General features: G+C 42.9%; 54 protein-coding genes, 1 pseudogene and 1 riboswitch (2 of these 56 running past the window's edge). Of the genes and pseudogenes, 16 read left to right on the plus strand and 39 right to left on the minus strand.

Features of this window, described 5'->3' with window-relative positions:
* On the plus strand, window positions 1–645 hold the 3' portion of the coding sequence (locus tag ACYSNU_RS03705) for an NAD(P)H-hydrate dehydratase (protein ID WP_461735867.1). It extends 180 nt beyond the left edge of the window; the window shows 645 of its 825 coding nt (coding positions 181–825); its start codon lies off the left edge, out of view; it ends in the stop codon at window positions 643–645.
* Window positions 646–696: 51 nt separating this feature from the next.
* Here the strand turns inward: ACYSNU_RS03705 and ACYSNU_RS03710 are convergent, their stop codons facing one another.
* From ACYSNU_RS03710 to mreC, 3 genes are all read right to left on the minus strand, one after another.
* On the minus strand, window positions 697–1,950 hold the full coding sequence (locus ACYSNU_RS03710; protein WP_461735868.1) for a C40 family peptidase: 1,254 nt from the start codon (window positions 1,948–1,950) through the stop codon (window positions 697–699).
* 162 nt (window positions 1,951–2,112) lie between these two features.
* On the minus strand, window positions 2,113–2,613 hold the full coding sequence (mreD, locus tag ACYSNU_RS03715) for a rod shape-determining protein MreD (protein ID WP_461735869.1): 501 nt from the start codon (window positions 2,611–2,613) through the stop codon (window positions 2,113–2,115).
* Window positions 2,614–2,616: 3 nt separating this feature from the next.
* Complete coding sequence (mreC, locus tag ACYSNU_RS03720; protein WP_461735870.1) at window positions 2,617–3,483, minus strand: rod shape-determining protein MreC; 867 nt, start codon at window positions 3,481–3,483, stop codon at window positions 2,617–2,619.
* Between the two features lie 171 nt (window positions 3,484–3,654).
* Here mreC and ACYSNU_RS03725 point away from each other — a divergent pair, with 171 nt between their 5' ends.
* Entirely contained in the window at window positions 3,655–4,305 is a 651-nt protein-coding gene (locus ACYSNU_RS03725; RefSeq protein WP_461735871.1) for a DUF3885 domain-containing protein, read from the plus strand.
* 157 nt (window positions 4,306–4,462) lie between these two features.
* Here ACYSNU_RS03725 and ACYSNU_RS03730 read toward each other — a convergent pair whose 3' ends face one another.
* The 16 genes from ACYSNU_RS03730 to ACYSNU_RS03805 form a co-directional block, all read right to left on the minus strand.
* Window positions 4,463–5,098 (minus strand): thiamine diphosphokinase, encoded by a 636-nt coding sequence (locus ACYSNU_RS03730; protein WP_461735872.1) that lies wholly within the window; start codon window positions 5,096–5,098, stop codon window positions 4,463–4,465.
* A complete protein-coding gene (gene rpe / locus ACYSNU_RS03735) occupies window positions 5,099–5,749 on the minus strand; it encodes a ribulose-phosphate 3-epimerase (protein ID WP_461736164.1) in 651 nt (216 codons plus the stop codon).
* 16 nt (window positions 5,750–5,765) lie between these two features.
* Window positions 5,766–6,659: a ribosome small subunit-dependent GTPase A gene (gene rsgA / locus ACYSNU_RS03740; protein ID WP_461735873.1), complete on the minus strand. Its 894-nt coding sequence runs from the start codon at window positions 6,657–6,659 to the stop codon at window positions 5,766–5,768.
* Between the two features lie 167 nt (window positions 6,660–6,826).
* Entirely contained in the window at window positions 6,827–8,989 is a 2,163-nt protein-coding gene (pknB, locus tag ACYSNU_RS03745) for a Stk1 family PASTA domain-containing Ser/Thr kinase (RefSeq protein WP_461735874.1), read from the minus strand.
* Window positions 8,986–9,726: a Stp1/IreP family PP2C-type Ser/Thr phosphatase gene (locus tag ACYSNU_RS03750; RefSeq protein WP_461735875.1), complete on the minus strand. Its 741-nt coding sequence runs from the start codon at window positions 9,724–9,726 to the stop codon at window positions 8,986–8,988. The genes pknB and ACYSNU_RS03750 overlap by 4 nt, the downstream gene beginning before the upstream one ends.
* Before the next feature lie 36 nt (window positions 9,727–9,762).
* On the minus strand, window positions 9,763–11,124 hold the full coding sequence (rsmB, locus tag ACYSNU_RS03755; protein WP_461735876.1) for a 16S rRNA (cytosine(967)-C(5))-methyltransferase RsmB: 1,362 nt from the start codon (window positions 11,122–11,124) through the stop codon (window positions 9,763–9,765).
* On the minus strand, window positions 11,124–12,068 hold the full coding sequence (gene fmt / locus ACYSNU_RS03760; RefSeq protein ID WP_461735877.1) for a methionyl-tRNA formyltransferase: 945 nt from the start codon (window positions 12,066–12,068) through the stop codon (window positions 11,124–11,126). Before fmt ends, rsmB begins: the two co-directional genes overlap by 1 nt.
* Window positions 12,061–12,552 carry a peptide deformylase gene (gene def / locus ACYSNU_RS03765; RefSeq protein WP_461735878.1) on the minus strand — a complete coding sequence of 164 codons (492 nt, stop codon included), beginning with the start codon at window positions 12,550–12,552 and terminating at the stop codon, window positions 12,061–12,063. Before def ends, fmt begins: the two co-directional genes overlap by 8 nt.
* Before the next feature lie 17 nt (window positions 12,553–12,569).
* A complete protein-coding gene (gene priA, locus ACYSNU_RS03770) occupies window positions 12,570–14,978 on the minus strand; it encodes a primosomal protein N' (RefSeq protein ID WP_461735879.1) in 2,409 nt (802 codons plus the stop codon).
* A 316-nt stretch (window positions 14,979–15,294) separates the two neighbouring features.
* Window positions 15,295–15,597, minus strand: a complete 303-nt coding sequence (gene rpoZ / locus ACYSNU_RS03775; protein ID WP_265459977.1) for a DNA-directed RNA polymerase subunit omega — start codon at window positions 15,595–15,597, stop codon at window positions 15,295–15,297.
* 5 nt (window positions 15,598–15,602) lie between these two features.
* Window positions 15,603–16,217, minus strand: a complete 615-nt coding sequence (gmk, locus tag ACYSNU_RS03780) for a guanylate kinase (protein WP_265459978.1) — start codon at window positions 16,215–16,217, stop codon at window positions 15,603–15,605.
* A gap of 108 nt (window positions 16,218–16,325) precedes the next feature.
* Complete coding sequence (locus tag ACYSNU_RS03785) at window positions 16,326–16,610, minus strand: hypothetical protein (RefSeq protein ID WP_265459979.1); 285 nt, start codon at window positions 16,608–16,610, stop codon at window positions 16,326–16,328.
* 26 nt (window positions 16,611–16,636) lie between these two features.
* Entirely contained in the window at window positions 16,637–17,518 is an 882-nt protein-coding gene (locus ACYSNU_RS03790) for a YicC/YloC family endoribonuclease (protein WP_461735880.1), read from the minus strand.
* Between the two features lie 18 nt (window positions 17,519–17,536).
* Window positions 17,537–17,758: a YdbC family protein gene (locus ACYSNU_RS03795; protein WP_265459981.1), complete on the minus strand. Its 222-nt coding sequence runs from the start codon at window positions 17,756–17,758 to the stop codon at window positions 17,537–17,539.
* A complete protein-coding gene (locus ACYSNU_RS03800; RefSeq protein WP_461735881.1) occupies window positions 17,728–19,416 on the minus strand; it encodes a patatin-like phospholipase family protein in 1,689 nt (562 codons plus the stop codon). Before ACYSNU_RS03800 ends, ACYSNU_RS03795 begins: the two co-directional genes overlap by 31 nt.
* Window positions 19,417–19,466: 50 nt before the next feature.
* Entirely contained in the window at window positions 19,467–20,231 is a 765-nt protein-coding gene (locus tag ACYSNU_RS03805; protein ID WP_461735882.1) for a class A sortase, read from the minus strand.
* 339 nt (window positions 20,232–20,570) lie between these two features.
* On the opposite strand from ACYSNU_RS03805, the gene ACYSNU_RS03810 reads away from it, so the two are divergent.
* The gene (locus ACYSNU_RS03810) at window positions 20,571–21,353 is read left to right on the plus strand and encodes a hypothetical protein (RefSeq protein ID WP_461735883.1); all 783 of its coding nucleotides are present in this window, start codon (window positions 20,571–20,573) and stop codon (window positions 21,351–21,353) included.
* A gap of 51 nt (window positions 21,354–21,404) precedes the next feature.
* A riboswitch (TPP riboswitch) is annotated at window positions 21,405–21,505 on the plus strand.
* Window positions 21,506–21,549: 44 nt separating this feature from the next.
* Entirely contained in the window at window positions 21,550–22,152 is a 603-nt protein-coding gene (gene thiT, locus ACYSNU_RS03815) for an energy-coupled thiamine transporter ThiT (RefSeq protein ID WP_461735884.1), read from the plus strand.
* 194 nt (window positions 22,153–22,346) lie between these two features.
* Here thiT and ACYSNU_RS03820 read toward each other — a convergent pair whose 3' ends face one another.
* The 3 genes from ACYSNU_RS03820 to ACYSNU_RS03830 all read right to left on the minus strand — a co-directional run bounded on the left by ACYSNU_RS03820 (window position 22,347) and on the right by ACYSNU_RS03830 (window position 24,713).
* Window positions 22,347–22,538 carry a hypothetical protein gene (locus ACYSNU_RS03820; protein WP_461735885.1) on the minus strand — a complete coding sequence of 64 codons (192 nt, stop codon included), beginning with the start codon at window positions 22,536–22,538 and terminating at the stop codon, window positions 22,347–22,349.
* A 111-nt stretch (window positions 22,539–22,649) separates the two neighbouring features.
* On the minus strand, window positions 22,650–23,327 hold the full coding sequence (locus ACYSNU_RS03825) for a helix-turn-helix domain-containing protein (protein ID WP_461735886.1): 678 nt from the start codon (window positions 23,325–23,327) through the stop codon (window positions 22,650–22,652).
* A gap of 594 nt (window positions 23,328–23,921) precedes the next feature.
* Window positions 23,922–24,713, minus strand: coding sequence for a helix-turn-helix transcriptional regulator (locus tag ACYSNU_RS03830; RefSeq protein WP_461735887.1), 792 nt, complete (start codon window positions 24,711–24,713; stop codon window positions 23,922–23,924).
* Between the two features lie 364 nt (window positions 24,714–25,077).
* On the opposite strand from ACYSNU_RS03830, the gene ACYSNU_RS03835 reads away from it, so the two are divergent.
* The 6 genes from ACYSNU_RS03835 to ACYSNU_RS03860 all read left to right on the plus strand — a co-directional run bounded on the left by ACYSNU_RS03835 (window position 25,078) and on the right by ACYSNU_RS03860 (window position 30,633).
* Window positions 25,078–25,395: a PTS cellobiose transporter subunit IIB gene (locus ACYSNU_RS03835; RefSeq protein WP_461735888.1), complete on the plus strand. Its 318-nt coding sequence runs from the start codon at window positions 25,078–25,080 to the stop codon at window positions 25,393–25,395.
* A gap of 12 nt (window positions 25,396–25,407) precedes the next feature.
* Window positions 25,408–27,417 carry a BglG family transcription antiterminator gene (locus ACYSNU_RS03840; RefSeq protein ID WP_461735889.1) on the plus strand — a complete coding sequence of 670 codons (2,010 nt, stop codon included), beginning with the start codon at window positions 25,408–25,410 and terminating at the stop codon, window positions 27,415–27,417.
* A 16-nt stretch (window positions 27,418–27,433) separates the two neighbouring features.
* Complete coding sequence (locus ACYSNU_RS03845) at window positions 27,434–27,760, plus strand: PTS cellobiose transporter subunit IIA (protein ID WP_461735890.1); 327 nt, start codon at window positions 27,434–27,436, stop codon at window positions 27,758–27,760.
* Entirely contained in the window at window positions 27,753–28,256 is a 504-nt protein-coding gene (locus ACYSNU_RS03850) for a hypothetical protein (protein ID WP_461735891.1), read from the plus strand. Before ACYSNU_RS03845 ends, ACYSNU_RS03850 begins: the two co-directional genes overlap by 8 nt.
* An 18-nt stretch (window positions 28,257–28,274) precedes the next feature.
* Window positions 28,275–29,642, plus strand: coding sequence for a PTS cellobiose transporter subunit IIC (gene celB / locus ACYSNU_RS03855; RefSeq protein ID WP_461735892.1), 1,368 nt, complete (start codon window positions 28,275–28,277; stop codon window positions 29,640–29,642).
* A 172-nt stretch (window positions 29,643–29,814) separates the two neighbouring features.
* Window positions 29,815–30,633, plus strand: coding sequence for a helix-turn-helix domain-containing protein (locus ACYSNU_RS03860; protein WP_461735893.1), 819 nt, complete (start codon window positions 29,815–29,817; stop codon window positions 30,631–30,633).
* A 166-nt stretch (window positions 30,634–30,799) separates the two neighbouring features.
* Here ACYSNU_RS03860 and ACYSNU_RS03865 read toward each other — a convergent pair whose 3' ends face one another.
* The 4 genes from ACYSNU_RS03865 to purR form a co-directional block, all read right to left on the minus strand.
* Window positions 30,800–31,768, minus strand: a complete 969-nt coding sequence (locus ACYSNU_RS03865; RefSeq protein ID WP_461735894.1) for a ribose-phosphate diphosphokinase — start codon at window positions 31,766–31,768, stop codon at window positions 30,800–30,802.
* Window positions 31,769–31,853: 85 nt separating this feature from the next.
* Window positions 31,854–33,242 carry a bifunctional UDP-N-acetylglucosamine diphosphorylase/glucosamine-1-phosphate N-acetyltransferase GlmU gene (glmU, locus tag ACYSNU_RS03870; RefSeq protein ID WP_461735895.1) on the minus strand — a complete coding sequence of 463 codons (1,389 nt, stop codon included), beginning with the start codon at window positions 33,240–33,242 and terminating at the stop codon, window positions 31,854–31,856.
* A 281-nt stretch (window positions 33,243–33,523) separates the two neighbouring features.
* Window positions 33,524–35,794 carry an LPXTG cell wall anchor domain-containing protein gene (locus tag ACYSNU_RS03875; RefSeq protein WP_461735896.1) on the minus strand — a complete coding sequence of 757 codons (2,271 nt, stop codon included), beginning with the start codon at window positions 35,792–35,794 and terminating at the stop codon, window positions 33,524–33,526.
* 385 nt (window positions 35,795–36,179) lie between these two features.
* Entirely contained in the window at window positions 36,180–36,998 is an 819-nt protein-coding gene (gene purR, locus ACYSNU_RS03880; RefSeq protein ID WP_461735897.1) for a pur operon repressor, read from the minus strand.
* A 239-nt stretch (window positions 36,999–37,237) separates the two neighbouring features.
* Between purR and ACYSNU_RS03885 the strand changes: the two are divergent.
* Window positions 37,238–37,758 (plus strand): annotated as a pseudogene (locus ACYSNU_RS03885) (methyltransferase family protein).
* A 110-nt stretch (window positions 37,759–37,868) separates the two neighbouring features.
* Here the strand turns inward: ACYSNU_RS03885 and ACYSNU_RS03890 are convergent.
* Entirely contained in the window at window positions 37,869–38,276 is a 408-nt protein-coding gene (locus ACYSNU_RS03890) for a hypothetical protein (RefSeq protein WP_461735898.1), read from the minus strand.
* Between the two features lie 21 nt (window positions 38,277–38,297).
* Entirely contained in the window at window positions 38,298–38,753 is a 456-nt protein-coding gene (locus ACYSNU_RS03895) for a LytTR family DNA-binding domain-containing protein (protein WP_461735899.1), read from the minus strand.
* A 256-nt stretch (window positions 38,754–39,009) separates the two neighbouring features.
* Between ACYSNU_RS03895 and ACYSNU_RS03900 the strand changes: the two genes are divergently transcribed.
* From ACYSNU_RS03900 to ACYSNU_RS03910, 3 genes are all read left to right on the plus strand, one after another.
* A complete protein-coding gene (locus ACYSNU_RS03900; RefSeq protein WP_461735900.1) occupies window positions 39,010–39,648 on the plus strand; it encodes a GntR family transcriptional regulator in 639 nt (212 codons plus the stop codon).
* Window positions 39,649–39,788: 140 nt separating this feature from the next.
* Complete coding sequence (locus tag ACYSNU_RS03905) at window positions 39,789–41,045, plus strand: quaternary amine ABC transporter ATP-binding protein (protein ID WP_461735901.1); 1,257 nt, start codon at window positions 39,789–39,791, stop codon at window positions 41,043–41,045.
* Complete coding sequence (locus ACYSNU_RS03910) at window positions 41,038–42,765, plus strand: ABC transporter permease/substrate binding protein (protein ID WP_461735902.1); 1,728 nt, start codon at window positions 41,038–41,040, stop codon at window positions 42,763–42,765. The genes ACYSNU_RS03905 and ACYSNU_RS03910 overlap by 8 nt, the downstream gene beginning before the upstream one ends.
* Before the next feature lie 132 nt (window positions 42,766–42,897).
* Here the strand turns inward: ACYSNU_RS03910 and ACYSNU_RS03915 are convergent, their stop codons facing one another.
* The 5 genes from ACYSNU_RS03915 to mprF form a co-directional block, all read right to left on the minus strand.
* Window positions 42,898–43,731: a metal ABC transporter permease gene (locus ACYSNU_RS03915; protein WP_461735903.1), complete on the minus strand. Its 834-nt coding sequence runs from the start codon at window positions 43,729–43,731 to the stop codon at window positions 42,898–42,900.
* Window positions 43,704–44,384 (minus strand): metal ABC transporter ATP-binding protein, encoded by a 681-nt coding sequence (locus ACYSNU_RS03920; protein WP_461735904.1) that lies wholly within the window; start codon window positions 44,382–44,384, stop codon window positions 43,704–43,706. The genes ACYSNU_RS03915 and ACYSNU_RS03920 overlap by 28 nt, the downstream gene beginning before the upstream one ends.
* 93 nt (window positions 44,385–44,477) lie before the next feature.
* Window positions 44,478–45,455 (minus strand): metal ABC transporter substrate-binding protein, encoded by a 978-nt coding sequence (locus ACYSNU_RS03925; protein ID WP_461735905.1) that lies wholly within the window; start codon window positions 45,453–45,455, stop codon window positions 44,478–44,480.
* 176 nt (window positions 45,456–45,631) lie between these two features.
* Window positions 45,632–46,489 carry a 4-(cytidine 5'-diphospho)-2-C-methyl-D-erythritol kinase gene (gene ispE / locus ACYSNU_RS03930; protein WP_265459271.1) on the minus strand — a complete coding sequence of 286 codons (858 nt, stop codon included), beginning with the start codon at window positions 46,487–46,489 and terminating at the stop codon, window positions 45,632–45,634.
* Between the two features lie 242 nt (window positions 46,490–46,731).
* The gene (gene mprF / locus ACYSNU_RS03935) at window positions 46,732–49,308 is read right to left on the minus strand and encodes a bifunctional lysylphosphatidylglycerol flippase/synthetase MprF (protein WP_461735906.1); all 2,577 of its coding nucleotides are present in this window, start codon (window positions 49,306–49,308) and stop codon (window positions 46,732–46,734) included.
* A 177-nt stretch (window positions 49,309–49,485) separates the two neighbouring features.
* Here mprF and proC point away from each other — a divergent pair, with 177 nt between their 5' ends.
* Window positions 49,486–50,286, plus strand: a complete 801-nt coding sequence (gene proC, locus ACYSNU_RS03940; protein ID WP_461735907.1) for a pyrroline-5-carboxylate reductase — start codon at window positions 49,486–49,488, stop codon at window positions 50,284–50,286.
* 69 nt (window positions 50,287–50,355) lie between these two features.
* Here the strand turns inward: proC and ACYSNU_RS03945 are convergent, their stop codons facing one another.
* Both ACYSNU_RS03945 and ACYSNU_RS03950 read right to left on the minus strand, forming a co-directional pair.
* Window positions 50,356–50,994: a YczE/YyaS/YitT family protein gene (locus ACYSNU_RS03945; protein ID WP_461735908.1), complete on the minus strand. Its 639-nt coding sequence runs from the start codon at window positions 50,992–50,994 to the stop codon at window positions 50,356–50,358.
* Window positions 50,995–51,268: 274 nt separating this feature from the next.
* Window positions 51,269–52,210, minus strand: a complete 942-nt coding sequence (locus ACYSNU_RS03950) for a 2-dehydropantoate 2-reductase (RefSeq protein WP_461735909.1) — start codon at window positions 52,208–52,210, stop codon at window positions 51,269–51,271.
* A gap of 149 nt (window positions 52,211–52,359) precedes the next feature.
* On the opposite strand from ACYSNU_RS03950, the gene ACYSNU_RS03955 reads away from it, so the two are divergent.
* Window positions 52,360–53,256, plus strand: a complete 897-nt coding sequence (locus tag ACYSNU_RS03955) for a LysR family transcriptional regulator (protein WP_461735910.1) — start codon at window positions 52,360–52,362, stop codon at window positions 53,254–53,256.
* Window positions 53,257–53,296: 40 nt separating this feature from the next.
* Here the strand turns inward: ACYSNU_RS03955 and ACYSNU_RS03960 are convergent, their stop codons facing one another.
* From ACYSNU_RS03960 to ACYSNU_RS03975, 4 genes are all read right to left on the minus strand, one after another.
* A complete protein-coding gene (locus ACYSNU_RS03960; protein WP_461735911.1) occupies window positions 53,297–54,349 on the minus strand; it encodes a PTS sugar transporter subunit IIC in 1,053 nt (350 codons plus the stop codon).
* 172 nt (window positions 54,350–54,521) lie between these two features.
* Entirely contained in the window at window positions 54,522–55,856 is a 1,335-nt protein-coding gene (locus ACYSNU_RS03965) for a dihydrolipoamide acetyltransferase family protein (RefSeq protein ID WP_461735912.1), read from the minus strand.
* A 25-nt stretch (window positions 55,857–55,881) separates the two neighbouring features.
* A complete protein-coding gene (locus tag ACYSNU_RS03970; RefSeq protein ID WP_461735913.1) occupies window positions 55,882–56,868 on the minus strand; it encodes an alpha-ketoacid dehydrogenase subunit beta in 987 nt (328 codons plus the stop codon).
* A 31-nt stretch (window positions 56,869–56,899) separates the two neighbouring features.
* Window positions 56,900–57,671 carry the 3' portion of a thiamine pyrophosphate-dependent dehydrogenase E1 component subunit alpha gene (locus ACYSNU_RS03975; protein WP_461735914.1) on the minus strand. 215 nt of this gene lie beyond the right edge of the window, so the window shows 772 of its 987 coding nt (coding positions 216–987); its start codon lies beyond the right edge, outside the window — the gene reads right to left on this strand; the stop codon is at window positions 56,900–56,902.

Consider the following 57,671-nt stretch of genomic DNA (forward strand, 5'->3'; position numbering starts at 1 on the left):
GAGAAAAACCACGCTCCTCTGCATGCCCGCTTGCCAGAAGCGATGGTGGTGAGTTTTACTGAAGAAGAGTTACTTAAAGAAACTTTGCAGACAGCCGATGTGATTTTAATTGGTTCCGGGCTAGGCTTATCCGCCAAGAGTTTATCCTTGTTGACCTTAGTTTTAACGCAACAGCAGGAAAATCAATGGCTGATTATTGACGGATCCGCCATCACTTTATTTGCTGAAGAACACTTAACCTTGCCTTATCCAAAGAAAACCGTATTTACTCCCCACCAAATGGAGTGGCAACGGTTGAGTGGTCTTGCTATCAACCAACAAAATCTGGAAAGTAGCCAAGAGGCCCGTGACCATTTAGGAGCTATCATTGTAGCTAAAAGTCACCGGACAACCGTTTTTTCTGATAACCCGCCGCTGGAAAATCCATTGGGTACTGCCGCCATGGCGACTGGTGGCACCGGCGATACCCTGGCCGGCATCATCGCTGGCTTTTTAGCCCAATTTCCGAGCAACCCGCGGACAATTGCTGCTGCCGTTTATCTCCATAGCATGATTGCTGATGATTTGGCCGCAGATGCCTACGTCGTACTGCCGACACGCATCAGCGAGGAATTGCCAAAATATCTCAAGCGCTTTGAAAATTAACCGCAAAAAAGCCTTCACGAAAATCGTGAAGGCTTTAAAATTCATTCTAGATTATAATACACGAACTGCAAAGCTTGGTGCATAATAAGCAGTGCTGGTAATTTTCACAACATCGCCAGTTGATGGTGCATGGATAAATTGGCCGCCGCCAAGGTAAATCCCAACGTGATGAGTGCTACCACGAGAACCGAAGAAAACTAAATCTCCTGGTTGTGCTTCTGATACAGAAATCACTGTTCCAGCATATTCTTGAGCGGTTGTTACCCGACCGATACTGATACCAGCTGCATTAGAGTACACATAAGAAGTTAGACCTGAACAGTCAAAACCACTTGGAGTTGTGCCACCCCAGACATATGGTGTACCTAAGAATTGTTGTGCATAGCTGACAATCGCACTTCTAACTGAAGAAGTATCGCCAGTTGATGGAGCTGGGTCTGGAATTGGTGTCGGCGTTACTGTACCGCCAGAGTTTCCACCACCATTATTATTATTAGGTGTGCTTCCGCTACCATTGCTGCCGCCGTTAGTGTTACCAGCAGGAGTATCATTTTGAGCTTCTTCTTGTTGCTGCGCTTCTAATGCTGCCGCTGCAATACGTTCTTGTTCAGCAATCAAAGCCGCTGCTTCCGCTTCAGCTTGCGCTTTTTGTTCTTCCAAGGCTGCTTTATCACTTTCAGCAGTTGCTTGTTGTGCTGCTAAAGTTGTTGTTAATACATTTAATTCAGCTTGTTTGTTGATTAAGTCGCCTTTTTGCGCTTCTAATTCAACTTGAGTAGCGTTAACTTCTTCTTGCTTTTCAGCAACTTCAGTTTGCTTTTGCTCAACCGCTGCTTTATCTTCTTTTTGTTGGTTGACTAACTCGTTGTTAGCATTGACGATTGTCGTCATCGCTGTCACGCGAGAAATCGCATCTGTTAATGATTCAGAGTTGATCACAGCATCGATGAAGTTTGTGCTGCTGCCATTAACTTGTACGTCACGGGCTTGATCTTGAATCGTAGCTTCCCGTTTTTCAATTCTTTCTTGTAAAGAAACAATTTCATTTTGTAATTGTTCAGCTTCTTCAGCTAAAGTTTTTTGTTGAGCCAATAACTCTTCAGCTTGACTGTTGATACTGTCAACATCCGCTTGTACGCTGCTGATTTGTGTTTGCAAATCTGATTGTTGGCTTTGTAATGAGTTGATTAAATCTTGCTGACTTTGGATTTGAGCATCGTAATCATCTGCTGATGCTGCGATTGGTGCAACAACTGATAATGCAATAGCACTTATTAATAGCCCTGATAAAACTTTCTTTTTCAAGCTGGTTCCCCCCGAGATGCTTTGTTCTGATTTTTTAATATAGTTAAAATTCTTTTAAATTATTTGCTAAATTTAAGCACAAGGGCATTGTATCATAGCTATATGTCAGCGATATAAATATTATATTACAAAAATGTTTCATTAAAATAAAAAAGAAATTGCTTAGCGACTAAGCAATTTCTTAAACGGCCAATTAAATAGAATGAAAATCAAGATGTTTAATAATAACGTTGGACCCAAATATCTAGTGATAAAAAAGAGACTGCCCACAGTGGAAAATTGGAAAATCCACTGCACTAAAATTGAATATACTTCAAAAATTGTAATCAGTATTACCCAACCGAAAAATAACGTAAATATATTCGTATGGATAATATCTCCCAGCGAATACATCAGGTATACCACTAGTGGAAAAGCGACTGCGTAAACACCAATCACTCCTATATAATAACTGTCATAAACTAGCCCTAAAACCGTCATCGTAATCAACATATACCGCTTGGGAAAATAGTTACTGGCAATCAAAGCTGCCAAGAAAATAAAATGACTGTTAGCTAAGTAAATTCCCTGACTAAGGGCGGTAATAAAAGTGGTAATATGACTGTCAAGCAGCATCAAAATAAAGAGTAAGATGGGTAAGTAATACACCGCATATTTTTTCACTGGCTACTCCCCTCCAACCGCCCGTTCGACAACTGTCACAACGGAAATATTGTAGAGGTCAGCACTCGGTGTAACATAAATCTGACTCGTTAAACCATCACTGTCCGCCACAATTTCAGCGACAGTTCCGATGACTAAATTAGCCGGCGAGTTGCCGCCAAGCCCTGAGGTTTGGACTAAATCACCAACAGCAATATCCGCCGTACCGGTTACTTGAGAAATCACCAGCTGATTTTTTTCGTTGTCATAAGAACCTAAGACACCATAAGAAATTCCGGCAGTTTCACCAGTTGCTGTAATTTTAACAGGATAGTGGTTTGTCGTTTCATTATCAGTGGTCAACAATTCAACTTTTGATGTGTTGTCACTAACCTCAACGACGCGGCCGACGATGCCATGTTGTGACATCACGGCCATATTTTTGGCAATGCCGTCGTTGGAACCGACATCAATCACCAGATTGTCCTGCCACGCGTCAGGCGAGCGGGAAATCACATTGGCATTAACCGTATCATAATCAGATAAGGTATTCGTCAACTCTAGCTGCTGCTGCAAATCAGTAATTTGCTGCTCATAGTCAGAATTTTGCTGGACGACAGATTCATAACTATCTAAAGTAGATTTTAAATTTTGATTTTCCTCATAGGTATTAAATAAGTCCTGTAATGAAGCCACCCCATCTGTAATCCAGTTGACAGGTGCTGTTACAATACTATCAGCAAAGCCGACTACATCATTCACCACAGATTGTGGGAAACTTGCTTCACTGTCTTCATCACGACTGGCAGCAGTCACACTAATCACCACGACCACCACAATCACAATAATTAAAATGATGATAATATTTTTATTGGGATTAAACTTCTTCACAAGGACACCTCGTACTTTTTTAAACTCGTAAGCCCAATTCTACCACTCTTTTTAGCCAAAAAAAAGCCGGACTAGCGGTCTTAAGTTAATTTTTATTTTTACTTGGGCTTTACTATTGCCTTTGGAAAAGCTATGCTGAGCTTAGTTCCAAAAAGGAGGCGCTTACTGCAAATGACTGCTTTAGACGAGCAGCTGATATCTCAGCTGCAAACAGTTTATCTCTCTGATTATGCAAACGGTCCAGCTACCTTATACTTTGGCCAACAACCTGCCTATCATTTTCGGATGAATCTTTCCTATTATTTTCCCGGCGAAATCACAGCAACTATTTTAAATAAAAGTACACTGATAGCACAAGCATTAATCAGCGAAATTTTTGGTGCTTCGACAGAAATTTTTACCTTTGAATATCTCTATCAGAAAAAGTCGCTGCGCAAATGGCTACCCAAGACAAAATTACATACTGAAACCTTTCGGCCGTTACAATTTGAGACTGGAACATTGCGAACTACTAGCTTTTCCCTAACGACTCCACCAGCGCTACTTTTCAAACTAGCGAGAGCTTTAATCTATCAAGATTTTAAAGCTTTTGATGCAACCATTTTACACCTAGAGCACCCGCTAATCTTTTTTGAACCTAACCGAAAAATCCTTCTGCACATTTATGATGACCGTGGCTGTGATGTCTTTTGCCAAACTCAACAGGATTATCAAACGCTACTTTCTAAATTCGGCAAGTATGTGGACAGCTATACTAGCACAATGCAAACTGGTGGTTTCATGGTTGAGGAAACAAAGTTTGGCTTGCGGTTCAAAAAATAAATGAAGGCTCTGAAGATCAAACGATTAAGCAGAAATTTTTCTCTTGGCAAGTCATAATCTAGAAGTCTAGAGATGTGGCAACATTTCTAGTAATCAAATAAAAACGCAAGGGACAATCGGCAGCCGTGATTGTCCCTCGTTTGTTAATTCAATTTTTTCAATCCCGACTTTGAATAACTGCAATCAAGCCGGAATCAAATTCACATTCAGCCGTGTCGCTGATAAATTCATTGCTGGCATAAGAGGTCGGCACGGAAACCTCGACATGATCTAAGAGATATTTGCTATCTCTCAGAGTTAAATTGCTGACTGGCGTCAAGCAGCAATAAGCTAGATAGTCAAAGCCAGCCTGCCGATGAATCTCATGTCTTCCCGGCAGCAGATAGCTGAGGGAATTCTGTTGGTTTTTTAAGCAAATCTGCTGAGCATATTGTTGAAAACGAGGCTCTACTGCTAGCCAGAGATTCGCTAAAAAATGGTCGAGGCGCCCACCGATGGCTCCTAAAATTGTCACTTGAGCAGTCGGCCAGCGGTTAAAAGTTTCTACTAGAGCCAGTTGGGTATCTGTATCATCTTTTTCGGCTTTGGCGGTCACCACTTCACCAGCTTCAGCAAAAATCCGCTGGCGTTCCGCTTCCGTTGAAGAATCAAAATCCCCCACGGCTAAGCTGAGGGGCCAGCCTAGCTCTAGAATCGTTAAGGCCCCGTGATCGACCCCCACATAAATATCTGCTTGCGGCAAATTTTCCGGCCAGTCCGTCAAGTCGCCACCGGCAATCATCAAAACCTCCATTTAGGCCAACGCTTCCTGTAAAGCTTTTAAGCGCTCTGTCGGCACTTCCGCATCATAGATAAATGAGCCCGCCACGAAAACATTCGCCCCAGCTTCTTTACAGCGCTGAGCCGTTTCCGTATTGATGCCGCCATCCACTTCAATATCAAAATGCCAGTTGAAATTCTCACGAATTTCGACTAGTGCAGCAATTTTATTCAAGCTATCCTCAATAAAACTCTGTCCACCAAAGCCGGGATTTACAGTCATAATCAAGACTTGATCCACCATATCTAGCACATGTTGGATAGCAGAAATCGGCGTACCAGGGTTGATGACCACACCAGCCTTCACGCCAAAACTTTTAATCATCTGAACCGCTCGATGGATGTGCGGCGTAGATTCAGCGTGCACGGTAATAATATCGGAGCCGGCTTTTGCAAAAGCCTCAATAAAATTTTCCGGTTGCACAATCATCAAATGAACATCTAAAGGCAGCTTGGTCACCGGGCGAATGGCCGAAACAATATTCGGCCCTAAAGTAATATTGGGCACAAATTGGCCATCCATTACATCGACATGAATGTAATCAGCGCCGGCCCGTTCCACTAATTCAATATCCCGTTGCAAATTGGCAAAATCAGCACTTAAAATCGAAGGAGCAATTTTCATCATCATTAATAAATCCTCATTTCTTCTTTTTATAAACTGGGCGGCGGTTTTCAATCTCCGCCATAAACTGCAGATAATTTTGGTAGCGGCTCTCCGCGATTTCCCCGCTTTCGACTTCTCGCTTGACTTCACAGCCAGGCTCTTGACTATGGCGGCACTCGCGAAAACGACAATGGGGCGCAGCCTTCACGAATTCAGGAAAATAGCGGGGCAACTCTTGCACGGTCATTTCCAAAAAATCAATCGAGCTAAAGCCCGGCGTGTCTGCGACAAGTCCATCATACAAGGGCAATAATTCCACATGACGAGTCGTGTGCTTCCCACGACCTAAACTTTCTGAAATCTCAGCCGTCGCCAGTTGTAAATCTGGCGAAATCCGATTGAGCAATGTCGATTTCCCAGCACCGGATTGCCCCATGAAAACAGTTAGCATTTCCGGAAAAAGCCGCTCTAGCTCATTTAAATTATCCGGTTGGGCAGCGATAACTGTATAACCAATTTCCTCATACAGAGCTTGCACCGTTTTAACTAAAGTCAGGTCCGTTAATAAATCGGTCTTCGTCAAATAAATAATCGGTTCAATATCTTTATTTTCCAGTGTGACTAAAAAGCGATCGACAAGATTATAAGAAAAATCCGGTTCCACCATGCTGGTGACAATCACGCCTTGGTCGACATTGGCCACCGGCGGCCGCACAAGCTCATTGTGCCGCGGCAAAATTTCCAAGAGGTAGCCGTCCGTCAGATTTTCACTTTCAAAGACCACTTGATCTCCTACCAGCGGCGTAATCTTGCGATTGCGAAAATTTCCCCTGCCTCGTGTTTGATAAGTTTGTCCATCGGCATACACATAATAAAAACCACTTAACGCTTTTCTGATTTGTCCTTTAATTCTCTTCCCCTCCTTCAATTTAATTAGCTTTGCTGTTCAGGCGTCTATTCCGTTTTATTTTAGCATACTTCAAAAGGCTTGGGGAATGAAAGGGCAATCCACCGCATTGTACAAAAAAATCGGCTAGTCCAAAAACTAGCCGATTAGCTAGGGAGTTTAAAAATCGACTCCCTAAAAATATTTTACTAATTATTATCAGAAGAACTCGTAGTTGAGCCGGTTGAGACCACTATCTGAACGGTTGAACCGACTTCAACTGCTGTTCTGGCGTTTGGACTCATGCTAATCACTAAGCCGGCCTCAACGGTTGTCGAGCTGGCAGTGGTTGTGGAGACAGTTAAACCGGCCCCCCGTAGATAGCCTTCTGCATAGCTTTGAGTTTGCCCCACTAAGTCTTGCAGAGTAACCGTTTCAGCGGGTTCAGGTCCTTGACTGACTGTCAGTGTAACAGACGAACCACTGCGAACAGTGCTGCCAGAGTTTGGATTTTGACTGATTACATTGCCGGAAGCAACAGTATCGCTGTAGGCTTGCTCTTCATTGACAGTTAAGCCTAACGCCTCTAATTCGCTTCGCGCCCTAGTTGCTGTCATCCCAGAATAATCTTCTAAAGTAATTTCTTCTGGCCCTGAGCTAACGTTTAGCGTAATCGTGTCAGCAGTTCCAATGTTTACTTCTGTTCCACTAGTTGGTGTTTGACTGATGACTGTGCCTTCTGCTACCGTGCTGCTTGGCATATTGTTGCGGCTAATTTGCGATGAAGAAAATCCTAATTCCTCCAAGGCTGCGACGGCATCGTCATAGGTCATCCCTGCATAATTGCCAACCCTTGCCGTTTCAGGACCAGTGCTGACTGTCAGTGTAACCGTAACGGATTCATCAGACGGATCAACTTCAGTTCCAGCATCCGGGGTTTGGGAAATCACATCCCCTTCCTCCACGGTGGCGCTAGTGTCCTCTTCCCGCTCAATTTGAGCAGACGTGAAGCCTAACTCTTCTAATGCAGCGACGGCTTCTTCATAAGTCATGCCGGAATAATCGGCTAAGGTTTTCGTAGCACCCGTGCTCACATAGAGAGTGACCTCTCGACCCGTTCGCACTTGAGCATCGGCTTCAGGATCTGTTCGAACTACTGAGCCAGCTTCGACTTCATCACTGGTGACTTCTTTGGTTTCTGAAGCGACTTCCAAGCCTAAATCTTCTAAAGTTGTGGTGGCTTCTGCGACCGTCTGTCCACTGACATCTGGTATAGTTACCGTTTCACCGCCAGAACCTAAGAAGAATAAAACCGCGCCAATCACAACCGCTAAAGCTAAAATGGAACCAATGATCATCGCTTTGCGTTTATTTTTTTTAGGTGGCGGCGTTGGTTCTTTTTTACTCGGCTGATCGGTATCCTCTGGAAAAGTCGGCATCGGCTGTGTAGCTGTCTGACCAATTGGTGTGTCTGATGCTATAGGCACCGCCATTGCAATCGTTGCTTGGTCGTGAACCGCTGGCACCCAGCGAGGCTCGTTTAAGCGTTCCGGATTTAAGGCCGTCCGTAAATCATCTTGCATTTCTTCTGCCGTTTGGTAACGATTCAACGGATCTTTGGCGGTCGCATGAAGCACGACATTCTCTAAAGACTGCGGCGTGTTGGAATTAAAATCACGAATTTCCGGCAGCTCTTCTTGAAAATGTTTTAAGGCAATCGTGACTGCTGATTCGCCGTCAAAAGGTACTTGTCCTGTCAGCATTTCATATAAAATAATGCCCATTGCATAGATATCTGACTGTTTGGTGGCCATGCTGCCTCGGGCTTGTTCTGGTGACAGATAATGGACTGACCCTAGCATGGTATTTGTCTGGGTAATAGATGTTTCAGATAAGGCTATCGCAATCCCGAAGTCGGTGATTTTGACAACCCCGTCTTCATCAATCAAAACATTTTGCGGTTTTAAATCCCGGTGAATAATGCGGTGCTCATGGGCCAATGCCACCGCCGATAAAATTTGGTCCATAATATCGACGACTTTGCCGAAGGGAATTGGAAAATGGGTTTGAATATAACGTTTCAAATCCATCCCCCGCACAAATTCCATGACCAAATATTGCAGGCCGTTATCCTCACCAACATCATAGACGCTGACAATATTCGGATGCACCAGCTCAGTTGCAGCTAAGGCCTCCCGCTGAAAGCGACGAATCGCCGTTTGATCATTTTGAAAATCAAAACGCAAAACTTTGACAGCAACTTCACGATCTAAAATTAAATCTCTGGCTAAAAAAACATGCGCCATGCCACCACTACCAATGTTACCAATTATTTCATAGCGGCCGTTTAATTTACTGCCAATCTCAATCATTGGTTATCCTCCTTTAACTGAATAATCAATACCGTAATATTGTCCGCCCCGCCGGCTTCATTTGCGGCGGCGACTAATTGTTCTACTTTATCTGCTAAACTTTTTTCTTGAAAGACAATTGCGGCAATCTCAGCTTCTGAAACCATATTGGTCAAGCCATCTGAACAGAGCAATAGATAATCGTCTGTCCGCCATTGATCAACAAAAATATCCACAGCAATCTGATTGGGCATGCCCACAGTGCGGGTCAAAATATTTTTATTAGGATGCTTTTCCGCCATCTCAGGTGTAATTTCGCCAGATTTGACTAGCTCGTTGACCAGAGAATGGTCATCAGAAATTTGCGAAATCTCTTGATTCCGCAATAAATAAGCGCGGGAATCCCCGACGTTGGCGATGATGTATTGTTCCTCTAAAATGACCGCCATCACAGCTGTGCTGCCCATGCCATCATATTCAGGCTGCAATTCGCCGATGTCATAAATTCTGTGATTGACCGCTTGAATGTTTTCTGTCAGCCATTCAGTAATCTCTTTGACCGTCAGGCTGGCATTTTCCTGCCAGGCGCTGCCGACTTCAGTCACAATCATTTGGCTGGCAACATCACCGGCTAAATGACCGCCCATCCCGTCCGCTAAAATTGCTAACGGCAGGCCGACTTGATTTTCAAAGACATTTGCGGCATCTTGATTCATCTTTCTGCGCTTACCTACATCAGATTGAAAACGAATTTCCATCAAACTTTCCTCCATTGTCATTTCCCGCTAAAACACTTACCCCTTTTGCATGACGCAGATGAAAAAGCCATCGGTCATGGCATCCTGCGGATAAAGCTGGATACACTGATTGACGATAAATTGTTGCATAAAGGGATTGGTGACTGGTTCAATTATTTTAAAATCCGGATGGTCCTCTAAAAACTTGGCAATTACCTGCTGATTTTCCTCTTGGGTAATCGTACAAGTGCTATATGTTAGTATACCTGATTTCTTTAATGTTGGGGCGACACTGGCTAATATTTCTTGTTGAATAGCCGCCAATTTAAGAAAATCTTCCGGTTTTTTAGTGTATTTGATATCTGGTTTCCGGCGCATCAAGCCTAAACCGGAACAAGGGGCATCAACTAAAATCCGGTCGAAGCTTTCTGCCGGAAAAGCTCCCTGCACTTTTCGAGCATCCAACTCTTTGGTGGTGATAACATCCTCCACCCGCAAACGGCGAGCATTATCTTCTACTAATTTTAATTTATGCTGGTGAATGTCCAAAGCAATAATTTCGCCGCCAGCCTTCGCCTCTAAATAGGTTGCCATATGCGTAGTTTTGCCGCCAGGCGCAGCACAGGCATCCAAAATTTTATGCTGCGGGGCAATTTTTAAAGTCGGCGCTACTAACATCGAACTTTCATCTTGAATCGCCAATAGGCCATCATTAAATAATCCGCTAACTGCTAAGCGCCCTTTTTGGCCAACTACACCAAAGGGCGAGACTTGGCTGGCGCTCACCTCTAGGCCATCTTCTTCAAGGGATTGAATCGCTTCTTCTCTACTCAATACCCTTAAGTCAACCCGTCCGCTAGCTTTACTTGGAACTAAGAGGGATTCCCCAAGTTCCCGCGTCTTTTCTTCCCCTAGTTGCTCTGTCAATTTTTCCACGAGCCAAAGAGGCATACTGATTTCAATTGATAAGCGTTCAAGGGGATTTTGAATCGTTTGGGTATCCCGCAAGTCTTTGCGCAGATAATTACGCAAAACACCATTAACAAACTTCGCAATGCCGTCATTGCCACGGGCCTTTGCGATTTCCACCGCTTCATTTAAGACAGCATGGTCTGGCACTTTATCTAAAAAAGTCAGCTGATACGCCGATAACAATAATAAATTTTGGACCCATGGATCGATTTTTTTGGTCTTTTTAGTAAAAGGCTCAAGGTAAAATTCCAGTAAAAGCTTGCGGCTAATCGTACCGTAAACAATTTCTGTTAAAAGACCGCTGTCTTTGGGACCTAAATTCGCCTGCTTCATCACATCAGCTAAAAGCAGATTTGAATAAGCTCCGCCGGCAAATACTTTTTCTAAAGCCGTCAATGCTAGATAGCGAACCGAATATTTTATTTTATTGGGAATTTTTTTTGCCATCAGCCTAATAAATCTCCCTCTTGAACTTTTTGACCGCTGCCATTGAGAAATTCTTGGATTTTCTGCTTGCCTTTACCGGCTGGCTGCAGCTCATCGATAGCTAAAACGGTACCGCCGCCACAGGCCACCCAAAGATTTTTTTTATCTTTTTTGATGATGGTGCCAGGTGTCGCATCTGTGGCTTCCGCTGTTAAAACAGTCGTCTGCCACAATTTCCAGCGGCTAGTGCCATCCATTGTAAAGGCGATGGGCCACGGCCGCAGTCCCCGCACTTTTTGGTCAACAGCTGTTGCGCTTAACTGCCAGTCAATCGCTTCTTGTTCTCGTGTGATGTTTGGTGAGAAGGTTACTTCGGCTTCCTTCTGTGGTGTTGGCGTAATATTTCCCGCCAAAATCTCAGGTAACGTTGTCAACAGCAGCTCTTTACCTAATAGGCTCAGCTTATCAAACATCGTGCCGACATCATCTTGCTGAGTAATAGGAATTTTTCCTTGGGCAAAAATTCCGCCGGCATCCATTTTTTTAATCATTTCCATAATGGTTACGCCAGTTTCTGAGTCGCCATTCATCACAGCGTAATGAACCGGCGCCCCACCACGATATTTCGGCAGTAAAGAAGCATGAACATTAATCGCTCCGTGAAGCGGCGCTTGTAAAATCACCTCTGGTAAAAATTGACCGAAAGCAGCCGTCACAATCACATCTGGTTTTAAGGCAATAATTTCTGCCATCTCCGGTGAGCCGGAAATTTTTTCCGGTTGCAAAACCTTCAAGTCATGGACTAAAGCCGCCGCTTTGACCGGTGGCGGTGTGATAATTTTTTTACGGCCAACGGGTCGATCCGGTTGGGTCACCACCGCTTGAATTTCATAGCCGGCCTCAAGCAAGCCCTCTAAAATCGGCACCGAAAATGCCGGTGTCCCCATAAATACCACTTTAGTCATGCTGGTGTTCCTCCATATACTTTTCTAATTCAGCTTCGGGAATCGCTTCAATCTGCTTATCGATAAAAACTTTCCCCTGTAGATGGTCAACTTCATGCTGGATAATGCGGGCCAGATAATCAAAGGCCTCCATCTCCAACTCATCGCCTTCTCTGTCAAAATAAATCACGGTAATCTCTGTACTGCGTTTAACGGTGCCGTATTTTCCCGGCAAACTAAGACAGCCTTCAACATCAATGTCTTCGCCGCTACGTTTGACAATTTTCGGGTTAATCAATTCAATGACTTCCCCCTCGTCTGCCTCAACGATGGCAATTTGCAGGTTCACCCCGACTTGCGGTGCTGAAAGACCGACGCCATCGTGGGCCACCATTGTTTCCTGCATATTATCTAATAATTCCACCAGCTCATCTGTGATGACTTTGACTGGCTCGGCCATTCTTTTCAAACGATAATCCGGATATAAAATAATCGGTAACCGCATGTCTCACCTTCCTTTTTCTACATAAAACTAAGGGGTTCATTGTCGATTGATAAATACAAGCCCCGCTGCTGTTCCTTCTGTGATTCACTGAGGATTTTTTCCAAAGCCTCAACCAAATGCGGTTCTTGTTTGTATTTGATAATCAGTTGATAATAGTAACGATTTTTAATCCGGGCAATGGCTCCAGGTGTCGGCCCTAAGAAAATGCTATTAGGACCAAGAGCCGCTTGTAGCTGACGCGCCACTTGGAAAATTTTGCGAGCAGCGACTTCCTCTTCTGGATGATTAGCGGTAATTTTCACCGTGAAATAATACGGCGGGTAACCGCCATGATGCCGCACCTTCATCTCTCGTTGGTAAAAGGCTTCGAAATTTTGCTGTTCCGCCAGCTGAATACTGTAGTGCTCTGGATTAAAGGTTTGAATCACCACTTCACCGGCTTTATGGCCTCGACCAGCCCGACCACTGACCTGAGTCAGCAGTTGAAACGTGCGCTCACTGGCCCGAAAATCCGGTAAATTTAAGGCTGTGTCGGCATTTAACACGCCGACTAAGGTCACATCTGGAAAATCCAATCCCTTGGCAATCATCTGCGTACCTAATAAAATATCTGCTTTGTGGCTGCCGAACTGCTGCAGAATTTTTTCATGGGCACCCTTGCGTCTAGTCGTGTCGACATCCATCCGCAAAATCCTGGCAGCTGGCAAAAGAGTTTGCAGCTCTTCTTCTACCTTTTGCGTGCCAGTACCGTAATAACGAATTTTATCTTCGCCGCAATTAGGACAGCGATGGGGAATCCGTTCCTCATGACCGCAGTAATGACAGCGCATCGTTTTGGTATCCATATGTAAGGTCAACGAAATTTCACAGTTGGGACAAGGCAAGACATACCCACAATCACGACACATTACAAAGGAAGAATAGCCCCGCCGATTCAACATCAGTACACTTTGCTCGCCTTTGTCTAAGCGATCAACTAATTTTTCCAGCAAAATACTGGAAAAGGAGCTGGTATTTTGTTTTTTAAACTCGTCCCGCATATCGATTATTTCAACTGTTGGCAACGTGGCCTGAGCATTGCCCCGCTTCGTTAAGCGCAACAGCTGATAAACATTTTTCTGGGCCCGTGCTCGGGATTCCAATGACGGCGTCGCACTGCCTAAGACCACCGGACACTTGTGATACTCTCCCCGCCAGATTGCTAAATCGCGGGCGTGATATTTTGGCGTCTCTTCTTGTTTGTAGCTGGCTTCATGCTCTTCATCGATGATGATTAAACCGAGATTGCTTAAAGGAGCAAAGACAGCCGAACGGGCGCCGACTACGACTTGGGCTTCCCCCCGCTCAATCTTGCGCCACTCATCGTATTTTTCTCCTTGGGATAAGCCGCTGTGGAGCACGGCAACTTGTTCACCGAAGCGGCCTTTAAAACGTTCCACCATCTGTGGCGTTAAAGAAATTTCCGGCACCAGCATCATGGCGGTTTCTCCCCGCTCTAAAACTTCGGCAATACTTTGCAGATACACTTCGGTTTTACCGCTGCCGGTGATGCCTTCTAATAGGAAGACTTGCGCTTTTTTTTGCGCTTTGGCAGCTAAAATTGCATCGACGGCAATCTGCTGCTCAGCATTTAGCGTTAAGGCTGTCGTCTGAGTAAATTCCCGGTCTTTAAAAGGGTCCCGGTAGCTTTCAATTTCTAAAAAACTTAGCCAGCCCTGTTGTGCTCCTTGATTTAAGACAGCAGTCGTCAAGCCTTGTTCTTTATACCATTTAACAGACTGCTGCTCGGTCACAGCTAGCAGCTCTATCAGTTGAATTTGCTTTAGCGCATTTTTTCTTAGGCCGGCTTGAATTTCTTGTAATTGTTCTAGCGTGACTTCCCGTTTCACAAAACGCTCTGTTTTAACTTTATTTTTTTCATTGACCTGATAGCGAATATCGACCTTGCCGGCTTTGCGTAAGTCCAGCAATTCTTTCAAAATTCCCCGCTCCTCTGCTTCCTCCCACATGATTTCTGTAAAATTCGGAAAGAGAGCAGCCACTTGAGGGTCTTCTGTCACAGGCACGATACTCTTGTGGTACTCGGCCTTTAACACACTGGGCAGCATCGTTTGCAGACAAGTAATTTTAAAGGAAAAAGTTTGTTCCTTCATATAATCTGCCAAGGCCAGCTGCTCAGTATTTAAAACAGGCGCTAAGTCCAGCGTCCGCACAATAGTTTTCAAGGAAATTGCCGAGGTCTCAGGTGATGAATCATTGATTGCCACAACAAAGCCCTGCAGATGCCGGTTGCCATTTCCAAAGGGCACTTCTACTCGCATGCCCACCTGCAGCGTCTCCGCTAAAAAGGAGGGTAGCGCGTAGGTAAAAGGCTGGTCCGTCTGCATCGTTGGCACATCGACAATCACTTCTGCTACTTTTTTCAATTGTGGGCCACCTCCTCGTTTTCTTTTCATTATACCTTGTCTTAGCTGCGCCGTTAACTAGAAACCTCTGCTTATCGGATTCTTCGTCTAGCCTTAAAACGCACAAAAGAGGTTGCGCCACAAGACTTCGCCAGATGAAATTTCAACCTTGATTGCCTTTGTCCAGTGGTCCACAGGGAAACAGACAGGCAATGCCTGTCGCCTAAATCCCAATTGGTCCTTGTCACAAATTTACAATACATCCCAGTATAACTAGGAACGGTTCGGAAATATCCCTCTGCTTTTGCTTGTGTCACAACCTCATTTATTGCTTGCTTTATCTTTGTTCGTCGCGAATTTTCGCTTCTAATTCTTTTTGTTCCCGATCTTTTTGCGCTTGACGGGCTTCTTGTTCCATCTTCAAGCGTTCCCGTTTTAATTCAGGATTTGGATCGCTGACCACATTGCCGGAATCAATTTCTTCCAAGGCTTGGCCAACGCTTTTAACAGATTCAAAATTGTCGACAGTGGCCTGCGCACCAGCATCTAATTCGTGGGCCCGCTTGCTAGCCAAAATCACTAGGGAATACTTTGAGTTGACTTGATCCAAAAGTGAATCAATTGAAGGTTTTAACATCATAATTTTTAAATCTCCTTTAGCATTTTTACATATCGGCCAATTACCCGGTTCACACGGAAATGCTCACTGGCAATAATATCTTTAATTCTGGCAACCGCCAGTTCAACTTGATCGTTGACCACTGCATAGTCGTACAAAGCCATCATCTCAATCTCGGCTTTGGCAACTTCCATCCGTTTTTCAATCACTTCGCTGGCATCGGTGCCACGATTGACAATCCGTGATTTTAATTCGGCTAAATCTGGCGGGGTTAAAAAGATAAAGACACCATCTGGTACTTTTTCCTTCACTTGTGCTGCCCCTTGGACTTCGATTTCTAAAAAGACATCCTTGCCTTCATCTAAAGTTTGATTGACATAAGTTAAAGGTGTGCCGTAATAATTGCCGACATATTCGGCATATTCCAGCATTTGACCGGCTTCAATCATCGCTTCAAATTCTTCACGACTGCGGAAATAGTAATCTACGCCATCGACTTCTCCCTCCCGCATTTGACGCGTAGTCATTGAGATAGAATATTGAAAGTCATTGTCATCACTTTCAAAAATCGCTTTGCGCACTGTTCCTTTGCCGACTCCTGAGGGGCCAGACAATACTATTAATAATCCACGCTCTGTCATGAGGACGTCCTTTCATTGGCTAATCTTTTTTCGTTTTATCTATTTTGCACTTTTTCCAGTGGTTTTTCAAGGTTTTCTTTTCAAATTGAAAAAATCGCTAGAATCCCATTAGAAGCCCATGTTAGAAAGGGCATTCACGACTCCCATAATCTCGTCATGGCGTTTGATATCCTTATCAATTGGGTCAGCCACTTCATCAATGTCAATGCGGACGATAAAATTGCGATTTAAAACAATTTGCGTGCCGTTATTGATTAAGATATGTAGCTCCTTATCTGTCACTTTGGCACAGGCGTCCTGCCAGGTTTCAAAATCCGGCAGCTCTGAAGGGATACTTCTTTTGACTACACTTTGGCCGTTTGCTTGGTGGAATGTCACATCATAGTATTTCATTTTGGTTCCTCCTGAATTTCTGATTTTTATTCAACATTTTGGACTTGTTCGCGAATTTTTTCCAAAATAGTTTTCATTTGCACCACCCGATTTTTAATTTCAATCGGGCTTGATTTGGAACCAATCGTGTTGACTTCCCGATTCATCTCTTGAATCAGAAAATCTAATTCTCGACCGACCGGCTCTGCTTTGGTCAATAAATCTGATAAGCTTTCCAGATGGATGGTCAAGCGGTCCAATTCCTCATGGATGTCGCCTCTTTCAAGTAGCAACGCCATTTCAGTCAAAAGCCGGTCTTCGGCTACATGATCCTCCAGCCAAGTTTTCAGCTTTGTTTCAAAACGCTGCCGGAAATCCGCTTCAAATTCGCTGACAAAGCTAGCCAAATCCTCTTTAATCACAGTGAAATTCTGTTGATATTGCTGTAGTACCTTTTGAATACCCACGCCTTCTTTTTGGCGGCTTTGATCCAAGCTGGCAATTGCTGCTTGCACTGTCGCCAACAACAGCTCTTCCAATTCTGCAGCTTGATTGCTTTCCACAACTTTAATGTAATTCTCTTGGGTGACTAAACTTGGCAATAAGGCTGCCGCCAAATTTTTAGTCTCAATCTGGCAATCCGTTAAGCCGCTGTCTAAGCGGTGCAGCAGCTGATCCAACAGCTCCCATTGAACCTGCACTTCTTTGCTGCCTGCCCCAATTTCCCGCAGATTGATATAAATTTCGATGCGCCCTCTTTGAATCTGCTCCTTCACCAATTGGCGAATCGCCAGCTCAAACGGGTTGACTTGCTTCGGCGAACGAATCTGAACATCTAAAAATCGGTGATTGACACTTTTCATTTCAATATCCAACTGATAATGCTGATCTGCTTGCAGGGCTTTACCAAAACCTGTCATACTTTTCATAAACCATGGACCTCCTTATTAATCCATCGCCTTAATAGCTGCTTGCAACGCCTTAAATTCTTCATTAGATAAGGTGACGCCTTTCCCCATCTTTTCATGATCTGGCGCCCAATCCCGCAAATCAAATTTTGCCGGGCGACCATTCCAACTGATTAAATTTAATTCTTTGCGCCAGCCCTTCGGATTTTCCGATAGGACAGCGATTTCTTCTAAGATTTCATAGGAAAACTCTTCTGCCATTGTTGTGATCCTCTCTTTAAATAAATTAAGTAGCAAACAAAAAATGCCATTAAAGGGTTGCGCTGATAGGCTTGAGTCATCAAGGGAATAATCGTCTCATCTGACACTTGCCGGGCCGCCGATAATAACCGGTTGACCTGTTCCTCATCAGAAAAAGCCGCCGCTTGGTAATACTTGGTCAGCCACTCGGTAATCGACAACTCTTGATATAGCTGAACCTTCTGCCCTGCTAAATTATTCAAAATTGCTGCCTTCATTGTAGCATAATCATAAATTTCTGTCGGGGCTACCGCAGTGTAACGGGCCGCTGATTCCAAAAGACAGCGGCCAACTGTTTCCCAGACGACTTTTTGACCGTAAATTTTGCTAAAACGGTCGAGAAATTCTTTGCGCTCCATTTTTTTACCGGGGATAGCAGCCGTAAATTCCTGATAAAACTGCTGCCACTCTTTTTCCAAATCCTCCTCAGGCAAAAAGCTGTACCAAAAGCCTTGTAAATTACCTAAACATTTGCGGGTCTCTAAATAACCTAACGTTAAATTACTTTGGGATCGCTCCGGTGAAAAAAGTAAAAACGAACCCAAACTCCAAGGGGAATGCAGGGTAAAAAGATTGACACCTTCTGGCTGGCGCACCGGTTTTGTCAGCCCCGGACCTTTAATGTCCACCACAAAACAATCCGTCGCTCCTTTTTGATAGGCAATGTCAACAGGAATATTGTTGCGATAGCCACCGTCCATATAATAATTGCCGTCGATTTCCTGGAGAGCCATCGCCGGAAAAAATGAAGCCGAGGCTAACAGCCAAGAAACCCAATCCTTTTGAAACTCTGGCTGATAGCTAATGCGGGTCTCCCGCAGACCAGCAATCGCCGTCGTTACAAATTGAAAATCAACTGTTGTCTCCCGCATTTTTTCAGCATCGTATAAATCCAGCAAAATGTTCCGCAGCGGTTCCGCCGAAACGCCACGATTTTTGATCGCCGATGTCGTCAAAGAACCGATTTGACTTAGTAGACTCGGCAAGTTTTCCGACTGCTCGCTAGCTTTCGGAAACACTAGCACATGATCCGTCGACATTCTTTGCCACAGGGTTTTGGCAGCGGCCAAATCCCCCTGCGCAAATAGCGCCCCATTCAAGGCTCCCACTGAAGCTCCCGTCAAAATCTGAATCGGCACATGGCTTTCCGTCAGAGCCATCCAGACACCCACTTGATAGGCACCATGGGAACCGCCGCCGCCAAAAACTAAGGCATTTTTATAGACGAGTTTTTTGCTCAAGCCGCCAGCGGTCTCTTGAAAGCCCGCTTGTTTAAAAATATCGTCTTGGAAAGACACCTGCCGCTGAGAAAAATCTAATATCAAGGTCTTTTTGAAAAAAGAGCGGGCAACTTGTTCTACCACTCTCAGCAATTGTTTTTGCGAGCGGCAGCGGAGCACTAGCAGATTATCAATAATCAAGGCCTCTGCTGTTTTTTGATAAGAGAAAAAGAAATGGCAGCTGGCTGTTTCCACAACAGCCGCCAACTTTCCTGACTGCGCTAACAGCTTACGACGTGCTTCGCTGTGGCTGCCAAAAAAAGGCCAAACGAGTTGGCCTTGATTTAAACGATTTTTCCATTGGGTGTCTTCTGATTGATAAAGTGGCGAAAACTTCATGTCCATCTCCTAGCTCTTCATTTGGCAGTTACTTTTTAATTAATCTGCGACTAATACGTGTTGGCACTAATATCAAAGGCCGCCGTCATATCCGATGTAGCATCTGCAATCGGGGTTACTGATGCCAACTCGCCTTGAACGATTAACCGATTGGTGCCGGCGCCATCGCCACAGGTCAATAACGTGACAATCGTTCTTCCGGGAACATCATCTAAGACATAGGAATCGGTCGGCTGCACGATTTCAATATTGTAAATAGTATAGGTATAAATATTTTCTAAGTCAGTTAGATAAATGATTTCACCTTCTGAAACTCTCGTTAAAGGCCGGAATAATAAATCAGCATTGGCGGCACGGTGACTGGCCAGCCCGTAATTGCCTTCCCCCATCACTTGATTTTCTTTGGTGGTGCCAGCCCCATAAAAGAGGGCATTGTACTCAACACCTTTAAAAATCGGCAGGTTAATCCCCACTGAGGGCACTGCTACCGCCCCGATGACCGCAAAATCCGAATCTGAAAATTGGTCTTGGATAACCGCCTCCGTGCTAATGGCGGAAACCTGATCATAATCAAAGGTCGCCTGGGCATCTTGATTTTCAACGATATCATCCCGCGTATAATTACCAATTGAATATTGCTCGGTATTGCGGGCCATTAAAAAATCTTTAATCTGCTCATTAAAAACTAACGCCAAGCCAGCAACTAGCAACAGCAGCAGAAAAATATTCGACAGCCAGCGGAGCACCGGATTGCGTTTTTTCTTTTTGCGGGTTGGTTGCGGCCGTTTAGCCGAAGCTTTCTTTTTCTTACTCATGACCGTTCCTCCTGTCGATTGCCCTTAAAACAACCAACGTTTTCTTATTGGTATTTTACCACATTTCCTTTAAGATTTCGTAAAACTGCGCTTGTCAGGGAACAGTCTCACAGCCTTGTGAAAAATTTGAAAAACTGAAAAAATTTCCTTCACAAAAACTGAAATTTAATTTTCTTTTTTCATTCGCCGCCAATTCTTCCGCAAAATCGTCAGCTTAATGATAGAATACTGTTGACTTTTGTCTCCTTTGTAACAAAATCTTAAAAGAAAAGAAATACCTAATGTAATGAAAACAAGGTAAAATAGAATTAGCATAATCTAGGATGGGGAGGGGTTTAATTGAACAGCAATATTTGTGTCCACATCGACACATTGAATAACACCGTTTTAACGCGGGGCATCTATGCCAGCGACTTTTTTGCTGCCATCACCCACCAGCCTAAGAATTTATTATTATTAGATACCGCGACAACTATGGGGGAATTTGAATCCCATACCGGTATGAAGATGATTAAAGGGACCGAGGCCGTCATCAATTACGGCCAGCAATGGCAACGGCGGGGACCCAGCAGTCAAAACAAGTGGATTGATTTTAATGATGTGACGATGCTCAAAGAATTAACACCGATTGAAATTTCTGAATTATTGTATCTCGGCCACACACAGCACCCGCTGCGTTCGCCGTTTTTCTATAAGCTGCAAAATAATTTTGTCTACTTTGACGGCAGCGGCTATTTTAGCAAGACCTATTACCGCTACTTAGATGAATTTTTCCAAGTCTTGGCGAAAAAAATCACGACAATTTTACAGCCGCGGGTCAATGAACGCCGCTCGATTTTCCGCCGCAGCAGCGCAGTTGAGCCGATTCCAACAAGTCAGCTGAAAACCTTGAAGCACCTCTTTCAAGAGGGCATTTCCTTTAGCTTTGATAAGGCGGAATACACCAATCAATTATTTAAAATACCCATTTACGTCGTGGAAGATCGCTTCTGGAAGTCGCAATCAGCCCAAGCAAGTGAGCAGCTAGCAGCTTCGATTACTTACAACGCCAATGAAAAAAGCTGGCAAATCGCCATTGAAAATGACGATTTAAATTATTTAATCAACCAAAATGCAAATTAATTGCTCGCTAAAGTATATTATCTGTGATAAAGTAAATGCATAATTAAATACAACTTTGCAAAGGGGAGCCCTTGTGGCTGAGATTGAGTAATACTCTAAACCCTCGTACCTGTTTCGGTTATTCGAGCGTAGGAATTGTAATGGTCAGACGACACGTCCAACCTCTTCTTTGCATAGACCAAGGGAGAGGTTTTTTATGTCGAAAAAAATGGATATTCGGGTGTGGGTCGAAGGAACATTGGTGGCGGCCATGGCAATGGCCTTGTCTTTTATTCCGTTGCAATCATTAAACGCTAGTTTAGATTTATCACTGGGAATGGTCCCGTTAGTTTTGTATTCTTATCGCCGCGGCTTAATCCCCGGCCTAACAGCCGGCTTTGTCTGGGGCCTTTTAAGCATCGTCTCCGGCAACGCTCTAAAATACATGGTATCAGTACCACAAATTATTTTTGAATATCCCTTCGCCTTTGCTTTCGCTGGCATGGCGGGCATTTTCGCCCGCCAAGTGCAGCAGGCCATCAGCGCTGACAAAACAAAAAAAGCCATCACCTACGTTGTGATTGGCGGCATTGTCGCAGCCTTTTCCCGCTGGTTCTGGCACTTTTGGGCAGGCGTATTCGTCTGGGGCGCTTACGCACCCGAAGGCATGAGCCCTTACTGGTACTCCTTCACGCTAAACGGCGCCAGCTTTTTAATGAACGCCATCTACATCGCAGTTGTTTTAGGCGTGTTGGTTTCAGTAGCTCCTTCATTGTTTGTGGTGAAGACTGCACCGCAGGTTTTTTCGGCGAAGAAGTAAAAAAGATCCTTGCTTTCAATTTGGTGCACTGCCCTCAAAAATTTTGATTTCTTGAGGACAGTGCTTGCCACTAAAAGCAGGGATTTTTTACATTCGATTGTCATATACTCGGGCTGTTTTTCGTGCAGGAATTCCTTCTGGACCTAGCTCAATGGTTAATAGTTGACCAAAATTACCATTCTTAGCAGCCACTTCTAACGTATTATAAATTTCGACTTCTTGATTGGCATACTCCTCGGCCGTGCCAATTTTTCTAAGCCTGCTGTCAAATCTTCCTTTGGAATCACATACAGTTCACCTACCTGCTCAACTAGGGCTACGAAGTCTGTGCCGACATAGCTATCGCCGCCGCTCCAGAAATTCATGTCAAAATATTCAGAAGCCACCTTGACCTGTTCCCAATCCTTTACGTAGGCATAGTTTTCCGTGATATCCGCATAGGAGACGATATTTTCTCCTTAATAAAATACGGGCTCACTTTCATTTGTCTAAGCTCTCTAAAGCCTACGGGGGGATTGCAACTTGTTGGATATAGCGTACCCTTTTGTCCAGTTCGTACTCAAGCTGTCTTTAGAAAAGCCCGCCCCCACCAATTTCTTGCGAATTTTGGCGATTAGCTGTGAAAGTTGGACCAACCGTGAATTTGTCACTTCACCAGGCCAAATTAGCTGACTTAACTGTTCTCGATCAATAAAACTGCCCTGTGCATTAAACAAAATAATAAATACTTTCCGCTCATTTTTGGATAAGCTATCCAAAAATTTCTCTTGGCGAATCTCAATATTTTGCTTTGAGATTCGCTCAGCTAAAGTTGTTTCAGCTTCCGCCATGATATCTTTTAACTCAATTAAAGAAATAGTTTTTCTGATTCTTTTTAAAACCCCAAATTCCTCATGTCCAGCAGTATTTTTCGCTGTATTTTCCTCAGTTACCTGAAGTAAAACAGCATCTGCAGCCTTTGTCGCAGCAATAATTGGTTGGATTTCTTCTTCCAAAAAAATAGTCTGACTAATTATGATAATGGTGAAAATATCCAAATACTTCTGTCCTCGTCTCTTCAAAATACTCTCAAACATGACTTTCGAGCAAAAAACTTCATACCCCAATAGTTGAAGTTTATTTTGAAAATCTGATTCTGATAAAACATCCTTCGTAAGAATCCCTATATGTGCCACCACAACACCTCCTAAAAATTTACCTTTTCTACTCCTTGCTATTACAAAACTTTAAAAAAAAGCAAACATCTACCGATTTTTATTTATCTATGACTATGACTAATTATCAAAAATAAGAAATATCATTTTTGATATGATTCACTAATAATTTTAAAAGCTTTACAATAAAGTGTCAATTTATATTTGACCATTTTAAAGTAATATTTTTTTATATTTCTATATTTATAATGAATTGCAATTATTTTCATCCTTAAATATTCTGTGTACCCTCTCAGATTATAGCAACGAAAAACTGCAATAAAAGCAGTTCCTAAGATAACTATTTAAAAAGTTAAAAGTATTTCCTTTTGAGGAAGAAATCCTCTCCCATTGCAAATACTGAAACGTTTAATCAGGTTCCCAGTTCTATTAAAACTGCAGCCGCTAATTTTTATTATCTTATGATCGAAAAAATTTTTCTGTTCATGTAACTAGTTAGTTGCTTCACTGTCATCTTCTAAGTAAAATTTTTCCCTTCCGTCTCTTCTGGCAACCAATCAAAATCCTAAATCTTCTATTATATACAGAAAAAAACTGCTCAATTACAAGCAGTTTTCAAGTGATATATTTGATGACAGGCCGTTCAGTTAGGACTTTAAAATAGTCCCCACCTGAATCCAAGCTTGCCATGATCGTTTGAAAATCCTCAGCCTCCTGATGGTTTTTAATTGGAACAAAATCGTAATTGCCTTGTTTGGTTCGATAACTATAGGCCCATGGATTGCCGGCTGCCAGTTTAGTGCTGTAGGCTTTCCCGAAAACAAGATATTTCATATCTGTAAATGGAAAGAAATGCAATTTGTCCTCAGCCAGCCATTCCATAATTGAGAAAGAACCGATGCCTTTCTCATTCAGCCAATATAGTTGATAATTGTAAACGGGAAATAGTTTCAGAAATTGCTGGGCTTCCCCATTGTTTACTGGTACATATGGGCCGAAATAACCGGGGATAATCGCTTCTTGAACAATTTGTAGCCAGTACAAATTTTCAAAAAAATCAGGTTCGACGGTTAATTTATCGGTAAAAAACTGTTGGAGGAATTGCTCTTTTTCCTCCGTTAAAACGGCATCTCTATTAAATGCCGTCAAAAACCTTTGCTGCAAGTTCGTTGCGCTTAATGGTTGTAGCATCCTCTTTCGCTCCTTTGCCACCTCAAGCAAATCATCCACTGAAAATTTATAAAATGCAGCCAAAATTTTAAGGCTGTGCAAGTCTGGTTGGCTTTTATCCAGCTCCCATTTGGACAGAGTTTGGCGGGAGATTTTTAATTTTTCAGCAACCTCTGCTTGGGTTAAATTGTGTTCGCTGCGAATCTTTTTTAATTGTTCACCAATGGTTACTGTCATCTTAAACCGCCTCCACTCAAGTTTTCAAGGACTATTCGGGCAAAAATTCATTGCAGTCGCTTTTAAGCTGTGCAACAGAACGTTGCTTTCTTGATTTAACTATAAACTAGCATAAAGAACAGCGCAAATCGCCTATGAAGAAGTAGAATTCTTCCTTTGAAAATCATTTAAAAATTTTGGAGAGGTCTGCTAAACACTTCTTCCTCTATCTTTTTATACCTTCTAAACAACTTCCGTAATGAAACGGAAAATTTTTACATACTAAAAGAAAACGCTTTCTGATATGCTTTTTCTATCTAATGAGTCATTTTTTTAGTCTCGTGCTTTAATAATATTTTACTCATTTATCTTAAGGAGGAACACTATGAAAAAAGCACTAATTATTTGCGCCGGCGGAATGTCTTCATCCGTCATCGCCAAGAAAGCAACTGACTATTTCAAAGAACAGGGGAAAGAGATTGAACTGGATGCGACTTCTGCAACGCAAGGGGCCACGAAAATTGCCCAAGATGAGTATGATTTGTATTTGGTCAGTCCACAAACCAAGATGTATTTTGACAATTTGAAAAAGGCAGCGGACGGCAAAAATAAGCCAATCACTAATATTCCGCCGCAGGCTTATGTTCCTATTCCCATGGCAATTGAAAAACTGGCAGCAGTCGTTGAATCAAACCTCGCTTAAGGACTGATGAGCATGTTAACCAAAAAAGAAGTGCAAGTTTTGAAGCTAATGTATCAAAATCGACATACCTTCCAGACTAGCCAAGATTTAGCAGCACAACTCTTTTTATCCGATCGGACTGTGCGAAAGTATCTGCACAATATCAGCCAGTCGCTAGAAGAAAAAGGCCTTGCTTCAATCCAAGCAAAAAGAAGCCTTGGTTATCAGCTGCTAGTTACGCAGGAGAAGGAATTCGAGGCATTTTACAAACGAATTGTCACTGATTTCCCGACAACAGCAGAGCTGCGATACAGCAGTGAAAGCCTTGACCGTCAATATTATATTTTGAGTCAGCTTTTTTTTGAAGAAAAAGAAATCTCCTTGGACTCCCTCAGTGAAGAGTTATTTGTCTCCCATTCAACTTTGTCTAATGACTTGGTTGAGATAAAAAAATTGCTGAAACCTTACACGATTCAACTTAAATCTAAGGAAAAACGCGGGTTGTATCTAGTGGGGCGGGAGCAGGATTTCCGGCGCTTTATGATGAATTACTTTTTTATGAAACGCTGGCATGACAATATGTATAATTTCTCCACTTATACAAACCTATTAACTGGTATCAGCGTTGAAGAAATTGTCATCATTGTCTTGGATGAATGTCGCGATGCTCATTTGAAACTGTCAGATTTTATCATTTACAATTTGGTGTTGCATATCGCCTTGGCACTTAAGCGGCTGCAAAATCATTTCAAAATTGAGCAGTTGGCTGAGATGTCGCCAAATCATGGGTCAAAGGAGTACCAAACGGCTTTGAAAATTGTCCAGCGTTTGGAAAAAAGTGCTTCCCTCACTATTCCCAAGGAAGAAGCCGAATACATTGCGCTTCATCTACAAAATGATTTGAGCTCTAAGAAGGCCTTTCAAAAAATCCCCTTCAGTGAGACTGATGTCAAGGCACAAATTAGTTTAGCTATAGAAGGGATTGAACACGCGACTGGTTATCAAATCAGCCAGGATAATATTTTGCTGGACGGTCTCTTGATGCATTTTACGCCACTACTCTTACGGCTAGAGAATCAGAAGTCATTGGAAAATCCATTGCTGCCGGAGATTAAAGAACGCTATGGCAGCTTGCTTAACTTAACAATTCACTACTTTTCAACAATGCCAGTGTTACAAGGCTATCAGATTTCCGAAAACGAATGGTCTTATCTTACTATCCATATTTCTGCAGCTGTCGAGCGCTTTTTCAACGCACAAAAAACGCATGTCTTAGTGGTTTGTGCCACCGGCTTAGGCAGTTCGCAAATGCTCAAGAGTCGCTTGGAGCACGAATTAGGTTCCAAAATTATCATTGAAAAAGTCTGCAGCTATTATGAAGTCAGCCAAGAGGATGTTGCTAAAGTCGACTTGATTATCTCCTCTATCAATTTACCTAATGTTATCTATAATGTGCCGATTGTCTATGTCAGCGTCTTTCTCGATGCGGCGGATATCGAGAATATCAACCAAAAGCTGGCGAAATCACAACGGCAGCTGTTCACCCAAGAACTCATTGCAGCAAGCCCCAATGAACAGCTAGAGAAAACGGCGTTGATTGATAAATATTTCCAAGCGGATTTATTTTTCAGATTTGAACAGGTACAGACAAAGGATAACGTATTGGAGGAGTTATTGGCTGGCATTCAAAAACAGGAGAATCAACCGGTCATTGCTTCTTTAACAAAGCAATTGGAACTAAGGGAAACTTACAGCTCCGTCGTTTTTTCAGAATTTTTAGCGGTGCCCCATCCGATTGAGGCAATCACTGATGATTCGTATGTGGCGATTGCCGTTGCTCCTAAAGGAATTACTTGGTCTGAAAAGGCGCAAAACATTCAACTGGTTTTTCTGCTGTCTCCTGATAAATTAGGCCAAGGCAATTTAGAACTGATTAGCCAATTGCTGGCTAAAATTATTGAAGATGATCAGCTGCGACAGGCTCTAGTTGGCAGTCAAAATTTCCAAGAATTTAAAGAAGTATTTACTCAAGGGGTTTTATAAAAGGAGGGATATTTAAATGGAGTCAGAAAAAATTCAAGAGGTGGCCTTTGCTATCATCCTTGATAGCGGTCAGGCCCGTACCTTGATTCACGAAAGTTTTCAGCTGATGCGTACCGCTCATTATTTGGAGGCTCAAGAACGCCTAGATCAAGCAAATGATGCTTTGGTTGAAGCCCATAAAGCCCAGACCAATATGCTGCAGGAATATGCCAGCGGAACTAAAATCGAAATGGAAATCATCATGGTTCACGCTCAAGATCATTTAATGACGACGATGACCTTGAAGGAAGTGGCGCTTGAAATGCTATTTTTATATCAGAAAGGAGGGGAAACCGTTGCGTAAATCTACCCACAACAGCCAGCGAAAAGCAACTGCTGCTCGTAATTTCCGCTACAATCGCTTTTTAATGCTCCGTTATTTTCTCGCAATTTTATTTTTTGCCAATCTCTATTGGGGCGTTTTCTTACTTGCTAGCGGAAGTGTCTTTAGTTTCTTACCTATTGTCTTATTGCTTTTGACCATTCCAACTATCTACGAGCATGTCAGATTGTATGGAGATAAAACTGAAAACATCACGTCAGAATTAAAGTTCAATTTACTCTTTCATTACAGTCAAACCGCCGTCAACTTAGTTTTAATTTTAATTACCTTGACCGGTGTTGGCTACCAACAAGCTTTTATCTTTTTAACAAATTCAGTGGCCGCTAAAGGCTTTATCATTGCAGTTCTGTTGATTGGGCTAGCCTTGTCTTTGAGCTGTATTCGGCGGATTCAAAAAATTCAACACCAGCGGGACACTCATTACCACTATTTACAAGAATTAAAAGAGATGAATTAAAGAAAGCGGGGAAGAATAATGGAAAATTCTAATAACAAGATTTTTAATTTCTTTGAAACAAAATTGATGGGGCCACTAGGGAAATTTTCCCAGTTTAAATTAGTGCGAGCAATTATGGGAGCCGGGATGGCGACAATTCCCTTTACAATTGTCGGCTCAATGTTTTTAGTATTAAATGTGCTGCCACAGGCTTTTCCAGCGCTAGAAGGCATCTACAATGCCACTCTTTTCAAATTCAGTGAACTTTACATGTTAGCCAATATCACCACTATGGGGATTTTAGCTCTGTATTTCTGTTTAGTTTTAGGCTACGAGTACACTAAAATTATTGCTGCTGATGACGGCCTAGAAATTAACCCTATCAATGGCGCTCTCTTGTCAATGTTTGCCTTCTTTATGACAATCCCACAATTTGTTATCACAGACGGGATTTTCACAAAAATTAATTCTACAGAAGACAGCATCATCAATGGCTGGGCAATCGGTGGTGACGGTGTTGCCCGCTTAGGGACCTCAGGAATTTTCACGGGGATTATTATGGCGATTGTCGCTGTTCAATTGTATCGCCTCTGTGTTGCGAAAAATTGGGTCATCAAAATGCCAGAGGTTGTACCGGCTGGCGTTTCTCGGGCCTTCACTGCCTTGATTCCAACCTTCGTGATTGCTTTTGTTGTGATTATTTTTAACGGTATCATGATTGCCTTAGGAACCGATATTTTCCAAGTCGTTTCGATTCCTTTTGGCTTCGTAACCAACTTGACCAATAGCTGGTTAGGCTTGATGGTGATTTATTTCTTAGTTCATGCTTTATGGTTAGTCGGGATTCACGGTGCGAATATCATCTTCTCCTTGTTGACGCCAATTACTTTAGCAAACTTAGCTGAAAATGCTGCCGGTGCCCATATTCCATTGGCAGGTGAGTTTAACAACGCCTACGTAACAGTCGGTGGTTCTGGAGCAACTTTAGGCTTTGCTCTGTTCTTAGTGTATTTAGCTAAATCTCAGCAGTTGCGCGTATTAGGACGGGCAGCAATTGTACCGGTACTCTTTAATATCAATGAACCATTAATCTTTGGGGTGCCGATGATTTACAATCCATATTTAGCAATTCCCTTCTTCTTAGCACCAATGGCTTCGGCTTCTATCGCTTATTTTGCCATTCAATTTGAATTCATCAAACCGATGATTGCTCAAATGCCTTGGCCTTCACCAGTTGGTATCGGTGCCTTTATCGGTAGTGGTGGTGATTGGAAAGCGGCAGTGGTTGCTTTCATCTGTGCGATTGTTGCCTTTTTAATCTACTTCCCATTCGCTAAAACTTACGATGCGAAATTAGTTAAAGAGGAACAAGCGAAATTAGCTGCCGAAACAAACGGCGAAGCTTAATCCAGAAAAATAGCTAAAGGACCTCAGAGCCGGCAACTCGGCTTTGGGGTCCTTTTTAAAATTATAAGAATAAGTAGCGCACTTCCTAGTTGCATTGGATTAAAAGCCTTTAAATCCTAGTCTTTCATGGGTATACTTTTTATAAACAGCAACTTAGTCTGGGGGTTATTTGATGAATCTAACTGAACAAAGAAAAAAAAGACACTTAACGCAAAATGATTTAGCCCAAAAATTAAACATCTCCCGTCAATCCATCTCCAAATGGGAAACCGGCGAAGCAACCCCTACGATTGAAAATATCATTCGTTTGAGCCAGCTTTTTGAAATCTCGATAGATGAATTATTGACGGGCTTGCCCTATTTAGAACTCCCCTTTTTTGTCGGTAGAAAAGGTAGTAAACGAATTCTCATCGGACCAATTATCTGGGGATTGCTGGCCGCCGTTTTTGCTTTAACGACGAGTGAGAACTTAGGTCTAGCTTTACTAGTCTTCCTGATAATCTTCAGCTTTGTTCTATTTTTATGCTACCCACCAACTTTTAATCAACATTATAATTATTGGCAGTTGGACAAGCAGTCCATTACTTATCTCCAAGCAAACAGTTTCCCGGAAAATTGCCGGCACATTTTAGCAATCCTCTTTTCAAAAGAGGCAAAACTAGAAAAAAAGCTTGCCTTAGCTGAAATTCAGGCAGTCACTATCTGTTATCAAAAACGACCACTCCAACCTGAGCAGACTCTCTATTATGGTTTTGTCGCCTACTTGTTTAAAAGCTTTCAAGAACCATTTTATTTGCAGCTGCTGTTAAACTCTGGTGAAAAGATTATTTTGGATTTGCGCCTAGATTACACCCTCAGCAAAAATTCTTATAAACATTTGAACAGCTTAATGAACTTTTTTAAACAAAAAGGAATTACCATCAACGACCCTTACCAGCTAATCCATGCAGATAAAAAACAGAGCTTGCAACAGTATTTTTATGCGGATTGATAAATTGAAGTGAGTTTTCTTTTGCAATGAATCAACGCAAACTCGTTACCTTAGCCTTTCCTACAATCAAAATTGTACTTTTCTTTTTACACCTTGTTCAAAGACAAAAAAACAACCTCAAAGGTCAACCAGCTGGTTCGACCTTTGGGGCTTTTTATGTTTCAGCTTATTTTTTTGTTTCAAAAAGTGGGCTGACTGGTTTGTTTTCGTGGATGCGTTTGATGGCATCGGCCATTAATTCGCCCACGCTGATTTCATCGATTTTGTCTATTTTGCGGTCAGCAGGTAAATTGATTGAATCTGTCACAACTAAACGTTCAATAGCGGAGTCTTGAATCCGTTCGATGGCAGGACCAGAAAGAACGGGATGCGTACAAGAAGCATAAACCATTTTAGCGCCAGCTTCTTTTAAAGCATTGGCAGCTAAGGTAATTGTGCCAGCAGTATCAATCATATCATCAATGATGACACAAATTTTACCGTCAACATTTCCGATAATGTTCATGACTTCAGCGACGTTTGCTTTCGGACGACGTTTGTCGATGATTGCGATTGGTGACTTCAAGTATTCTGCTAGTTTACGGGCACGGGTTACGCCGCCGTGGTCTGGAGATACAACAACCACTTCATCGCCACCGATACCTTTTTCCATGAAATAGTTGGCAATCAATGGAGCACCCATCAAGTGATCCACAGGAATATCAAAGAAACCTTGAATTTGTGATGCGTGTAAATCTAAAGTCAGCATGCGGTTAGCGCCGGCTTTTTCAATCATGTTCGCCACTAATTTAGCGGTAATTGGTTCACGGGCCCGCGCTTTGCGGTCTTGTCGAGCATAGCCATAATAAGGCATGACCACGTTAATTGTTTTTGCACTGGCACGTTTTAAAGCATCAATCATAATCAAAAGTTCCATCAAATTGTCGTTGACTGGACTGCTAGTAGATTGAACGATGTAGACGTGGGAGCCACGAATACTTTCTTCAATGTTGACTTGAATTTCACCATCACTAAATTGAGTGACTGATGATCTTCCTAGTTCGACTCCAACTGCTGCTGCGATTTTTTCAGCTAGGGGTTTGTTAGAGTTTAGTGCAAAAATTTTCAACCGTGGGTCAAAATAATGTTTCGACATGGTTACCTCCACTTTCTATTTTACAAGGGCATTTTTTCATACACCATACATAGTAGTCATTTTCCTACAAGAAATCAAGGGCTTCTTAATCTTTTAGCGAATCATTTAAATAGGGGAACTTTTTAGCAAAATTTTCTTTATTAACTTGGCGGGCACGACCAATTCCCATACCATTTGCTGGTACATCATCGGTAATCGTTGAACCGGCAGCCGTAATCGCATGTTCACCAATTGTTAATGGTGCAATTAGATTCGAGGCTGAACCGATAAAGCTGTTGTCACCGACGATAGTTTGATGTTTATTTTTTCCATCGTAATTGACAAAAACGACACCACAGCCGACATTGATATCTTTTCCTAAGATGGCATCCCCTACATAAGTCAGATGGCCAACTTTAGTATCTGCGCCAATCGTTGCCTTCTTGACTTCAACAAAGTTGCCAATGTGCACCCGTTCGCCAATTTCCGCCTGCGGCCGAAGATGAGCATAAGGGCCAATATCCGCTGCGTTTTTCACAATACTTTCTTCAATCACGGAGGCATAAACCTTTACGCCATCACCAATTTGGCTGTCAACAATTCGTGAATGGGCGCCGATTAAACAATCTTCGCCGATTTTCGTAGTGCCTTGTAGCTGAACGCCGGCTTCAATCACTGTATCTGAGCCAATTTCAATATCGGCGTCCACATAGGTTGAATCAGGGTCAATAAAACTCACCCCGTTAACCATGTGCTGGCGATTAATGCGAGCCCGCATCAAGCGATTGGCTTCCGCCAGTGCCATCCGGTCATTAACTCCTAAGGATTCCTCAAAATCCTTTGTTTGATAAGCCGCAACAATTTCGCCATCGGCTTTTAAAATCTCAATAATGTCGGTTAAATAATATTCACCTTGCGCATTGTCGGTGCCAATTTTTTTCAGCGCTTTAAAGAGCTTTTCATTATCAAAACAATAAGTCCCCGTATTGATTTCGGTCACTCGAGCCTCTTCGTCAGTCGCATCCTTTTGTTCCACAATCCGGTCGACAATGCCAACATGGTCTCGAATGATTCTACCATAGCCAGTCGGGTCCTCAGCATCAGCGGTCAAAATCGTCGCACTGGCTTGCTTCCCTTGATGATATTCGATTAGATGATCCAAAGTTTCAGCCGTCAGTAACGGCGTGTCGCCACTAATTACCAAAGTTGTACCTTGCTTGCCCTCTAAAAATTGGGCAGCCTGCATCACAGCATGACCTGTACCTAATTGCTCCGCCTGTAAAGCATATTGACTACGCTCGCCTAATTGCTCTTGAACCATTTCTGCACCGTGACCGACAATAGTCACAATTTCAGTCGGCTTAGTTTCAATCACACGATTGATAATGTGTTCCACCATCGGTTTGCCTGCCACCGGGTGTAAAACTTTATATAGCTTTGATTTCATGCGGGTACCTTTTCCCGCTGCCAAAATAATTGCGTAACGATTTTCCAAAATATTCACTCCTGCTTTTTAGTTTGCTGCTATTATTATACATGAATCTGCGGGCCTTGGCTTGCAAAAAGCGGATGAAGTTGTGTAAATTGCTTCTATTTAAAAGGAATAAGAGTTGAAAAAAATGTTGTTTGAATAGTCTAGTAATCAAACGATTCTTTTATTGTTAAATTGGTAGTGCTAAATTCCATTGGAAAATTAGTTTTAGAAGCCCCAGTTAAACGCAGCTTGCACAAAAAAATAGGCAATCACTCTGGCGAGCAATTGCCTATTTACAATTCTTATTTCATGTTAAAATTTTTTTCTTTTTTCCAGACAGCTAGTGCCAGTAAAGTTATTGCAATCCCAAAAGCAATATATATAGCGTCATTGTTTTCTTCGCCTGTTTGCGGTAATTTGCCGGTGTCGTCTGGCGTTTTGCCAGTGGCAGCAGCAATCGTCATGGTGACAAATGGTTGCTCAGATGTAAGAGTTGGAAGATTCCCAACATAAAACTTATTCAAGTCTGAAGTCATTTTTTCACTCGGCTGATAAGCATAGCTGATATTGACGGTTCCTGCTTGCAGAGCAGTCCAAGTCCCACTATCTGAAACATTCAGGTAGGTGGTATCATAACCTAAAATATAAGTTCCATCAAAGGCGACATCGCCTTCACCGGTAAAATCAACCGCCATAGTAAAGGTGCCAGTATCACCAACTGTTACCAACTCAGGTGCTGTTAGTGTCATACCTTTTGTTATGGTCCAACCATCAGCAACATCAAGCTTTTCTAGAGAAGTCATCGTCAAAGTTTTTATTCCTGTTGGCACGCTTGTTCTCGCATTATTTGTTACAGTACGAGTAGCCGTTGGTGTCGTGCTACTTGAAGTATCAGTAGTAGATGATTCTGTTGTTGAACTTTCGGTTGATGAAGTAGTATCTGTACTTGTACTGCTTGTTGAACTCGAAGTTCCACTCGTTGACGTTTCGCTAGTAGATGTACTAGTTGACGATGAGTCAGTGGTAGTCGTCTCAGTAGTTGAAGATTCATTAGTTGATGACGATCCACTCGTTTCACCATTCATAGCTGCTAGCATCTTGGAATCTGGAATATAACCATACTCGACAATAATCTGACCGGATTTTTTCGCGGTCCAATTACCATTGGCATCAATCTCAATCATCTCATGATCATATAGAAAATGGTAGTTTCCACTGAATTCAACATCAGGCATACTAAAATCAAATTTGAACGTACCTTTATCTCCAACTTCGACAACTGGATTAGCTGCATCAAACACGTCAGGCATCGTCATCGTTAAACCTTCAGAATAAATCTCCTGAATATCTGTATTGCCATCTCCAACTCGCATCAAATACCCCAAAGTTCCCGTGGCCGGCATATTTTCTTCACCGAAATAAGTCTGCATGCTTGCCAGTGTTGCCTCAGTTGGAATGTAGCCGTAATTGATTTGGAAATTACCGGCTTTTAAAGCCGTCCAATTGCCATCTTCATCAATCGTTAAGGCTGTTTCATCGTAATCCCAAACAAAGGTACCAGCAAAGGTAACTTCTTGATTATTGTTACCTTCTTGCAGCAAGCTGACTTGCGGATTAAATTGACCGGTTTGGCCAACAACCACATCACCAGTTGGTGTATCAATTGTCATACCATAACTATAGACCGCATTTTGATCAATTGCTGCCCGAATATTTAATTCCAAAGAAGGCTCTTCTTGTTCTTCTTCGGCAGATTGTGGAGCAATTTCAGCCGTTCTTTGCGTTGCCTCTTCAACAGAAGAATTAGTGGTTGCTTCTTCACTAGAATCAGTAGTCGCTTCTATCTCTTGCGGAATATAGCCGTACGAGACTTTGGCGGCTCCTTTTGCTAACGCCTCCCAAGTTCCGTCTTCCGCAACAGTGATTAATGCTGGATCATAGCTGAAATAATAACTACCATCATTAAAGACACCTTCATCTTCAAAACTGATGTCAAATTTGCCGGTGTCGCCAACGGTAATATCACTTACTTCATTGGTCATGGTCATGCCATCAAAAAGCACAGCTTCTTTTTCCACTACTTCGATTGGCAGAGTAGCCGGTGCTTGACCCGCAGTCTTAACATCCGCTAATGCACTCGCCATGCTTTCATTAGGCAGATAGCCGTATGAAATTTCTGTTTGTCCGGCAGCGATGGCAGTCCAAATGCCATCAGAGTCAATCTCTAATAAACCAGCTTCGTCTTCAAAGACATAGCTACCGTCAAATTCCGTTTCACCCAAATCAAAATCAATCGTAAATTTGCCGGTATCGCCGACGCGAACCGTTTCAAGCCCTCTTAAGGTCATCCCTTCAGAATAAATTTGCGCTTCTTCGCTGGATTCACTTGTAGCAGTTGAACTAATTGTTGTACTTTCCGTGGTACTTGTTGTTTCGGAAGTTGTACTAGTGGACGTCCGAGCAGATCTGGCTGCTTCAACACCACTCACCTGGCTACCCACAACGGCGCCACCAACAATCAACCCTAAACAAGCAAGTGTTGAAAATAGAAAAATCCCTCTATTCTTAGACATTTTTCTCCCCCTTTTTTTCCTTTATAACCTCAACAAAAAATGATTATTTAAATTATGTCATATGTATTATCGTACCATGTTAACGCTTCTACTATCAATAGCAGATTTCATTAATTATAATTTTTTTCGATATTTTAGCCCAAATTAAAGCTGTTAGTGATTTTTATGAAAGAAAAGTTGGCTGCTATTTTTATTTTCTTTCTCTATGTCATAATTTAATTATTTTTTTCAATTATAACTGTCAGTTTTTTTCATTGGCTCGTCATTGATTCCAAAAAAACTCAAACTACCTAAAGGTAAACAACCAGCAGCAAACTGATGCTTTCCTATAAATAGTTTGAGTATCAGATATCTCTTGCCTAGATTTAACAGCAGAGAGACTATTTTATTCAATAAAATAATTTCCAGGCACTACGGAGATATTTTTCGTTGTCGTATCGACATCTTCGACAAATAATAAGGAAGTATAGTCGGTGACTGCCCGTGGACCGTTGAACTTCGTTTCTGCAAAAACGGTGATGCCGACGAGGGTCGCTTCAAATTCTTCAATCAAGCTCTTCATCCCGTTGACGGTGCCGCCGCCCTTCATGAAATCATCGACGACTAAAACCCGCGAGCCCCGCTTCAGACTGCGCTTGGATAATTCCATCTTCTCAATGCGCTCGGATGAGCCGGAAACGTAATTGACGCTGACGGTTGAGCCTTCGGTAATTTTAGAATCTCGTCTGACAATTACAAAAGGCACATTTAAATAAGTAGAAACTGCTTGGGCAATCGGCACACCTTTAGTCGCTACCGTCATCACCGCATCGATTTCTTGACCTAAATATTTAGTGGCAATGATGCGGCCCACCTGCCGCAATAATTCCGGTTCTCCTAACAGGTCGGATAAATAAACATAGCCCCCAGGCAACAAGCGATCTTGTTCCGATAGGCGATTGGCCAATTGGGTGATGTATTCCCGGGCCTCTGTTTCACTAATTGACGGGATGAAATAGACTCCGCCAGCGGCTCCCGGAACTGTTTCTAAAATCCCGGTGCCCCGCTCCTTAAAAGTTTTTTTGATAATTGCTAGATCTTCACTGATGGATGATTTAGCCGATTCATATCGCTTTGAAAAAAAGCTCAAAGATACCAAATCATGGGGATGATTCAGTAAATAATTCGTCATATCGATTAAACGTTCACTACGCCGTGTTTTCAAAATCTGGCTCCTCCCTTGTAATCTTTTCTATTATAAGGGTTTAGCGGAAAAATATCGAGTGTTTTTCTGGATTTACGAAAAATAGTTCGTCTATTAACGGTCGATTTGTTTAATTCACGGAAAATCTTTCGTCTATCTAATAAAAAATCGCCGTCAACAGATAGCTGACAGCAATATTCGATAGACTTTTTGCTGAGCTTTTGCTAATTTTAAAAGAAAACCCGTTAAGGAGCCCGCCGATGAACGCTTTTTTACTACTGATTCCATTTTTAATCATTCGCTTTTTTCTGATGGGGCGTTTTGCAAAAAACGCCCTGCAGCGAGCAGCTCATTTTGCCCGTTGGTGGGCTTTGAAAAAACAGCGTATCTTTTGTATCAGCTGTCTACGCTGCTACTGATTTTTTATCCGATTTTTCTCAGCGTCACCATCACAAACGATTGGCTTTTTGTCGTAGGAGCTGCGCTATATCTACTCAGCAATCTATTGTGTCTATTGGCAAGTTATGCTTTTGCCAAGCCGTCGGCGAACGGCTTGAATACAGCCGGCTTTTATCGCTTTTCTAGAAATCCTATGTATGTCGCTTATTTTTTATTTTTTCTTTCGATTGTCTTCTTGACGCGCTCATTGCCCCTCTTAGTAATTCTGGTACTATTCCAATTAGCTGCCCACTGGATTATCCGCGCTGAAGAGCGTTGGTGCTTTGAACAATTCGGTCAAAGCTACCAAGAATATCAGTTGCGGGTGCGGCGCTATTTTTAAAGGCGCCACCGACAGATGACTGCTTATTGCATTATTGCAATTAATCAAACGGCCTGATAATAATTTACAACCGAATAAATTGCCGACTGCGATTTTAGCTATAAACTGCCTTATTTGCCTAATTGATTTAATTCAGCAGCCATTTTTTTGTTTTGTTGATTGCGATAAAAATAAAATACAATCACGTGCAAAATCAAGTTCAATGATAAGATTGCCCACCAGAAGGGTAAAATTAGTTGGAACATTTCGACTGAAAATAGATAGACAGCTATAAAACCGGCCAAAAAGTTCAGGAGGGTCATCACTAAAATGTTAATTGGCGCCGACCATGTCCCATAATTCCACAAGTAAGGATACGCCACTCCGAATACGCCACCGGCGATAACGGCAATCCCGATAATATGCCAAAAATAGAACAGGTTCAGATTTACATTTCCAAACCCCAAACTCATTAAAGCTGTTAACCAAACAATTGTTAAAAAGGCACCCTGCATAAACTGATTTTTTAATTCCTTCATAATGAACACTCCTTAATTTTTTTACCGGCTGCTAAAAGCAGCACTGGCTTCTTTAATTTGCTTTGCATAATGTCGGCTGACGGTGAGGGTCTGGCCATTTTTTAGTTGAACTTCTAAGCGGGCATACTGGCCGTTTTTGAAGCTTGCTACCTCTGCCAAATTTAAAATCACTGAATTATTAATTCGAAAAATCCCTGCTGCCTGTAAATATTCAAATTCCTTAAGACGTCCTTTGAGATAAAACACCTGATCGTCTGTTGTGTAAACCTTTGAAAGCTGATCCATTGCTTCAATCATTAGGACCTGGCTTAAAGAAATGTTTTGCCGGCGTTCATTCGCCGGTTGAATCACTTCTAGTTGTTGTTCTTGATGAATTGCCTTGGTCAGTTCCGCTGCCAAGCTCTGATTGACAGGATGTAGCTGAATCCCAATTTCGTTTGTTGCATACTCTTGATCCCAAAACCATTTTATTTTCATTGCCTGCCTCCTTCTGTTACTAATTTAGCACGGGCTCCCGCTAAACTCTTGTCTTTTTTGGTTTGTTGCAGAAAATCTGACTTTGTTGCATTTAGTATAATGAAAAACGACTGCTTCCGGCGCAATTTTCTAAAAAATTCTCCAAAACTCAACTGATTTATCTCAGTCTGAACAGTTTTCTCCTGTTGCTTAGAAGCGATATGTTATAATGCAAAAAAATGACCATCTAAATTTTTATTTAAAGGAGTTTTATTGAATGATGGACCAGCCCAAGAAAAAAATCACCCTGCCCCGATACCAACAAATCTCTGTTGCCATTGCCGAACGGATTGCCAAAAAAACCTACCAAGTCGGCGAAAAAATCCAAGCCCGTTCAACGATTGCTACTAATTTTAATGTCTCACCAGAAACCGCCCGCAAAGCCATCAGTGTCTTGGTGGACCTTGGAATTATGGAGATGCGTCACGGCAGCGGCGCCTATGTAATTTCCCGAGAGAAGGCCCAGCTCTACTATGAACAATACCAAGATGTGCAATCCATTCAAGAAATAAAAAATGAAATTCTGACCAGTGTCGCCAAACAAAAAACTGAATTGGATAACGTGACTGAGCTGATGAATCAACTGGTTTCACAGATGAAGCAAGTGCATAACTTTACTCCTTTTGTGCCTTATGAGTTAACCTTAAATGCACAGGCGCTACACTTGGGGGAAACCATCCAAGATTTAAATATTTGGCATGAAACCGGCGTGACTATCGTGGCCATTCAAAGTAGCACCGAACTCCTTTTGTCACCGGGACCTTATGCTAAATTAAATCAAGATGACACGTTGCTTTTTGTCGGCAGTGAGCTCGGTTTGCAGCGGATGCAAAACTTTTTTTACCCAAATAATTAACTAAGAAGAAGCGTTGATATAACACACTTTATTAAATAAAACTATTCATTTTCTGAAAAGAATCATGATACTTTGCTTTTGACAAAAGTGACCACACGATGTTAATCTAGTGTGGTCACTTTTTGTTAGGAGGAAATTTTTTGAAGAAAGTACGGGTTGAACATTTAACCAAAATTTTTGGGAAACGGCAGCAACAAGCCTTAACCATGATGAAAGAAAATAAAAGCAAAACAGAAATTTTAGAAAAAACCGGCGCCACAGTCGGTGTTTATGACGCCAGCTTCGAAGTCAACGAAGGGGAAATTTTTGTGATTATGGGTCTTTCCGGAAGCGGAAAGTCGACTTTGATTCGCTTGCTCAATCGTTTGATTGATCCAACCGCCGGTGAAATTTACATTGACGGAGACGAAATTGCCCAAATGAATAAACAAGAATTGCGGGAAGTCCGCCGCCATAAAATTAATATGGTTTTTCAAAATTTCGCCCTGTTTCCGAATCGGACAATTTTAGAAAATACCGAATACGGCTTGGAAGTTCGTGGCGTGCCTTTGGAAGAGCGACGGGAAAAAGCTGAAAAAGCTTTGGATAATTCTGGCCTATTATCCTTTAAAGACCAATATCCCAATCAGCTTTCCGGTGGGATGCAACAACGGGTCGGTTTGGCTCGGGCGCTGGCAAATAATCCGGAAATTTTATTAATGGATGAAGCCTTCTCTGCTTTAGACCCATTGATTCGGCGGGAAATGCAAGATGAATTATTGGACTTACAGGCCAATGTCCAAAAAACGATTATTTTTATCACCCATGATTTGAACGAAGCTTTGCGAATCGGTGATCGTATCGCCTTGATGAAGGATGGCGAAATTATTCAGATTGGGACTGGCGAAGATTTCTTAACCAATCCTGCCAACCAATATGTTCGTGATTTCGTTGAAGATGTTGACCGCTCGAAGGTCTTAACGGCACAAAATATTATGGTGCCGGCTTTGACCACCAACATTGAAGTTGATGGACCGAACGTTGCTTTAAACCGGATGCGTAAAGAAGAAGTCAGCATGCTGCTAGCTGTTGACCGCAAGCGGAAGTTAAAGGGTAGTCTGACAGCCGAGAGTGCGTCAGAAGCCCGCAAAAAGAATCTGACTTTGAAGGACGTTATTGACAAAAACGTCCAAAAAATTCCTAAAGATATGTTAGTCACGGATATTTTTAATATCATTTTTGATTCACCGACGCCTTTAGCAGTGGTGGATGATGAGCGTCTGATTGGTGTTGTGATTCGCGGTAGTGTTATAGAAGCCTTGGCTGATTCGCAAGACGAAGACATGCTGACAGAAGAAGCTCTCCAACAGGAGCAGACAGAAATGATGGAAAAAAGCGAGGTACTAACTCATGAATAATTTTTTACAACAAAGTTTGCCGGTGGCTGATTGGGTCGAAGGGTTTTCCGATTGGGTGACCACCACTTTTGCTGGATTATTTTCTATTTTACAAGATACCGGCGCCTTTATCATGGAGGGCATGACGAATTTATTATTACTCGTGCCACCATTGCTCTTTATTTTATTGATTACCGTCGTAGCCTTCTTTATTTCCGATAAAAAATGGGGCCTAACCGGTTTTACTTTAATTGGCCTGCTCTTTATTTACAATCAAGGCCTCTGGTCTGATTTGATGAATACCTTGACCTTGGTCATCTTAGCCAGTGTTATTTCCGTTATCATTGGTGTGCCGCTAGGAATTTTAATGGCGAAAAGTGAAATCGCCAAAAATATTATCACGCCTGTCTTAGACTTTATGCAAACCATGCCGGGCTTTGTCTATCTAATTCCCGCAGTCGCCTTCTTTGGAATCGGGATGGTGCCGGGAGTCTTTGCCTCAGTTATTTTTGCTTTGCCGCCGACAGTTCGTTTTACTAATTTGGGGATTCGCCAAATCCCCCGTGATTTAGTCGAAGCCTCTGATTCCTTTGGTGGAACCGGCTGGCAAAAATTATTTAAATTAGAATTGCCTTTAGCTAAAAGTACTATTTTAGCCGGCATTAATCAAACGACAATGCTAGCCTTATCGATGGTCGTGATTGCTTCGATGATTGGTGCTCCTGGTTTAGGTCGTGGTGTCTTGTCGGCTCTCCAAAGAGCCCAAATCGGTAACGGCTTTGTCAATGGTCTGGCTTTGGTTATCTTAGCAATTATCATTGACCGTTTCACCCAAAAAATGAATCGTCCGAAAGCTCAACAGGCTCAACGGAAAAAACTTAGCAAGAAACAAAAAGTTGGCATTTTAGCTACCGCTGTTGTCGTGTTAGTTGCGGGTATTGGTGGTTTAACCTATCAAGCCCAAAACACCGAAAGCCGTGGCACCATCGATTTAGCCTATGTCCAATGGGATACTGAGGTCGCTTCAACTAATGTCGTCGCCGAAGTATTAACGGAAATGGGTTACACCGTAAATCTAACGCCTTTAGATAATGCTATCATGTGGGAATCAATTGCCAGTGGTGAAGCGGATGCGATGGTCGCTGCCTGGCTGCCCAACACCCATGCAGCTCATTATGAACGCTACAAAGACCAGATTGACGACTTAGGCGAAAATTTAGCCGGCGCCAAAATTGGTTTAGTGGTCCCTAGCTACATGGATGTAAATTCGATTGCCGATTTAACTGACCAAGCTAATAAGAGCATCACCGGGATTGAACCTGGAGCCGGTGTCGTCAGTGCTGCTGAAAATACCTTGGCTGCCTACAGCAATTTAGCTGACTGGAGTATGGAAACTGCTTCAACCGGTGCGATGACTGTCGCCTTAGGTCAAGCGATTGCCAATCAAGAGCCGATTGTGATTACTGGCTGGTCGCCGCATTGGATGTTTGCTGAATACGACTTAAAATATTTGGAAGATCCTGAAGGCACGATGGGGGACGATGAAAGCATTAATACAATGGTCCGTCTTGGCTTAGCCGATGATATGCCGGAAGCTTACACTGTCTTGGATAACTTCCACTGGACTGTGGAGGATATGGAAACTGTTATGAGTGCCATTAACGATGGCGCAAGCCCGTCAGATGCTGCCAAAAGCTGGATTGCTGACAACCGTGAAACAGTCGACAGCTGGATGGCTTAAAATCAGCTGACTTAAAATAAAAAACCGAACTAGCGATGAAAAATTTCTAAAACTGAGAGCACTCAGCCTAGAAGTTTTCCGCTAGTTCGGTTTTTTTTTGTTTTCCAAGTAGTCGCTAAAAATCTGCGCTATTTATTTTTCCAAATTGCGTTTACGATAATTTAGCACCACTAAGCGTAAAAATAAATTTACGACTAAGAAAATCGCGATAAAGACCAGCGTAATCGTAGCTCCTGGTGGTGTGTCCAGATAAAAGGAGCCAAACAAACCGCCGAGCATGCCGATAAAACCGACAATCACACTGACTAAAATGACTGTATTGAAACTTTTGCCGACTCGCATGCCGACAGATGCCGGCAAGACCATAATTGCCGAAATCAGCAAAGCACCAGCAATCGGAATCATCACCGCAATGGCAACCCCTGTAACCACATTGAAAAACATCGACATCAAACGTGTCGGTAGGCCATCAACATGGGCCGTGTCCTCGTCAAAGGTCAACACGTACATCGGCCGTTTAAATAGAAAGAATAACACGCCGATTATCGCAAATAAGACACCTAGCACAATCACCTGCTGCCAAGTGATTGTCACAATCGAACCAAATAAATAAGACTGAATACTGGTGGAGCTGCTGCCACCGTCAATACTCATTAGCACCAGCGCTAAAGCCAAGCCCCCCGCCATCAAAATGGCAATCGAAATTTCTGAATACGAGCGGTAAAGGCCCCGCAAATATTCTAAAATGACAGCAGCCACCACAACGACAAATAAAGTCGTCAAATCAGGGTTTAAATTTAAAAAGAAGCCTAAAGCGACACCGGCTAAAGAGACATGGGACAAGGTGTCCGCCATTAAGGACTGGCGGCGAATAACTAGAAAGACTCCGAGCATAGGAGCGATGCCGGCAATAAAAATTGCGGCAATCAAAGCCCGTCTCATGAATTCATATGAAAGCAGCGCCATTGTGAGTCCTCCTTTCTGACCAAACGGATTTGCCGGTCAGCATATTCTTTAATATCTTCATGGTCATGGGTAATCATTAAAATGCCCTTGTTGTGCACATGGGCGTTATGTCTTAGCAAACGATAAAACTCTTTGCGGGATTGTTCATCCATCCCGGTGGTCGGTTCATCTAAAATAAATAAATCGGGATCCGTCGCAAAAATTCGAGCCAAGCTGATGCGTTGTTTTTGGCCACCGGATAATTCGCCGATTTTTTTATTGCGCATATTCCACATGTCCACCGATTCTAAAGCCCGCTGCACATGCTGATGATCTTTTTGGGTTAGCCGCTTGAACCAGCGGCCTCTAGAGTAGCGGCCAGACCGCACGAGTTCTAGAACGGTGCTGGGAAAACCGGCGTTAAACGAAGCCACCTGTTGAGGAATATAACCGATGCTGATCTGATTGCCGTCTGCATTTTTATCGGCAATCAACACCTCGCCTTTGGTCGGCTTTAATAAGCCCAAAGTCGCTTTAATCAATGTTGATTTTGCCGCCCCATTTTCTCCGGTTAAAATGACAAACTCGCCGGGATTGACTTCATAGGAAACATCTTCTAGCACTGGCTCATCGTCATAATAAAAGGTCAAATCCTTGACTTGTATGTAGTGCATCTCACCACTCCTTGTTTCTGGGTAAACTTTTATAACAAACTAATAGCTGTGCCTCTCAAAAGAAAAAGCACAGCGGGACTAGTTGATGATACTTTATTGAATCGTTTTTTGTAAAGCGCTAAGGTTTTCCTGCATTACGGAAATATAATCTTCGCCATTATCCAGTTGTTCGGTGGTCAGGCTTTCTAACGGGTTCAAGACCAACGTTTCGACATTGGCTTCACTGGCTAAGGTTTCCGCTACTGTTGAAGAAGCATTTTCTTCAAAATAAATATATTGAATGCCATTTTCATCAACATAATCCTTCAGCTCAGCTAAGCGGCTAGCACTTGGTTCTTCATCTGGAGAAATGCCGGAAATCGCCACCTGCGTTAAATCATATTGACGGGCTAAATAGCCAAAGGCCGCATGTTGCGTCACAAAGGTTCTTTCTGTCGCATCTGCTAAAGCTGTCGTATATTCTTCATCTAAAGCATTCAATTCAGCAATATAATTTTCCGCATTTTCCGCAAAGGTATCTGCTAATTCAGGATATTTTTCACTTAAAGCCGCTTGAATATTTTCGACTTCTTGGGCCGCCAGCACCGGACTTAACCAAACATGAGGGTCTAACTCATGACTGTGTTCTTCTTCATGGGATTCTTCTGTCTCATGGTCGTGGTCATGCTCCTCCTCTTCAGCGCCCTCCATCAATTCAATTCCGTCAGCGGCTTGAATGACCGCTGTCTGTTGAGTATCAATATTTTCGGAAATATTGCTGACCCAAGTTTCAAACTCGTCGCTGTTGTAAACAAATGCATCGGCATCGACGATATTGGCGATGTCCTTAGCGCTTGGCTCGTAATCGTGGGGTTCCGTACCAGCAGGAATCATCAGCTCAACCTCTGCGCTATCGCCCACCACTTGTTTGGTAAATTCATACATAGGATAAAAAGTCGTGACAATTGTGATGTCACTCTCTGATTCAACCGCTGCTGAGCTTGAACTGCTAGTGGTGCTATTGTCACTACCACAGGCCGCCAAAAACAAACCCAAGCCAACGATACTAGTAAACGTAATTAATTTTTTCATCTCTTCTGCCTCTTTTCATTTCTATCGATAAATTTGCGTTTAAATTTGCAAATCGAAAAATTTCCGATTTAGGACAATGTCTAACTTAGCAAAGAAAAAGTTATTCGTCAATATAAAACGAAAAATTTCCGATTTACCTCGAAAATTTCAAGATAAATCGGAAAACTCATGAATTCCTATTCATTTTTGAGGGTTCGCACGAGATAGACTTCATCGCAAAAACCTTTTAAAGCATTGTATACTCGTTGGGCTCGCGAGTATTTGTCGCACAGACCAAACACCGTTGGCCCGCTGCCGGTCATCAAGGAAACATCTGCACCGTATTTTAGCATGCGCTCTTTGATTTGTTGAATCACTGGATGGCGGTTGATGGTTACGGCTTCTAAAGAATTGCCCATCTTTTGAATCATCCCTTGATAATCATCTGTTTGAATCGCGTCAATCAGACCTTCGATATCAGGGTGATGCACATCCTCCATCACCAAATCCTTAAAGACTGTCGGCGTCGAGACACTGAAGCGAGGCTTAACTAAAACTACCCAGCACTGAGGCATTGTCGGCAGATGGGTAATTTTTTCACCGACACCAGTTGCTAAAGCTGTATTGCCGTGTAGACAAAATGGAACATCCGTGCCGACTTCTAAGCCGATTTCTGTCAGCTCATCTAAGCTTAAGCCGAGATTCCAGAGCCGATTAATACCTCTCAATGCTGCGGCACAATCGGTGCTGCCACCACCGAGACCTGCCGCCACGGGAATTTCTTTTTTGATAAATACTTTGACGCCCTTTTCAATCTGATAGCGGCGCTTGATTAATGAGATGGCTTGGTAGACATTGTTGCGGCCATCTGTTGGTAAAAAAGCCTTATTGGTTTCGACGATGATTTTATTTTCCGGAATTTCTTCTAATGAAATCCGATCTAATAAATCAATGCTCGTCATCACCATGGCTAATTCATGATAATTATCTGCCCGCCGACCCAAGACATCTAGCCCGAGATTAATCTTGGCGGGGGCCTTTTCCATAATTTCCATTGCAGCCACCTTACTTTGGAATAATTGCAATAATTTTATCACACGGGAAAATAATTGTAAAAAAACCCGTGCTGAAATAAAAATTATCTCCTTAGCTGCAGCAAAAAAATCCCCTCCACAGCTTTAACAGATTCTTTACGGTAAACTTTTTGGAGCCTAACAACTCAGGCTTCTCCCACTAAAAATTATGCGTGCTATGTAACAAATCTGTTATTGCAGTAGAGGGGTAACTCTCTTAAGTATTAATTTTCCCGCAACACTTCTTCTGCTAAGCCGGCGCCCCGCGCTTTGCCGTAACCAATTAGCATCAACAATTGGCCAGCGCCTAAGATAAAGCTGCTGTTTGAACGATAGGCAAAGTAACGGGACTGCCATTCATCGACGTAATATTCCTTATTTTGCTGGGAGGTCTGAAACTCGTAGAAAAAGCTGCCATAGCGATAAATAATATTCATCACCCGCTCCTCCCAGAAGGAAAATTCTGAATCCCCCACCCGAGCCAATGGCGCCATGCCGATATTGGCGTATGCGAAGCCTTCACTGCGATAGACATCCAACTGTTTAGCAATTAAAAAATTGGCTAAACTAGCCGGCACTTCTTTTTTCAACCGCAGGAGGTCAAAGGAAACGGTCGTTTGGCTGATTGGCTGTTGGGTGATAAAGCCCACCAGCTCGTTGGCTTGATTGAAGACAACGCCGACGCCGCTGGCATTCAAATAGCTGTTTTCAAAACGCCCCACAGAAAACTGTTTTTCTTTGGCGCCGTCCAGCCATTCATCAGAAACCTTTTGACAGCTGGCTAATAATTCTGCCGGCAATTCTTGATAAAATTGAAAACGATAGCCTTCGTGGGTAAGCTTTTTAAACTCTAAAGCTTCACCGAAGGGTAGCCGGCCACTCTTTTGCAGACTGACAACTCCCACTTCACCAACCTTGGCAAAATCATAACCCAAGTCATGTAAAATCAACGTATAATCATCGGAAATTTTATAAAAAGCCAGCTGATAGCCCCGCTGATCTGCATAGCGGGTAAAGGCCTGGGTCGCTTGGCGCCATTTCCGCTGGTCGCCGATGGGATTACCCAGCACAAAGCACTTATTGGCCTTCATTTGAAAACCAAAAACGACTTGGTCCTGGCGATTTTCTTGATAATAAAAATAGCGATAACCCGGCAATGTTAAATAATGGCTGGCATTAGTGCCGCCATATGCCTGCACCAATTGATTCAAGCGGGCTGGGTTTAGCTCTTCCCCTAAAGTCAGCGTCGTATCTGCTAAATATTGATACAACAGAGCTAAGGCCATCAAAGATAAGCCAATTCCAACGAGGCCGGAAAACCAGACATCGTCCGAGGGAAAGAAAATAAAGCGATTGGAAATCAGCGCGCCCCCTAAGTTATTACTATTATAATAGCCGGCAATTGCATAGACGATAAACAAAAAGCCAAAGAGGACACTGTCAAAAATAATGGCGCCCCAAGAATAAACAAATTTCTGGCGGTAAAATTCTTTGCGGGAAATCCAGACAAGACCGATAATAATCAGATAAACAATGATAAGCCGCAGCGAAGTTGTCCGCAAGACCGCATTGATAATTCCGAAGGCCAACAGTAAAATCGTCGGCCAAAATGCCCGCCGAACTTTGAGCCACAGCCCCCGTGCCAAACCAAGTAGCAAAAAGCCCACCATCATGTTGATTGTTTGATCTAAGAAATCAAAGGAAAAGGGGAGTAAAAATTCAAAAAGGCGGCTTAAAGTCGACAGATTGCTAATCGTCGATAACAGGACCATCATGATGCCGGCAAAATAGACCGCCGCCACTAAAATGAAATGGGCGGTTTTTTGCGTCATGATTTTCGGCAGATTGTCAAAGAAACGATTGACCTTAACCCCTGTTTGACGGACAAATAATAAAATTCCCGTTAAAAACGGCAAGACATAATAAAAGAGCCGATAAAATAAAAGCCAGACCACCACGGTATTTTGGTCGATGCCCTGTTGACTCAAGCCTAAAATAATCAAGACATCAAAGGTGCCGACACCGCCGGGCACCATGGTCAGCATCCCAATCAGGGTCGCAATAATAAACATCGGATAAATGGCCGCCAAAGGCAGAGCGATACCTAAAAGATTCCCGATTGTCAAAAAAGCAATTAGCGCCCCGCACCATTGGCCTAAAGAAGTCAGCACCAAGCCGACGATGCCGCCGGGATACAATTCTTTAAACAGCCGTCTGCGATTTAAGTAAGCAAAGACGATTAAGGCCGGCGCAATCACAGAACCCACCAGCATCCAAATCCAATATTCCTGAAAGAACTGATCAGGATGAATTAAAAAGGTATCAACCAGCGTGAACAAAGACAGCAACGATAATCCGCTTAGCATAAAGAGGGCCACCTTTGAAACAGTGGCTAACACTTTTTTACGGTCAAAATCTTTACCATAAAAACTCCCCCGTAAAGCTGCGCCCACCACACCGCCAAAACCGGCGAGATTGTTAATCGTATTGGTGACCCAAGCGGAAACAAACCATTCCCGCCGCGACATCTTAGGCTTGCCTTGTTTTTCCAGCGTCCGAATCGTCACCCAATCATAGCCAAGCATCGGTAAAATACAGACCAGACCCGTTGCCGCCATCACCACAAGGGCGAGATTGCCCTGTTCCCCCATCTTAGCGAAGACCTGCTGCCAGCTCATGCCTCGGGTAATGTGCGTCAGCTGATTGGCCACAAAGACCAACACTGAGGCAAAGAAAATTAATTTTAAAATAAAGCTGTGTTGTTTAATCCAAACCCAGCTTGTCTGAATAATTTTTTTCAAAACTAGCGCCACCATTCTCATTCTTAGCTTTATGTTAGCGGAAATCCCTAACATTTTCCACTTTTGTGTAAAAAAGGCCAAGTTGACCCGTTTTGCTAAAAAGCCAGCTGGCAAATGACAAAAACTTGAGCAACAGGTATCATAAAGAAGAACCATTAACTTAAAGGAGGATGTGCAATGAAAATTGGATTTATCGGTGCCGGCAATATGGCCCAAGCAATTATTCATGGTTTAATTCATAAAAAAGTGGTGGCCCCTGAGGAGCTTTTTATTTCCGCTGGCCACTTTAGCAGCGCTGAGGCAGTAGCGGAAAAAACAGGTGTCGTTGCCCTTAAAAAAAATACGGAGGTCGTTGATGCCACCGATATTATTATTTTGGCAGTCAAGCCAAATTTACTCGCCAAGGTTTTACCAGAAATCGCTCCGAAACTTTCCCCAGAAAAAACCCTCGTATCGATTGCTGCTGGCGTCAGCCTGGCGAGTTTAGCAGAGCTTTTGGAAAATGACAGCCAGCCGCTGATTCGAGTAATGCCGAATGTTAATGTCAGCGTCGAAGCCGGCGTCAGTGCTATTTGCGGCAACGAGCAGGTCCCGGCAACAGTTTTAGCAGCGGTCAAAGATTTATTTGGAGCCGTTGGCGGAGTCTATGACATTGCCGAAAAAGATTTCAGCACCTTTGTTGGGTTAGCCGGCAGTTCCCCAGCCTATGTTTACATGTTTATCGATGCCATCAGCCGGGCCGGTGTTTTAAACGGAATGCCCAAAAAATTGGCCACCGAGATTGCCGCCAAGGCTGTGCTAGGTTCAGCCAAGCGCCTTTTGGAGGGCGAAGAGTCTCCGTGGGATTTAGTCGATCAGGTTTCCTCCCCTGGCGGCACTACCGTTGAAGGGGTCGTTACCTTGGAGAAAGCCGGTTTTATTCCGGCTGTCATCGAAGGCATTGATGCCACCATCAAAAAAGATCAAGCCATGTCATAATTTTCAAAAAAATAAGCACGCTACACGAATTAGGCAATTAACCCAATTCATGTAACGTGCTTTACTAATTTATTCCTCCAGCTCTGCTACAGCCGGACTTAATTTTTCTTGAATTTTATTGCTGACATTTTCGTTAAACCACTGGACCAGCGGACCTGTCAGTAAAACAATCGCCAACGTGCCAATCCCAATGGCACTGCCGGTGAAAAAGGCCACCACCACACAAAAGGCATCCGTCATAATTCGGCAAAGGCGAAAAGGAATGCCGATGCGTTCCGGCAAGAAAATCGCCAACGAATCATAAGGGGCGACTCCTAAATCGCTAGAAATATAAAGAGATAGCGAAAAAGCCATCAACAATAAGCAGGGTATCAATAAAATGAGGCTCACCACCAGACTCGGGCTCGCAAGCTCGCTTGTTTCAATTAGCATCAGGAAAAAGTCTGAGATAAAAGCCAGCAGCGCCAAATTCATCAAAGAGCCCCAGCCAATCGTTCTGCGGGCAAAGATAAATTGAAAAATAAATAAAATCAGATTGACACCCAATTGCGCCACGCCATAGCTCAGCTGGCTAACTTGAGCCAACCCAATATTCATCGCTGAAAATGGGTCGGTCCCCAGATTAATAAACCGCAAGACTGCTATACAAAAACCTAATAAGATATTCCCTGAAATCATCATAAACAAATTAACTCTAGTCATCCGCATCACCAAAATTCTCCTTAGAAAGATTCACTGCTCTAACCATAAAAGAATTTCAGCCATTTGTAAAACGCTTTTTTTACTTTTTTTGATAATTTTAGGTTTGTTATTCTGAAAAATTGCTAGGAAACGTGAAGGTGCAAGTCTTTCGTTAACCTTGAGGAAATTCTGATTGCCAGCATCACTCTTTTTCCTTCATTTGAGAAACTTGATTCAACTAAAAAGCACCAGCAACTTACCTAAGTCACTAGCACTTTCTACTTATTTAATTGAATTCAATTTATTTCGCTTTTAATAATTGTTCCTTAGCGTGAACTAGCTGGGTTAAAAACAGACAATAAGGTGTTGCGATGCCATGTTCCTTGCCTTTTCTGACAATTGTGCCATTGATGTAATCAATCTCTGTCAAACGATGGCTGATAATTAAATCCTGATACATCGAGGGATGATGCAGGCCGATGGTTTCCCGATCATAGCAAGCCTTCACTTGAGCTAAGACCTCATCTTGATCCAAAGGAATGCCTTGCGCTTGCGCCACTTGATAAAATTCCCCCACAATACTTTCGACAATCGGATCAGCCACAGTTGTGTCACCAAAATCAGCCATATTGCTGTCTAAAATTGTACATAGGCCGTTCATTGTGCCATTGATGCAGGCTTTTTTATAGATGGAAGCCATAATATTGTGGGAATATTTAGCATTGAGCTGTGCATCATTCAACACTTGAATCACAGCAGCAGCGCCAGCTTCACCAACTGTCCCTAAATTGGTCAGTTCCACTCCGCCTGCGCCAAATAATTTAACCTTGCCGGGACCCTCAAGCTCCGCCGTCCACATAGTATTGCCTAAAAGAATATTATCCAGTGGGACATATTTTTCAATGATGTCCTCATGACCAATTCCGTTTAGCAAACATAAAACCTTAGTGTGGGCGTGGATGAGCGGTTTAATACTTTGCAGCATTCCGTCTAATTGCATCACTTTGGTAAAGACAATGACTAAATCAGCGGCGAAATCAACAGCGCCGGCATCCCTTTGATTGTATATCGGAATCTCTGCCTGCACTTGTTCTCCATTTAAATTGGCTTGCAGCCCAGCTTTTTTGATAGCCTCAATATGGTCAGGCCAGCCATCAATCAAGATAACATCGTTTTGGGCTTGGTGCAGCATTAAGGCAAAGCGGCTGCCCATGGCTCCTGCACCGGCAATAATAATTTTCATGTTGTCACTCCTCAGTTTATCTCAAATATAAAAAAATCAGTCATGTCTTTCGATGGAGCTAAAATTAAAGCTGAAATTCTGATAAAATAATATGTATACTAAACCTTTAAAATTTTCAATAGAAATACTCTAGGAATGGAAGGTGCCCCATGAACATCCAACAATTGAAGTATTTTATAGAAATTGCCGACACCCATAGCATGTCGGCCGCCGCCAAAAATCTTTTCGTGACTCAGCCAACCCTTTCAGTGGCATTAAAAAAAATGGAGGCAGAGCTGCAAACCACCCTCTTTACCAACAACAAAAATATTTATCAGTTAACCAGCAGCGGCTTATACCTTTATGAAAAAGGTAAAACCATTGTCCAGCAGTTTGACCAGCTAATTCTAGACGTCCAAAGTATGGGTGGCCAAGGGGATGCTAAAAAAAATAAAATCCGGCTGGGGATTACGACGCTATTTGCCGTCCAATTTATGAAAGAGCTTTCTTACTTTTTAGAAACGCATCCTCAAGTAGATTTGGTTATCAAACAAAATGGCTCCCATTACCTGCAGGAAAAAATTGTGCAGGAGGAACTGGATATTGGGCTGGTTTCTTACCCCAATCTTTTTCCGGATCAGATAAATTTTGAAGCTTTGGATACCACTACGAGGGGCTACCATGTGTATGTAGTCGTTCCAGAAACAAGTCCACTGGCAGTCCACGAAGAGCTGATGTTTCCTGATTTAAAGGACCAGCGTTTTTCTTCGCTGACAACAAACTTCATGCTGGGGCGTTTGCTCTTGCAGCGGGCAAGCAAATTCGGCTTTGTCCCGAATATTGTGTTGTACAACGACGATTTGCAGGTATTGCTCCACAGTTTACAAAAAAATGAATCCATTTGTATTTTACCAATCGAATATCGCGAAGTCGGTAAAAGTGAAGGCCTCAAATGGATTCCTTTAAAGGATAAATATAATTTTTTCCCAATTGGCATTGCCCTGCGTAAAGGTGCCAACATTTCGACAGACATCACTGACCTCATTGATATTATCAAAGATAATTGATTTTACCAAATCTGGCGAATTATTTTTCTTAAGGTCGGTCTTAGCCTTGATATTTGAAGACAACGCTGCTGTCATAAAGCTTCAAGATTTTCTCAAATAGAAATTTTGCTAACAAGCCCGCCGCAATGGGAATTACAAACCAGGCAAGTACTAACAGGGCAAGATTGAGACCGGCATCTAAAGAAGCTAGTGGTCCGACTAATCCAACTAGGCCAAAACCGGCTGATTGTGGCGTACCGGCAATTTCAAATAAAGCCACCGGTATCGCGGAAATAATCGCCGTGAAAAGGACCGGCAATAAAATAATCGGATACTTGAACAGATTTGGCATCATCATTTTCATGCCACCTAAGGCCACGGCCACTGTCACGCCGGATTTATTGACTTTCCAAGAATTAATCACCAAGACAATCGTCGTTGCGGCGATGCCCATCGCTGCAGTCCCAGAAGACACGCCGCTCAACTGGATAGCTAAGCCAATCCCCACTGTCGTGATGGGTGAAATGATTAAGGTAGCAAAGGAACAGGCGATTAGCACACTCATCAGTAGCGGTTGGAAATTAGTGAAATTATTTATCAGATTGCCGATAATTACCGTAATCTGCGTAATGATGGGATAGGTTAGCATGCCTGCAAATCCTGCCCCAATGCCGACAACAATTGGCAGGGCAATAATTTCGACTGAGCCAAAGCGGTTGCCGATTGCCATCACCATTAAGACGGCAATCGCCGCTGTGATGATGGTATTGATAATGTCGCCAGTTCCCGAGGCAACAAAGCCGTTGATATCTGAATTGAACTGAACCACGCCGGAGCCGACAAAAGCGGCGCCGCTCACCGTCATCATTTTGGTGGGTGCTAAATCAAATTGTTTGGCAATCATCGCCGCCATAATCAACGGTGTTGCTAATTGAAAAATCAAGCCGGCATTGATAATCATTTGAATCGCCGTTACCTCTGAAAAATATTTTAAAATTGCGCCTAACACCGCATTAGGAATCAGCGCAATGATGGTACCTTGGGCCGTCCCAGCTAACAGTTTGTTAAAAAATATTTTGACGGTTAGCTTTGGACTAGCTGCTTCGTTTATCATCATCGTTCCCCCTAGTGAACATTTAACATAGTCGTTTAAAAATGGGCTTCGCTTAAGTTATCGAGCTTGTGGCACCCATTTTCAAACTCCTATTTGAAGGTCGGTAGCTTTTGTCAGACAGATTGTTAAAAATTATGGAACTGAATCTTTGCGTTAGTTTTGCTGCCAATTTTTAATAAACGGCAGCTTCATCATTGAACTTGGCTAAATTATCTTTGATATCCTTTAAGAATTGTCCCGCCTGTTGACCGTCTAAAATTCGGTGGTCAATCGACAGACAGAGATTAATCATGTCGGCAAATTTGATGCCGCCATCAGCTGACGGCACTACCCGTTTGACAATTGATTCCACCTGTAAAATCGCCGCTTGGGGATAATTGATAATCCCCATTGATTGAGTCGAACCGATACTGCCGGTATTGTTGATTGTGAAGGTCCCCCCCTGCATATCTTTTGATGCCAGCTGATTGCTGCGGACCTCGGTGGCCAAACGATTAATTTCTTTAGCTAAGCCGGCTAACGAATAATTATCCGCTTGATGAATGACCGGGACAAATAAATTATCTTCAGTCGTGACTGCAATCGACAAATTAATATCTTTGTGGTAGATGATATTCCCTTCTTGCCATGAGGTATTAACCTTAGGATTGTTTTTCAGCGCTTGGACAACCGCTTTGGCAAAGAATGGGAAGTAGCTTAATGAAATGCCTTCTTGTTCTTTGAATTTATCTTTCAGGCTGTTCCGCAGTTTGACAATATTGGAGACATCCACCTCGACCATCACCCAAGCATGGGGAATCTCATTGACGCTTCTGACCATCCGTTTAGCAATTTCTTTGCGCACTGGATCGGCTGGAACCGTCACATCGCCTTGTTCTGAAAAAGAAATCGGTTCAGCTTTTGGTTTTGCTGCCGGCGCTGGTGGTTCTTGCGCTGGTTTTGGTGCTTTTGAGGAGACTGATTCAGCTGATTCGGTTGGCGTTGTTGGTGTGTAATTCAACACATCTTTGCGGGTTATTCGGCCGTTGGCACCGGTCCCTACGATATCTTCTAAATTAATATTTTTTTCCTGGGCGATATGCATAACGGCTGGTGAATAGCGTTTTTTTCCACTGCTGTTTGCTACTTCTGGCTTCGCTTCAGTTGGCAGTGGTGCTGTCTTTTCTGGTTGTTGCGAAACGGTTGTTTCTGATTGCGATGCTGCTTCTGGTTGAGCTTTTGCTTGTTGAGCCTCTGGTGGTTGAGTTGCTGTTGTATCAGCTTCTCCAGCGACCTCAATCGTCATCAATGGGGTACCGATTGGCAAATCGCTATCCAATTCAACTAAAATTTCCTGAATAGTTCCATCAAAATCCGAGGGAATTTCCGTTGAAACTTTATCGGAAATCACTTCCATTAAAGGATCATATCTTTTCACCTGATTGCCAGGCTTCACTAACCATTGGGTAACAGATGCCTCGGTCACGCTTTCTCCTAAACTGGGCATCAGGATTTCTTTAATTGCCATAACTTATTTCCTCCTTACGCCATTTTTAGAAATGGGCTAATTCTCTCATCGCTTCTGTCACTTGCTCTTCATTGACCAAAAAGGCTCTTTCCAGCGGTAAAGCGTAACTCATGCTTGGTGCATTTGGTCCGCCTAAACGTTTAATCGGCGCATCTAAATCAAACAAAGCATCTTCAGCAATCATCCCGCCGATTTCGCCGACAACACTGCCCTCGCTATTGTCTTCTGTCACTAATAAAACTTTCCCGGTTTTCTGCGCTGCCGCCACTAAAGTTTCTCGGTCTAGCGGATAAAGGGAACGGACATCGACAACGTGGGCCTGAATGCCTTCCTCAGCTAATTTTTCCGCTGCCGAAATAACATATTGTAACATCATGCCATAGCTGACGACCGTAATGTCATCGCCTTCTCTGATGACATTGGCTTTGTCAATCGGCACAATGTAATCATCCTCAGGCACGTCAGCCTTTAATAGGCGATACAGCCGCTTGTGTTCATAAAAAATCACAGGGTCATCAGAGCGAATTGCCGCCTTAATCATCCCTTTTGCATCATAGGGATTTGACGGAGTGACAACCCGCAGACCAGGTTGTCCAAAGAAAATTTTTTCCGTAGATTGGGAATGGTACAGGCCTCCCCGCACGCCACCGCCATAAGGTGCTCGGTAAACAATCGGTGCTGTCCAATCGCCTTTAGTCCGATAGCGCATCGTCCGAGCTTCTGACAAAATTTGATTGGTCGCCGGTAAAATATAATCAGCAAATTGGAATTCGCCAATCGCCCGATAGCCTCTTAAGCCAAGGCCCACTGCTAACCCGCCAATCAAGCCTTCTGTCAAAGGTGTGTTAAAACAGCGCTCATCGCCAAAACGAGCCGCTAAGCCCTTCGTTACACCGAAGACACCACCCTTTTCGCCGCCAACATCTTCCCCGAAGATGACGACTTTTTCATCTCTGGCCATCTCTTCTGAAATACCCAGGTTAATCGCTTCTAAATATGTCATGTTCGCCATGTTTAGTTCCTTCCTTTCTCACTCTCTCGTCTTAATTACTTGCGTAAACTTCATCCAGCAAGCTCGACGCTAACGGATCAGGCATCTTCTCTGCTTCATCAGTTGCGGTGTTGACTTCCTCTTGAATTTCTTGTTCAATCTCTTCAATTAACTCAGGCGTTAGGTAGCCCTCTTCAAGTAATTGTTTTTGGAAAATATGAAGAGGATCCTGCTTTTTCATCAACTCAATTTCTTCTTTTGAACGATAGACTGACTGATCGTCATCAGAGGAATGAGAAGTCAAGCGCTCCACCGTCAGCTCAATTAATTTAGGTCCTTTGCCGGCACGGGCCTCGGCAACAGCTGTTTTAAAGGCTAAATAAACTTTAGCGAAATCACTGCCGTCAATTGTTTCGCCGCTAAAGCCATAGCCCTTCGCCCGGTCCGAAAAATTCCCAGCGTATTGTTGTTCTATAGGTACGGAGATTGCGTAGCCGTTATTTTCAATCACAAAAATTAATGGCAAATTTTTAACGCCGGCAAAATTCATCGCTTCTTGCACTTCCCCTTGATTGGCCGAGCCTTCGCCAGTGGTGACCACCGTTACGAAATCTGCATTTTCTAAGCGAGCGGAGTAAGCGACGCCGGTCGCAATCGGCATTTGAGTACTGACAGTTGAAGAACCAGAGACGATGTGATGGGCCTTTGAACCATAGTGGTTGGGCATCTGCCGACCATGGGAGGAGGGATCTGCTTCTTTACCAAAAGATCCTAAGAGAATATCTTTGGCGGTCATCCCCCAAACCATACTGGCGGTCATGTCC

This window comes from Enterococcus sp. LJL120, assembly GCF_054871765.1.

What these genes read in the sequence shown, in the direction of transcription:
- ACYSNU_RS03900 (WP_461735900.1), top strand. Translation starts at nt 39,010, where the DNA reads ATGATGGACCAGCCCAAGAAAAAAATCACCCTGCCCCGATACCAACAA.
- ACYSNU_RS03965 (WP_461735912.1), bottom strand. Translation starts at nt 55,856, where the DNA reads ATGGCAATTAAAGAAATCCTGATGCCCAGTTTAGGAGAAAGCGTGACC.
- ACYSNU_RS03910 (WP_461735902.1), top strand. Translation starts at nt 41,038, where the DNA reads ATGAATAATTTTTTACAACAAAGTTTGCCGGTGGCTGATTGGGTCGAA.
- ACYSNU_RS03895 (WP_461735899.1), bottom strand. Translation starts at nt 38,753, where the DNA reads ATGAAAATAAAATGGTTTTGGGATCAAGAGTATGCAACAAACGAAATT.
- ACYSNU_RS03830 (WP_461735887.1), bottom strand. Translation starts at nt 24,713, where the DNA reads ATGACAGTAACCATTGGTGAACAATTAAAAAAGATTCGCAGCGAACAC.
- ACYSNU_RS03955 (WP_461735910.1), top strand. Translation starts at nt 52,360, where the DNA reads ATGAACATCCAACAATTGAAGTATTTTATAGAAATTGCCGACACCCAT.
- ACYSNU_RS03875 (WP_461735896.1), bottom strand. Translation starts at nt 35,794, where the DNA reads ATGTCTAAGAATAGAGGGATTTTTCTATTTTCAACACTTGCTTGTTTA.
- pknB (WP_461735874.1), bottom strand. Translation starts at nt 8,989, where the DNA reads ATGATTGAGATTGGCAGTAAATTAAACGGCCGCTATGAAATAATTGGT.
- def (WP_461735878.1), bottom strand. Translation starts at nt 12,552, where the DNA reads ATGCGGTTACCGATTATTTTATATCCGGATTATCGTTTGAAAAGAATG.
- ACYSNU_RS03800 (WP_461735881.1), bottom strand. Translation starts at nt 19,416, where the DNA reads ATGAAGTTTTCGCCACTTTATCAATCAGAAGACACCCAATGGAAAAAT.
- ACYSNU_RS03890 (WP_461735898.1), bottom strand. Translation starts at nt 38,276, where the DNA reads ATGAAGGAATTAAAAAATCAGTTTATGCAGGGTGCCTTTTTAACAATT.
- ACYSNU_RS03925 (WP_461735905.1), bottom strand. Translation starts at nt 45,455, where the DNA reads ATGAAAAAATTAATTACGTTTACTAGTATCGTTGGCTTGGGTTTGTTT.
- ACYSNU_RS03915 (WP_461735903.1), bottom strand. Translation starts at nt 43,731, where the DNA reads ATGGCGCTGCTTTCATATGAATTCATGAGACGGGCTTTGATTGCCGCA.
- ACYSNU_RS03730 (WP_461735872.1), bottom strand. Translation starts at nt 5,098, where the DNA reads ATGGAGGTTTTGATGATTGCCGGTGGCGACTTGACGGACTGGCCGGAA.
- ACYSNU_RS03865 (WP_461735894.1), bottom strand. Translation starts at nt 31,768, where the DNA reads ATGTCGAAACATTATTTTGACCCACGGTTGAAAATTTTTGCACTAAAC.
- ACYSNU_RS03945 (WP_461735908.1), bottom strand. Translation starts at nt 50,994, where the DNA reads ATGCGGATGACTAGAGTTAATTTGTTTATGATGATTTCAGGGAATATC.
- ACYSNU_RS03970 (WP_461735913.1), bottom strand. Translation starts at nt 56,868, where the DNA reads ATGGCGAACATGACATATTTAGAAGCGATTAACCTGGGTATTTCAGAA.
- ACYSNU_RS03840 (WP_461735889.1), top strand. Translation starts at nt 25,408, where the DNA reads ATGTTAACCAAAAAAGAAGTGCAAGTTTTGAAGCTAATGTATCAAAAT.
- ACYSNU_RS03860 (WP_461735893.1), top strand. Translation starts at nt 29,815, where the DNA reads ATGAATCTAACTGAACAAAGAAAAAAAAGACACTTAACGCAAAATGAT.
- rsmB (WP_461735876.1), bottom strand. Translation starts at nt 11,124, where the DNA reads ATGGCAAAAAAAATTCCCAATAAAATAAAATATTCGGTTCGCTATCTA.
- celB (WP_461735892.1), top strand. Translation starts at nt 28,275, where the DNA reads ATGGAAAATTCTAATAACAAGATTTTTAATTTCTTTGAAACAAAATTG.
- ACYSNU_RS03920 (WP_461735904.1), bottom strand. Translation starts at nt 44,384, where the DNA reads ATGCACTACATACAAGTCAAGGATTTGACCTTTTATTATGACGATGAG.
- ACYSNU_RS03805 (WP_461735882.1), bottom strand. Translation starts at nt 20,231, where the DNA reads ATGAGTAAGAAAAAGAAAGCTTCGGCTAAACGGCCGCAACCAACCCGC.
- ACYSNU_RS03750 (WP_461735875.1), bottom strand. Translation starts at nt 9,726, where the DNA reads ATGGAAATTCGTTTTCAATCTGATGTAGGTAAGCGCAGAAAGATGAAT.
- ispE (WP_265459271.1), bottom strand. Translation starts at nt 46,489, where the DNA reads ATGGAAATTATGGAAAAGGCCCCCGCCAAGATTAATCTCGGGCTAGAT.
- ACYSNU_RS03960 (WP_461735911.1), bottom strand. Translation starts at nt 54,349, where the DNA reads ATGATAAACGAAGCAGCTAGTCCAAAGCTAACCGTCAAAATATTTTTT.
- proC (WP_461735907.1), top strand. Translation starts at nt 49,486, where the DNA reads ATGAAAATTGGATTTATCGGTGCCGGCAATATGGCCCAAGCAATTATT.
- ACYSNU_RS03725 (WP_461735871.1), top strand. Translation starts at nt 3,655, where the DNA reads ATGACTGCTTTAGACGAGCAGCTGATATCTCAGCTGCAAACAGTTTAT.
- thiT (WP_461735884.1), top strand. Translation starts at nt 21,550, where the DNA reads ATGTCGAAAAAAATGGATATTCGGGTGTGGGTCGAAGGAACATTGGTG.
- ACYSNU_RS03795 (WP_265459981.1), bottom strand. Translation starts at nt 17,758, where the DNA reads ATGGCAGAAGAGTTTTCCTATGAAATCTTAGAAGAAATCGCTGTCCTA.
- fmt (WP_461735877.1), bottom strand. Translation starts at nt 12,068, where the DNA reads ATGACTAAAGTGGTATTTATGGGGACACCGGCATTTTCGGTGCCGATT.
- gmk (WP_265459978.1), bottom strand. Translation starts at nt 16,217, where the DNA reads ATGACAGAGCGTGGATTATTAATAGTATTGTCTGGCCCCTCAGGAGTC.
- ACYSNU_RS03950 (WP_461735909.1), bottom strand. Translation starts at nt 52,210, where the DNA reads ATGAAAATTATTATTGCCGGTGCAGGAGCCATGGGCAGCCGCTTTGCC.
- ACYSNU_RS03790 (WP_461735880.1), bottom strand. Translation starts at nt 17,518, where the DNA reads ATGAAAAGTATGACAGGTTTTGGTAAAGCCCTGCAAGCAGATCAGCAT.
- rpoZ (WP_265459977.1), bottom strand. Translation starts at nt 15,597, where the DNA reads ATGATGTTAAAACCTTCAATTGATTCACTTTTGGATCAAGTCAACTCA.
- ACYSNU_RS03835 (WP_461735888.1), top strand. Translation starts at nt 25,078, where the DNA reads ATGAAAAAAGCACTAATTATTTGCGCCGGCGGAATGTCTTCATCCGTC.
- rpe (WP_461736164.1), bottom strand. Translation starts at nt 5,749, where the DNA reads ATGAAAATTGCTCCTTCGATTTTAAGTGCTGATTTTGCCAATTTGCAA.
- ACYSNU_RS03785 (WP_265459979.1), bottom strand. Translation starts at nt 16,610, where the DNA reads ATGAAATACTATGATGTGACATTCCACCAAGCAAACGGCCAAAGTGTA.
- ACYSNU_RS03845 (WP_461735890.1), top strand. Translation starts at nt 27,434, where the DNA reads ATGGAGTCAGAAAAAATTCAAGAGGTGGCCTTTGCTATCATCCTTGAT.